52 protein-coding genes and 2 pseudogenes (2 of these 54 running past the window's edge) are annotated in these 55,761 nt (G+C 64.3%); 25 read left to right on the forward strand and 29 right to left on the reverse strand.

Annotation, left to right across the window (positions count from 1 at the left end):
• Positions 1-1,970, forward strand: partial view of a DEAD/DEAH box helicase gene (locus tag CKO27_RS06095; RefSeq protein ID WP_200373986.1) — the 3' portion only. Its footprint begins 253 nt before the window's first position; 1,970 of the gene's 2,223 nt are visible here — the last part of the coding sequence; its start codon lies beyond the left edge, outside the window; its stop codon occupies positions 1,968-1,970.
• A 156-nt stretch (positions 1,971-2,126) separates the two neighbouring features.
• Here the strand turns inward: CKO27_RS06095 and CKO27_RS06100 are convergent, their stop codons facing one another.
• Positions 2,127-2,876 (reverse strand): nucleotide-binding protein, encoded by a 750-nt coding sequence (locus CKO27_RS06100; RefSeq protein ID WP_200373987.1) that lies wholly within the window; start codon positions 2,874-2,876, stop codon positions 2,127-2,129.
• A 141-nt stretch (positions 2,877-3,017) separates the two neighbouring features.
• Positions 3,018-3,464 carry a hypothetical protein gene (locus CKO27_RS06105; protein WP_200373988.1) on the reverse strand — a complete coding sequence of 149 codons (447 nt, stop codon included), beginning with the start codon at positions 3,462-3,464 and terminating at the stop codon, positions 3,018-3,020.
• Between the two features lie 828 nt (positions 3,465-4,292).
• Here CKO27_RS06105 and mobI point away from each other — a divergent pair.
• Positions 4,293-4,901: a conjugative transfer protein MobI(A/C) gene (mobI, locus tag CKO27_RS06110; protein WP_242470765.1), complete on the forward strand. Its 609-nt coding sequence runs from the start codon at positions 4,293-4,295 to the stop codon at positions 4,899-4,901.
• Positions 4,902-5,022: 121 nt separating this feature from the next.
• On the forward strand, positions 5,023-6,192 hold the full coding sequence (locus tag CKO27_RS06115) for a 4Fe-4S dicluster domain-containing protein (protein ID WP_200373989.1): 1,170 nt from the start codon (positions 5,023-5,025) through the stop codon (positions 6,190-6,192).
• A 171-nt stretch (positions 6,193-6,363) separates the two neighbouring features.
• Here the strand turns inward: CKO27_RS06115 and CKO27_RS06120 are convergent, their stop codons facing one another.
• Positions 6,364-7,884: an NYN domain-containing protein gene (locus CKO27_RS06120; protein WP_200373990.1), complete on the reverse strand. Its 1,521-nt coding sequence runs from the start codon at positions 7,882-7,884 to the stop codon at positions 6,364-6,366.
• 582 nt (positions 7,885-8,466) lie between these two features.
• Between CKO27_RS06120 and CKO27_RS06125 the strand changes: the two genes are divergently transcribed.
• From CKO27_RS06125 to CKO27_RS06135, 3 genes are all read left to right on the forward strand, one after another.
• On the forward strand, positions 8,467-8,778 hold the full coding sequence (locus CKO27_RS06125) for a type II toxin-antitoxin system RelE/ParE family toxin (RefSeq protein WP_200373991.1): 312 nt from the start codon (positions 8,467-8,469) through the stop codon (positions 8,776-8,778).
• Positions 8,762-9,097 (forward strand): helix-turn-helix domain-containing protein, encoded by a 336-nt coding sequence (locus CKO27_RS06130; RefSeq protein WP_200373992.1) that lies wholly within the window; start codon positions 8,762-8,764, stop codon positions 9,095-9,097. The genes CKO27_RS06125 and CKO27_RS06130 overlap by 17 nt, the downstream gene beginning before the upstream one ends.
• A gap of 179 nt (positions 9,098-9,276) precedes the next feature.
• The gene (locus CKO27_RS06135) at positions 9,277-10,380 is read left to right on the forward strand and encodes a transposase (protein WP_200373993.1); all 1,104 of its coding nucleotides are present in this window, start codon (positions 9,277-9,279) and stop codon (positions 10,378-10,380) included.
• Between the two features lie 270 nt (positions 10,381-10,650).
• On the opposite strand, the gene CKO27_RS06140 is transcribed toward CKO27_RS06135, so the two are convergent.
• The 6 genes from CKO27_RS06140 to CKO27_RS06165 form a co-directional block, all read right to left on the reverse strand.
• Positions 10,651-11,178, reverse strand: a complete 528-nt coding sequence (locus CKO27_RS06140; RefSeq protein WP_200373994.1) for a hypothetical protein — start codon at positions 11,176-11,178, stop codon at positions 10,651-10,653.
• Positions 11,179-11,296: 118 nt separating this feature from the next.
• Positions 11,297-12,169: a CPBP family intramembrane glutamic endopeptidase gene (locus CKO27_RS06145; RefSeq protein WP_200373995.1), complete on the reverse strand. Its 873-nt coding sequence runs from the start codon at positions 12,167-12,169 to the stop codon at positions 11,297-11,299.
• Positions 12,170-12,209: 40 nt separating this feature from the next.
• Positions 12,210-14,177 (reverse strand): alpha/beta hydrolase, encoded by a 1,968-nt coding sequence (locus CKO27_RS06150; protein ID WP_200373996.1) that lies wholly within the window; start codon positions 14,175-14,177, stop codon positions 12,210-12,212.
• 552 nt (positions 14,178-14,729) lie between these two features.
• Complete coding sequence (locus CKO27_RS06155) at positions 14,730-15,026, reverse strand: hypothetical protein (protein ID WP_207280629.1); 297 nt, start codon at positions 15,024-15,026, stop codon at positions 14,730-14,732.
• A 1,265-nt stretch (positions 15,027-16,291) separates the two neighbouring features.
• On the reverse strand, positions 16,292-16,831 hold the full coding sequence (locus CKO27_RS06160) for a hypothetical protein (RefSeq protein WP_200373998.1): 540 nt from the start codon (positions 16,829-16,831) through the stop codon (positions 16,292-16,294).
• A gap of 211 nt (positions 16,832-17,042) precedes the next feature.
• On the reverse strand, positions 17,043-20,978 hold the full coding sequence (locus tag CKO27_RS06165; RefSeq protein ID WP_200373999.1) for a conjugal transfer protein TraG N-terminal domain-containing protein: 3,936 nt from the start codon (positions 20,976-20,978) through the stop codon (positions 17,043-17,045).
• A 256-nt stretch (positions 20,979-21,234) separates the two neighbouring features.
• Between CKO27_RS06165 and CKO27_RS06170 the strand changes: the two are divergent.
• Positions 21,235-22,415, forward strand: a pseudogene (locus CKO27_RS06170) (IS3 family transposase).
• Positions 22,416-22,480: 65 nt separating this feature from the next.
• On the opposite strand, the gene CKO27_RS06175 reads toward CKO27_RS06170, so the two are convergent.
• The 6 genes from CKO27_RS06175 to CKO27_RS06200 form a co-directional block, all read right to left on the reverse strand.
• Positions 22,481-23,878, reverse strand: coding sequence for a PD40 domain-containing protein (locus tag CKO27_RS06175; RefSeq protein WP_200374000.1), 1,398 nt, complete (start codon positions 23,876-23,878; stop codon positions 22,481-22,483).
• 92 nt (positions 23,879-23,970) lie between these two features.
• Positions 23,971-25,833, reverse strand: coding sequence for a CARDB domain-containing protein (locus CKO27_RS06180; RefSeq protein WP_200374001.1), 1,863 nt, complete (start codon positions 25,831-25,833; stop codon positions 23,971-23,973).
• 142 nt (positions 25,834-25,975) lie between these two features.
• Entirely contained in the window at positions 25,976-27,145 is a 1,170-nt protein-coding gene (locus CKO27_RS06185) for an OprO/OprP family phosphate-selective porin (RefSeq protein WP_200374002.1), read from the reverse strand.
• On the reverse strand, positions 27,142-28,206 hold the full coding sequence (locus tag CKO27_RS06190; RefSeq protein WP_200374003.1) for an alpha/beta hydrolase: 1,065 nt from the start codon (positions 28,204-28,206) through the stop codon (positions 27,142-27,144). Before CKO27_RS06190 ends, CKO27_RS06185 begins: the two co-directional genes overlap by 4 nt.
• Positions 28,203-29,900, reverse strand: a complete 1,698-nt coding sequence (locus tag CKO27_RS06195) for an ATP-binding cassette domain-containing protein (protein WP_200374004.1) — start codon at positions 29,898-29,900, stop codon at positions 28,203-28,205. The genes CKO27_RS06190 and CKO27_RS06195 overlap by 4 nt, the downstream gene beginning before the upstream one ends.
• Positions 29,900-31,372, reverse strand: coding sequence for a response regulator (locus CKO27_RS06200; RefSeq protein WP_200374005.1), 1,473 nt, complete (start codon positions 31,370-31,372; stop codon positions 29,900-29,902). The genes CKO27_RS06195 and CKO27_RS06200 overlap by 1 nt, the downstream gene beginning before the upstream one ends.
• Positions 31,373-31,772: 400 nt before the next feature.
• Here CKO27_RS06200 and CKO27_RS06205 point away from each other — a divergent pair, with 400 nt between their 5' ends.
• Both CKO27_RS06205 and CKO27_RS06210 read left to right on the forward strand, forming a co-directional pair.
• Entirely contained in the window at positions 31,773-32,144 is a 372-nt protein-coding gene (locus CKO27_RS06205; protein WP_200374006.1) for a type II toxin-antitoxin system RelE/ParE family toxin, read from the forward strand.
• Positions 32,141-32,488 carry a helix-turn-helix domain-containing protein gene (locus tag CKO27_RS06210; RefSeq protein WP_200374007.1) on the forward strand — a complete coding sequence of 116 codons (348 nt, stop codon included), beginning with the start codon at positions 32,141-32,143 and terminating at the stop codon, positions 32,486-32,488. The genes CKO27_RS06205 and CKO27_RS06210 overlap by 4 nt, the downstream gene beginning before the upstream one ends.
• Before the next feature lie 136 nt (positions 32,489-32,624).
• Here the strand turns inward: CKO27_RS06210 and CKO27_RS06215 are convergent, their stop codons facing one another.
• From CKO27_RS06215 to CKO27_RS06225, 3 genes are all read right to left on the reverse strand, one after another.
• Positions 32,625-33,086 carry a hypothetical protein gene (locus CKO27_RS06215; protein ID WP_200374008.1) on the reverse strand — a complete coding sequence of 154 codons (462 nt, stop codon included), beginning with the start codon at positions 33,084-33,086 and terminating at the stop codon, positions 32,625-32,627.
• 198 nt (positions 33,087-33,284) lie between these two features.
• Positions 33,285-34,700 (reverse strand): sigma-54-dependent transcriptional regulator, encoded by a 1,416-nt coding sequence (locus CKO27_RS06220; RefSeq protein ID WP_200374009.1) that lies wholly within the window; start codon positions 34,698-34,700, stop codon positions 33,285-33,287.
• A 4-nt stretch (positions 34,701-34,704) separates the two neighbouring features.
• The gene (locus tag CKO27_RS06225) at positions 34,705-36,054 is read right to left on the reverse strand and encodes a sensor histidine kinase (protein ID WP_200374010.1); all 1,350 of its coding nucleotides are present in this window, start codon (positions 36,052-36,054) and stop codon (positions 34,705-34,707) included.
• 89 nt (positions 36,055-36,143) lie between these two features.
• On the opposite strand from CKO27_RS06225, the gene CKO27_RS06230 reads away from it, so the two are divergent.
• On the forward strand, positions 36,144-36,290 hold the full coding sequence (locus CKO27_RS06230) for a hypothetical protein (RefSeq protein ID WP_200374011.1): 147 nt from the start codon (positions 36,144-36,146) through the stop codon (positions 36,288-36,290).
• On the opposite strand, the gene CKO27_RS06235 is transcribed toward CKO27_RS06230, so the two are convergent.
• The gene (locus CKO27_RS06235) at positions 36,274-36,753 is read right to left on the reverse strand and encodes a c-type cytochrome (protein WP_242470770.1); all 480 of its coding nucleotides are present in this window, start codon (positions 36,751-36,753) and stop codon (positions 36,274-36,276) included. The genes CKO27_RS06230 and CKO27_RS06235 overlap by 17 nt on opposite strands.
• A gap of 51 nt (positions 36,754-36,804) precedes the next feature.
• Positions 36,805-37,329 (reverse strand): c-type cytochrome, encoded by a 525-nt coding sequence (locus tag CKO27_RS06240; protein ID WP_200374013.1) that lies wholly within the window; start codon positions 37,327-37,329, stop codon positions 36,805-36,807.
• Between the two features lie 321 nt (positions 37,330-37,650).
• Here CKO27_RS06240 and CKO27_RS06245 point away from each other — a divergent pair, with 321 nt between their 5' ends.
• The 5 genes from CKO27_RS06245 to CKO27_RS06265 all read left to right on the forward strand — a co-directional run bounded on the left by CKO27_RS06245 (position 37,651) and on the right by CKO27_RS06265 (position 43,908).
• Positions 37,651-38,457, forward strand: coding sequence for a hypothetical protein (locus CKO27_RS06245; RefSeq protein ID WP_200374014.1), 807 nt, complete (start codon positions 37,651-37,653; stop codon positions 38,455-38,457).
• 18 nt (positions 38,458-38,475) lie between these two features.
• Positions 38,476-38,985 (forward strand): RNA polymerase sigma factor, encoded by a 510-nt coding sequence (locus tag CKO27_RS06250; protein ID WP_200374015.1) that lies wholly within the window; start codon positions 38,476-38,478, stop codon positions 38,983-38,985.
• The gene (locus CKO27_RS06255) at positions 38,985-39,743 is read left to right on the forward strand and encodes an anti-sigma factor family protein (protein WP_200374016.1); all 759 of its coding nucleotides are present in this window, start codon (positions 38,985-38,987) and stop codon (positions 39,741-39,743) included. Before CKO27_RS06250 ends, CKO27_RS06255 begins: the two co-directional genes overlap by 1 nt.
• Before the next feature lie 321 nt (positions 39,744-40,064).
• Positions 40,065-43,349 carry a hybrid sensor histidine kinase/response regulator gene (locus CKO27_RS06260; protein WP_200374017.1) on the forward strand — a complete coding sequence of 1,095 codons (3,285 nt, stop codon included), beginning with the start codon at positions 40,065-40,067 and terminating at the stop codon, positions 43,347-43,349.
• A 220-nt stretch (positions 43,350-43,569) separates the two neighbouring features.
• Complete coding sequence (locus CKO27_RS06265; protein WP_200374018.1) at positions 43,570-43,908, forward strand: hypothetical protein; 339 nt, start codon at positions 43,570-43,572, stop codon at positions 43,906-43,908.
• A gap of 64 nt (positions 43,909-43,972) precedes the next feature.
• On the opposite strand, the gene CKO27_RS06270 is transcribed toward CKO27_RS06265, so the two are convergent.
• Entirely contained in the window at positions 43,973-44,344 is a 372-nt protein-coding gene (locus CKO27_RS06270; protein ID WP_276570133.1) for a recombinase family protein, read from the reverse strand.
• A 61-nt stretch (positions 44,345-44,405) separates the two neighbouring features.
• On the opposite strand from CKO27_RS06270, the gene CKO27_RS06275 reads away from it, so the two are divergent.
• Positions 44,406-44,543, forward strand: coding sequence for a hypothetical protein (locus CKO27_RS06275; RefSeq protein WP_200374019.1), 138 nt, complete (start codon positions 44,406-44,408; stop codon positions 44,541-44,543).
• Between the two features lie 332 nt (positions 44,544-44,875).
• Here CKO27_RS06275 and CKO27_RS06280 read toward each other — a convergent pair whose 3' ends face one another.
• The 4 genes from CKO27_RS06280 to CKO27_RS06295 all read right to left on the reverse strand — a co-directional run bounded on the left by CKO27_RS06280 (position 44,876) and on the right by CKO27_RS06295 (position 48,202).
• Positions 44,876-46,225, reverse strand: a complete 1,350-nt coding sequence (locus tag CKO27_RS06280) for a magnesium and cobalt transport protein CorA (protein WP_200374020.1) — start codon at positions 46,223-46,225, stop codon at positions 44,876-44,878.
• Positions 46,222-47,163: a cation diffusion facilitator family transporter gene (locus CKO27_RS06285; protein ID WP_200374021.1), complete on the reverse strand. Its 942-nt coding sequence runs from the start codon at positions 47,161-47,163 to the stop codon at positions 46,222-46,224. The genes CKO27_RS06280 and CKO27_RS06285 overlap by 4 nt, the downstream gene beginning before the upstream one ends.
• A 115-nt stretch (positions 47,164-47,278) precedes the next feature.
• Positions 47,279-47,671 (reverse strand): diacylglycerol kinase, encoded by a 393-nt coding sequence (locus tag CKO27_RS06290; RefSeq protein WP_200374022.1) that lies wholly within the window; start codon positions 47,669-47,671, stop codon positions 47,279-47,281.
• 18 nt (positions 47,672-47,689) lie between these two features.
• Positions 47,690-48,202, reverse strand: a complete 513-nt coding sequence (locus CKO27_RS06295) for a phosphatase PAP2 family protein (protein ID WP_200374023.1) — start codon at positions 48,200-48,202, stop codon at positions 47,690-47,692.
• A gap of 13 nt (positions 48,203-48,215) precedes the next feature.
• Between CKO27_RS06295 and CKO27_RS06300 the strand changes: the two genes are divergently transcribed.
• Entirely contained in the window at positions 48,216-49,034 is an 819-nt protein-coding gene (locus CKO27_RS06300) for a putative ATP-dependent zinc protease (RefSeq protein WP_200374024.1), read from the forward strand.
• A 41-nt stretch (positions 49,035-49,075) separates the two neighbouring features.
• Here the strand turns inward: CKO27_RS06300 and CKO27_RS25155 are convergent.
• From CKO27_RS25155 to CKO27_RS06320, 3 genes and pseudogenes are all read right to left on the reverse strand, one after another.
• Positions 49,076-49,735 (reverse strand): annotated as a pseudogene (locus tag CKO27_RS25155) (CDP-alcohol phosphatidyltransferase family protein).
• Positions 49,674-50,114, reverse strand: coding sequence for a phosphate-starvation-inducible protein PsiE (locus tag CKO27_RS06315; RefSeq protein ID WP_200374027.1), 441 nt, complete (start codon positions 50,112-50,114; stop codon positions 49,674-49,676). Before CKO27_RS06315 ends, CKO27_RS25155 begins: the two are co-directional and overlap by 62 nt.
• 91 nt (positions 50,115-50,205) lie before the next feature.
• Positions 50,206-50,544, reverse strand: coding sequence for a PepSY domain-containing protein (locus CKO27_RS06320; protein ID WP_200374028.1), 339 nt, complete (start codon positions 50,542-50,544; stop codon positions 50,206-50,208).
• A gap of 144 nt (positions 50,545-50,688) precedes the next feature.
• On the opposite strand from CKO27_RS06320, the gene CKO27_RS06325 reads away from it, so the two are divergent.
• The 6 genes from CKO27_RS06325 to CKO27_RS06350 all read left to right on the forward strand — a co-directional run bounded on the left by CKO27_RS06325 (position 50,689) and on the right by CKO27_RS06350 (position 54,371).
• The gene (locus tag CKO27_RS06325) at positions 50,689-51,303 is read left to right on the forward strand and encodes a cytochrome b/b6 domain-containing protein (protein ID WP_200374029.1); all 615 of its coding nucleotides are present in this window, start codon (positions 50,689-50,691) and stop codon (positions 51,301-51,303) included.
• Entirely contained in the window at positions 51,303-51,659 is a 357-nt protein-coding gene (locus CKO27_RS06330; protein WP_200374030.1) for a DUF1924 domain-containing protein, read from the forward strand. The genes CKO27_RS06325 and CKO27_RS06330 overlap by 1 nt, the downstream gene beginning before the upstream one ends.
• A 16-nt stretch (positions 51,660-51,675) precedes the next feature.
• Positions 51,676-52,254: a diheme cytochrome c gene (locus CKO27_RS06335; protein WP_200374031.1), complete on the forward strand. Its 579-nt coding sequence runs from the start codon at positions 51,676-51,678 to the stop codon at positions 52,252-52,254.
• A gap of 64 nt (positions 52,255-52,318) precedes the next feature.
• Entirely contained in the window at positions 52,319-52,909 is a 591-nt protein-coding gene (locus CKO27_RS06340) for a cytochrome C (protein WP_200374032.1), read from the forward strand.
• A 185-nt stretch (positions 52,910-53,094) separates the two neighbouring features.
• On the forward strand, positions 53,095-53,256 hold the full coding sequence (locus CKO27_RS06345) for a hypothetical protein (RefSeq protein ID WP_200374033.1): 162 nt from the start codon (positions 53,095-53,097) through the stop codon (positions 53,254-53,256).
• Positions 53,253-54,371 carry a glycoside hydrolase family 26 protein gene (locus CKO27_RS06350; protein WP_200374034.1) on the forward strand — a complete coding sequence of 373 codons (1,119 nt, stop codon included), beginning with the start codon at positions 53,253-53,255 and terminating at the stop codon, positions 54,369-54,371. Before CKO27_RS06345 ends, CKO27_RS06350 begins: the two co-directional genes overlap by 4 nt.
• Here CKO27_RS06350 and CKO27_RS06355 read toward each other — a convergent pair.
• Positions 54,341-54,508, reverse strand: a complete 168-nt coding sequence (locus CKO27_RS06355) for a hypothetical protein (RefSeq protein WP_200374035.1) — start codon at positions 54,506-54,508, stop codon at positions 54,341-54,343. The genes CKO27_RS06350 and CKO27_RS06355 overlap by 31 nt on opposite strands.
• Positions 54,509-54,606: 98 nt before the next feature.
• Between CKO27_RS06355 and CKO27_RS06360 the strand changes: the two genes are divergently transcribed.
• Both CKO27_RS06360 and CKO27_RS06365 read left to right on the forward strand, forming a co-directional pair.
• The gene (locus tag CKO27_RS06360; protein ID WP_200374036.1) at positions 54,607-54,843 is read left to right on the forward strand and encodes a hypothetical protein; all 237 of its coding nucleotides are present in this window, start codon (positions 54,607-54,609) and stop codon (positions 54,841-54,843) included.
• Positions 54,844-55,045: 202 nt separating this feature from the next.
• Positions 55,046-55,761, forward strand: the 5' portion of a protein-coding gene (locus CKO27_RS06365; protein WP_200374037.1) for a cytochrome-c peroxidase. 352 nt of this gene lie beyond the right edge of the window; only the first 716 of its 1,068 coding nucleotides appear in the window; its start codon is at positions 55,046-55,048; the stop codon falls past the right edge of the window.

A 55,761-nucleotide genomic window follows, 5' to 3' on the forward strand; every position in this document is an offset into this window, starting at 1 on the left:
ACCAGTCCGAGCGGCTCGGGCGCTATACCGAGATGGTCGGGCTGCGGCGATTCGTCTGGCACGGCGATATTAGCGATGCTCAGCGACGCGGGTTCAGGAAAGCGCCCGCCGAACTGCTGCTGACCACCCCTGAATCCCTGGAGGTCATGCTGGTGTCGCCACGGGTGGACGCCGCGCGCCTGTTTACCGACCTGCGCCTGGTCGTCATCGACGAGGTCCATGCGCTGGCTGGAAGCGAGCGCGGGGCGCACCTGATGAGCGTGATCGAGCGGCTGGCCCGGCTATCGCGGCACGATCCGCAGCGAGTTGGCCTGAGCGCCACGGTGGGCAACCCGGACGCGATTCTTGAGTGGTTGAGGGGTTCCTCGCGTCGTGCCGGCCGGGTGGTCGATCCCGCCAGAGCTCCCGGACGTCGTCAGCTCCTAGTTGCCCACCGACCGGATCTGTTGGCCCTGGCGCGCTCCGCGGCGCACCTGGCCAAGGGGCAGAAGAGTCTCTTCTTCTGCCAGTCGCGCGCCACGACGGAGACGGTGGCCGAGACCATGCGCCATGCCGGCACGGCGGTCTTCGTGCATCACAGCGCGGTCTCGCGGGAGGAGCGCGACCTGGCGGAGGAGCGGTTTCAGCGGGGCTCGGATGCCTGCATCGTCTGCACCTCGACGCTTGAGCTTGGTCTCGATGTGGGCGATCTCGATCGTGTATTGCAGGCCGAGGCCCCGGAGACGGTCAGCTCCTTTCTGCAACGGATGGGACGTACCGGCCGTCGTGCCGGTCAAGCGGCCAACACCACCTTTTTCTGTACCTCGACCGAGTCGCTACTTCAGGCCATTGCTCTGATCGAACTCGCTAAATCGGGCTGGGTGGAATCGGTCGCCATCAATCCGCGCTGCTGGCCAGTGCTCATCCATCAACTGCTCGCGCTCGCGCTGGCGACGGATGGAGTGACGGTCGAGATGGCCTGGGATCAGCTTTCGCGCGTGCCCGATTTCCGTGACATTCGGCGTGGTGAATTCGAGCGGCTGCTCGATTGGATGCGGCACGATCAGTCACTGCGATTGACCGCGGGCCGACTGGTGCTTGGCCCCAAAGCGGAGCGGCTGTTCGGGCGACGCCATTTCATGGAGTTGTACGCCGTCTTTGCGAGTCCGCGAAGCTATCAGGTGGAAACGATCGCGGGCGAGCCGCTCGGCACGCTGAATCAGACCTTCGTCGATCGCCTGGTCGAGGAGGTCAGCTGTTTTCTGCTAGGCGGGCGGGCCTGGGTCGCGTTTCGCCTCGATCATGCCGCGCGTCGGGTGCTGGTCGAGCCAGCGCCGCGCGGCCGGCAACCGAGCTGGGGCGGCTTTCTGCCGCAGTTCCTCGGGCGGGAGATCTGTGCGCGCATCCGGCGCATCCTGGCGGAGGAGGAGACCTTCGGTTACCTCGATCCGTCGGCGGTCGAAATTCTGGTTGAGCAGCGCGAAGCGATGCGCGGTGTCCTCGCCTCTGGAACGGATGCGATCGAGGTCTCGGACGGGGAGCTTCGCTGGTGGACCTTTGCCGGCGGGCGCATCAACGCCACCCTGCGCTATGCCATCGAGGTGGTCGCGGCCGAGTGGACGGTGATTCCCAGCAATTTCCTGATCAAGATCCGAGGCGACGACCTCAATCTACAAGGCTTTCGCTCACGGATCGAACGACTGGGCGATACCGCCTTTTGGCACGACGAGGGGCTTTGGACGGATGTCGCGGCCTCGCTTCCCAATTACCGCTTGAGTAAGTTTCAGCCGCTGATGCCGCCGTGGGTCGAGCAGGAAGTCCTCGCACACTCCTTACTTGATGTCGACGGTGTCCGGCAATGGCTGACGGGATCCAACGCTGGCGCCATGCGCAATTGGTTCAGTCTTCAGTGCGGACTCGCTGAAGCTGGCCTTGTTCCGCCGCTTCGTGCAGAACCCGCGTCTGAGGTGGGCCGTGGATGGCCGGAATGATCAAGTCCCGGCGTCGCTTGGCCCGCTCATGAGTATGGACTGGACACCGCTGGGCGAACCATGACCCGCCATAGGCCATGCCGGGGCCATCGAGTCAGTGGATAGGGGTGACCGGCGGCATGAGAGCCTCGGCGATGTGTCGGTGAACGCTCGTCGTCATGGGGGCGCAAGCGGTTGCGTGGCGGGGATGGGGGAAAACACTTGATCCAACTGCGACCACAGATCCTGCTTCACTCGGCGGACGCGCACGCGCGGCATGAGCGTCAATCGCTCGCTGGCCTCGTCGAAGGTCCAGCGTTGCTTGAGCATCTGTTCGACATCCTGCCCGAAGGTGGCGGGCGGGTACTTCGGCAGGGTGATCCAGCCGAGGATGCGTGCCTCGAACGCGTGGAACAGCTCCAGCTCGGGGATCGGCCGGTACCGATGTTCCAAGGCGCCCAGATGGGCATTGAGCCAGATCAGGGTCGGCGCCCGCGTGTGCTCCAGCACCGCCTTGGTGCTGCTCAGCGTCTCGGCGACGTCGGGTCCGCCGGCGATCACCGAGTTGATGACCACCCGCACGCCCAGTTCCTCCAGGACCGTGAAGAGGTCGTTCTCGACCGCGTACGCCATGAAGGGCTGGAAGCCGTTGCTGCCGACATCGACGACGAAGGGCGTCGCCGCGTCGGCCGCCGAGAGGATCTCGACCAGGCGGTCGAAGGCGCGCGGGTTGATCACATGCTCCTCGGAGAGCTTCAGGTAGTCGCAACGCAGCGGTTGATAGCGCCGCAGGGTCGGGTTGGTGGTGTCGGTGTCGATGCAGCGCACCGGGAGACCGGCTTCGAGGAGGTACTGCGCCAGGATCGAGGAGACGTAACTTTTCCCGACGCCGCCCTTGGCCTGGAGGGTGATGTAGAGCTGAGACATGGGCGAATTCCTATGTGGCGGATCCGGTGGCTGGGTGGCGGTCGTAAGGGCGTGGTCTGGACAGTCGCTGCCGGGAACCTCTCGCACGACCCGATCCGTCTCTGGAGCGGCGAGGTCGCGGATGGGCGCCGATGGCTTGCGCTAACGGATGTCATCGAGGTCGGCGGTCGGATCCCACGCGAAGGTCAGGGGCGGCACGGCCGGACGGCGTCCCGAGGCGCCAGGCGCTAAGGACGGCGGATCCGCGGGGGCGCTCGGTCGTCTCGCATCGGCCGAACGGCTGGAACCATCCGCCACGGCGCGGCGCGCGCCATCCGGCCGAGGCCCGTCGGCCGCGGCTTCCGCCGGTCCCCTGAGTTGGCGCACATAGCGGCGGAACTGACGCTCGCTCATCGGCGGATGACAACCGAGCGCCTTCAGTCCGCGATAGATCCGTGCGCCCGCGTAGCCTTCCCGCAGACCGGCGACGATCAAGTGACCGTGGATATGGACGAAGTCACCGGCCTCGGAGTGTCCGGCCCGCACCGAGTCGGCCAGGGCTTCCAGTAAGGAGGCCGCCGAGGGGCGATCGTCTTGGGTGGCGTTCATCGCTGGATGGGCAGGCTTCATTCCGTCGTGGCGTCTTCCGATGCAGGCTCGAGGGCACGCGCGTTCCGTCCTGCGATTCGTTCCGGGTGGCGAGTTCCGCTCTCATCGGATGGCCGATGGCGAGGCCATCGTGTCCGCGCCCTGTCCGCAGCCTGTCCGCGGTGCGTCCAAGGCGAGACCGGCGGAGGTCCGGGGCCTGTCCGGCCTGTCCAAGACCTGTCCGATCGGCGTCCGGACCCTGACCGTCCATAGGCCCGCGTGGCGTTCGATCTTAGGGGCTCGCGCGCGGCCTGTCCGGAAGAAACGGTTATTCCGTCCGATAACCGTTGTTGCCTGTCCGCCGACCCTGCCGTTGCTTAGACTCCCTCCTTTCGGGGTGGGCCATCGCGCCTGGCCGTCGGTCGGCGGAGGCGACCGGTTCTTCGGCGCGATCGACTCGGTCGCGGCCAGACCAGCGTCAAGTCCGATGGACAGCCGCTCGGAAGGTTGCGGGGGCGTCGGGTGGCGGTTCCGGTCATCCATCGGGTGGAGAAGGGATGGATCGGCGGCCTCGAAGTCCTTGCCGGCTCGACCAAAAGCGCCGGGTGGAGGCGTCGCGCGGTCACCGAGGCCCATGGATGGCTGGAGGTCGCGCGCGGGCGGCCAGAATCGAGCGCGCGTTCCGTCCGGCACGCCCATCGGTGCCGGACCGAACCCGCCGGGGCTGGCCTGTCCGGCCTGCGTGTCGAACGCTCGGGTGTGGTGGAGGCCCCCCCGGCATCCACCCTAGATACTAGGGTGATTGGCGAACCCCCGATGGATAGAAGGCCCGACCAACAGGAGTCCCGCATGAGCGAATCCCGCTTCCTTGATCGAACCGTGCCGGAGGGCCTGACCTCGCCCGAGGACGCCCTCGCGTCGGTTGTCCCGGCGCCCGACAGTCGCGAGGCCTGGCTCCTACAACAGATCGAGGCGTTGGAAAGCCTGGTGGATCGGCGCTGTGCCCTGATCTTGCCCGTCTTGCAGGACAAGGCGAACGATCTGACCACGGACTTCACCGAGGCGATGCTGCGCGAGCGGCGTCGGCAACCGCCCAGCGAGCGCGGACGCATCGGGCTGCGGGTCAGGACCGCCACGACCTCGGCGCCGGGGATGTTCCAGATCGAGTGGTATCGGGTGCAGGGCAAACAGCGTACGAAGTACCTCCGGCGGGGCAAGGACAAGCAGGGCCGGCCCCGCATGCAGTACAGCCTCGCCAGCTTCGGCCGCATCACCGACTGGGAGGAGGCTCTGATCCTCCACTACGAGCCCCAGTGCGCGCGGCTGCGGTCGCTCCTTCATCACCTCGGTCAGCTCCGCCGCGACCTCCGCCCACTGACGGCGGACGCCCAGGCGCTGCTGGACCTGGAGCCAGATGAGGACGCCCAGTTGGAGATCGAGGCTCGCGGCCTCCCATGAGCGCGCACGGAAACGCTTGGACCTCGGCGCCTGAACGCGCAGGATGCGGCCCGACGACCTGACCCTCGCCGTCTCGGCGCATGGGGCTTCACCGACAGCGGACAGAGGAGCGCGACACCCGATGGGGCATCTGGCCGGCGGCAAATCCGCGTTGACACCCTTGATCGATCGCCTGAACCGCTACCCCATCGGGCTGGTGGACAGCGCGCGGCTGCGCGAGATCTTGTCGCTCCTCTTCGATGACACCGAGTCCTTCGTCGGCGCGCGCTTTCCCCTGCATGAAGCGACGCTGGAGGAACTGGCCGAGCGGACCGGTCTGCCACCCGAACACCTCCAGCCGGTGCTCGAACGCATGGCCGACAAGGGCTTGGTGATGGACCTGCCCTACGCGGGCACGACCTACTATCTCCTGGTCCCCGGTCTCATCGGTTTCATGGAGTTCACCTTCATGCGCCGCCGCACCGATCTGCCGCTCGCCGAACTGGCCCGGCTGATGTCCGAGTATCTGCAGGAGCAGGGGCAGGCGGGACAGGCCGGCGAGTTCTTCGGCAGTCGCACCGCGCTCACTCGTGCCCTGGTCCATGACGCGCACATCCCGGTCAGCTCCCGGATCACCGCCTACGAGGATGCGCGGCGCATCATCCAGGCGGCCGACTTCTGTGCCGTCACGCTCTGCTACTGCCGCCACAAGAAGGAGCACCTGGGCGAGACCTGCCGCAAGGGCGCGCCGGTCGAGGACATCTGCATGGTTCTCGGCGAGGGCGCGCGTTTTCTGGTTCGGCGCGGCTTTGCCCAGGAGCGCGACCAGGAAACCATGCTCGCCACCCTGGAATATGCCCGCTCGCTCGGTCTCACCCATGTGACCGACAACGTCCGCGAGCAGCCGTCCTTCATCTGCAACTGCTGTCGCTGCTGCTGCGAGCTGATGGCGGGCGTCCAGCTGGGCTTCAATGACGGGATCGCCAAGACGCCCTTCCTGGCCGTGATCGACCCGGAGCGTTGCGACTACTGCGGCGCCTGCCTCAAGACCTGCAACGTCAAGGGCGTCGGTCTGGCGCCCGCCGCCCGCCAGGCGCCCAAGGACGCGCGCTTCGCCGCCGTGGACGCCGACGTCTGTCTCGGCTGCGGCGCCTGCCTCCCGGTCTGCGCGCGGGGGGCGATCCGTTTGGTCGAGCGCCCCCAGCGGCCCAGACCCCCCAAGACGCGCGGCCGGCTGTTCGCTCGTATCTTGTGGGAGAAGGGCCGCCTCTGGCCCTTTGTCCTGGATCGGTTGAAGCGACGGTGGCGCTAAGCCGGGTCGGCGAACCTCGGCCGACGCCACGGATAGAGCCACACGCCAGAAAAACGGAAGCGCGACCACGAGCACCCGCCAGGCGCGTGCGTCGAGGTGTTGGCGGGGCCGGTCCTTCATGGCCAGGAAGGGGAGCATGAGGAGCCGCGGCATCGGATCGCCGGTCGTCCTCTACCCGAATCGACTGATCCAGCGATCCAGGGCGTCTTCGGTCGCCGGGTCGATCACCATCTGTTCGCGCAAGCACAAGGAGCGCACATTCTCGACCGTTTTGCGCGCGAGCGTTGGCGCATCATCGGCGCCGGTGCCGAAGGCGTGCCCCTGGAGCAGCAGTCCCCGCAGGACCCAGTTGACATCGACTCGACTGATCGGCTGGTTGTGTAAACGGGTCGCATCGCGGACCCGTTTGCCCGTCTCTTTGAGATCAAAGGCAGAGACAGCGAGATCGGACGCGATGATCCTGAACAGGGCCTGGTAGCTGGCTGGAGCGAGCAACGGCACGCCGGTGACCTCGTGAATCTGGGAGGCGATCGGGAGGATGTCTCGATCCTGGCCCCACCCGTGAGCGGCGGCCGCCTGTCCGTTGGGCTTCGAAGCACGTTCCGCTGGGAGGCTGTGACGCCTGGGGTCGTAGAGATAGCCGCCGGAGCGGGTCCAGTCGATCAGACTCGGCGCGAGGTCGAGAGACTCGACGAGTTTCCGGAAGCTTCCCATCCCGTTCCAGTCGCTGGCGAGGGTCGCGTGCTGGGCGGTGATGAGACTCGCAATCTGGCTGCAGGGGAGGGGGCTGCTCGCCTCGGCGAGCTTGGCCCGGATCATCTTCGTGACGCGCGTGAGCTCGTCGACCACCTTCGGGGGCTCGGTGTCCGGGCTCGCGGGCGCCTGATGCCGCCGTGGGTCGCGAATCCAGCCTCCACCGTCCCAATTCACCTCCAGTGGAGCGAGATCGAGGGCGTCGACGAGCCGCCGAAAACTGCCCCGGCCCGCCCAGGTCGAGGCATCCATACCGTCGACCGAGGAGAGAATGGTCGCCGCCAGTCGCGCCAGGGGAAGCGGCGCCTTGGCCTCCGCGACCGCCGTGCGAGTCAGCGCCAGAGCCGCCTTGGCCAGATCCCTCTCGCTGGGTTGGAGGGCGCTCCTCGGCGGGTCAGGGGTGACGGGCTCCTCGTCATCGTGGAAGCCCAGCGCCTCGCGAACGAACCCGTCTTGATCGATCAGGAGGTCCGCCGAGGCGCGGTAGGCCGCCGAGGGAAAGCCGATCGCCAGCACCGTGGTTCGGCGGTCCCAGCGGCGCAGCTTGCGCAGCACCGGGGTGAAATCCGCGTCCGCCGAGAAGACGATGAATTCGTCGTAGCGGGTTTCCTGCACCAGCAGATCGACGATGTCCAGTACCATGTGAATGTCGGTGCTGGTCTTGCCCTCACTGGTCAGTGCCGGGCAGTCGATGATCTCGAAGCCGGCGAGATTGAACGCCGGGCGGAAGCGTTGATAGACCTGCGGGTTGAGATAACAGCGGCGGACCAGGACGCGCCGGCGCGCCCCATCAGCGGCCGGCTGAGGAAGCTCCAAGGACTCCACCAGCCAGTTCATCCAGCGCTGCGGCGTCTTGGCGAAGCGCTCGGCGATGGAGACGTCGAGCTTGCGAAGCCCCGAATAGACGTTGTCGAAATCGACGAAGAGGGCACTTTTCATCCCAAGGTCCTACCGAAATCCATGTGTGTCTGGAGACTCTACCAGCGGACAGCGTTCTCCGAGGGTCCGCATGGCAACGATGAGACGAGGCTCTCTCTAGCGAGCCAGATCCGATTGTCGCTAGCGGGCGGGAGCCATGATCGAACGCACCGATGTGCGGTTGGCATGGCGAACTATCGGGGGAGGGCGCTCGGAAATGGCGCACGGGCTGGAAGGAGGACAGGAGGCTGGGAGTAGCCGGTGTATACGACTGTCTACCCGCGTACGCGATGGCGAGGGGTGGGGTGCGGCCATGGGCGGAGCCAGGCGCGTCAGGACAGAAACGGCTCAGTGCGGCCATCAAGCCAGATGGCCTCACTGATGGCCGTGTCCCATCAGCGGTCGGATAGAGGGCTCACTTCAGTATCCGCTTGAAGCCGCATTGCCGCCATTGACGACCCCCAGAGACGGCGACCCGCCAGCACGCGAGGATTGCCGTGCAGTTCGCGGCTTGCGTCAACGAGCGCTCCGCTCGCATCTGCGACAACAGAGCCCGCGTCGGGTGCGGTGGACAGCGCTACGCCTTAGGCGTACATTCGACCGATGCTGACCGTGGTCGAGACCCCGTTGTTTCAGAAGCAATGGCCTCTGTATTGGACGGAGGACGAACGCGGCCGCTTCGCCGCCCACATCGCCGATAACCCTGATGCTGGGGATGTGATTCCCGAGTCAGGTGGGTTGCGCAAAATTCGCTGGCCGCGGGCTGGATCCGGTAAGTCCGGTGGTGTCAGGGTCATCTATTACACGCGCACCGCCGCAGGTGAGCTGATTCTTCTGACGCTGTACGCCAAGTCTAAAACAGACAACCTCACTGGCCAGAAACTCAAGGAGATACGCCGTGCCCTCGAACGTTGAGCCATTGAACGAAAGCGAGATCGAGGCCTATGAGGCCAACCGTGATCTCGCGGCGGATTTGCTCCAGGCCGTTGAGGAGATGAAGGCTGGGGAAGGACGTGTGGTATGGTCGCCAGCCCTCGCCGCAAGACAGGAAACGGGGCTCTCTCAGGCCCAGTTTGCACAGTTGCTCGGCGTGTCCGTTCGCACTCTGCAAGGCTGGGAGCAGGGTCGCAAACAGCCTAGTGGTGCTGCGCGGACGCTGCTCGCGATTGCCAGACGAAATCCTAAAGTGCTTCGGGACGTGGCCGAAGATCTCCGCTCGGGCCATTCACGATAGGCCGGAGAATCGCCCCGGTATCCAGTGTCTGCCTGGGGTTGTGCTCAAGCCTGGTCGCCCGCCCCATCAGGGTCGCCGATCGCGTCTCGATGAGTCGCCTCCTCAATCTCGACGTGCTCATCACCTATCACATTCTGGCAAACTATACCGCTCAGGTGATGTTGAGGTGATTGAGGATCATGGGAAGCGTCAAACGATTGGCTGATGAAGTGGCGCGCGGGCTGCGCGAGGTGCACCCGCGCCTGCGCAAGACTGTGGTGAACAAGCTGGCGCTGGCGGTCGGGGCGATGATCGAAGGCCAAACCCCGAACACGGTGGAGTTGGCCAATCGGCTGCCCTTGGACACCGAGCGGCAGGACATGCGCGAGCCATGGCTGAGGCGGTTGCTGAAGAATTCGCGGTTGGGTCCGGGGATGGTGATCGAGCCCTTTGCGCGAGCGGAGTTGGCGAAGGCGGCCAGCCATGGTCAGACGGTGTTGTTGAGCCTGGACCAAACCGATTTGGGCGATCGGATGGCGCGGCTGATGGTGGCGTTGCGGGTTGGTGATCGCGCGATACCGCTGGCGTGGCGGGCTGAGGAAGGGGCGGCCAATATCGGCTTCGCGGGCCAGCAGGTGGTGTTGGAGCAGATCCTGGCCTGGCTGCCGGCCGGGGCGTGCGTGTTGCTGTCGGCGGACCGGTTCTATCCGTCGATGGCCCTGTTCGGGTGGCTCCAAGCCCACGGATGGAGCTACCGACTGCGGCTCAAGGGCCACGTGCTGGCGGATACCGGGCAGGGCGATGAGACGACGACGGGCGCGTTGGCACAAGGGGTGACGGAACGTTACTTCGCCGGTGTGCGCCTGTTTGCGCAGGGGGTGATCACGAACCTCGGGATTCTGCACGAGGATGGCCACCCCGAGCCGTGGATCATGGCCATGGACGCCGCCCCGACACGGGCAAGCGTGCTTGACTACGCCGCTCGCTGGGGCATCGAACCGATGTTCTCCGACTTCAAGGGCCGGGGCTTCGACCTGGAGGATTCGCAACTCCAGCATGCCGAGCGCCTGGAGCGACTGGTGCTCATCATGGCTTTGGCCATGTACTGGTGTGTTCGCGCCGGCCGAGACGAGGCGCTGAACGATCCGACACCTCTCGAAAAAAGTCCAGGCGCAAAACGACCCCGCGCATTGGAGCTTCAGGAAGCTCTATCGCAGCCTGGTCTCGTGGTTCACCCGCGGCCTGCGTCGCCTGAAGCGGTGCCTTCAAAACGACCTCCCGTTGCCCGCTTTTCATACCCGTGAGTAACTGATAGGTGATGAGCTCGACGTGATCGGAGTCCGCTACCGGTATGATTTTACAGATCAACCTTGAGGTTCGGCGCCTGCTTGCCTCACGGCTACTCGGTGGCCGCATTGAGTCAGAATTTGGCCGTCCCGATGCCAGACCGGACTGACAGCAAACCGCGTGAATCAGACCGGGAGCGGTCGCTTCGGAGCGGCCGCTTACATAAACTGGCCCAGGGCTCAGTTGGTTGTCGTTTGGAATCCTGCTCGCCTAAGCGTTTGCGCTCATCAGCATACTTGCAGGCGAGGGTAGTCTTGGGCCATCCGCTGCCAGAACCCTCCGCTCCAATCGAACGCGACGGTGACAACCCAAGACTCGGGCACAGCGTTGATGACCGCTGCAACGGTCTTCCGCCCACATCCCCTCTTCGTTGATGTGAGTGCATAGAATTGTACGAGCTTCGTATCCGCGTCGATCAGTAACTCGACGGCGACGACACCTTCGGCTCCAACCTTCACGACTGGGTTATTCTTGCCGTCTGTTGACAAAGTGCTCGACGCGGAGAGCCGCTGCGGAAAGAGCTTGATATAGCGCAGCTCGGGAATCGCGCTGAGCCCGACGGCCAACCTCTCGTAGATCGGCTCGATGGACCGAAGTGTCCTTGCCTTGCGGATCCTGTCACCGTCGATGAAGGATGGTGCTCGGGGCATGGGTCCGGTTGCTCGCCGCTTAGACTGGCCGTGTAGCATACCGCCGCAGATGCCCAGCCGGGACAGCTTTTTGGCCGGAGCGTCCCAGGAGCGGTCGCCGAGCATGGGTCTGTTTGTGGCGACTAAGGGACGTTAAGTGGTCGCCCCTGTCGGTGCATGGATGGGGTCTTGACTGTTGCCTGTGGCACAAGTCAAGACCTCGAAACCCTCCGCGTGATGCCATTCAGCGTGCGCGTCGCCAGAGCGGTGGCACGATGTTGCCGCGCCGGACGGCCATGATCAGCATCACCACACCAGCGGTGGTGCCAACCAGCAAGGCGACAATGGTGCCTTCCATCCCGAATCTGCCCCCCGTCAGCAATTCCGGCCCTTCGATCATGGCCTTGAACAGGCCGGGCTGTTCGAAGGCACCGGACACAGAGCCGGAGAAGATGCCGCTCTGGGTGAAATTCCAAGCGATGTGAAAGCCGATGCTCAGCCACAGACGACGGGTCAGCATATAGGCAGCGGTCAGCAGCAGACCTGCTTCAATGGTGATGGCCATGGCCCCGAGGATGTTGCCGTCAGCGTTGGACAGGTGCCTGAAACCGAAAAACACCGCGGAAAGCAACAACGCAAGCCAACCGCCCAGCAAATCCTCGACATTGCGGAAAATTGTACCCCGGTGCAGCAGTTCCTCGAAAACTCCTGAGCTCAGCGCCATGGCCACGGACGGCAGCAGCATGGTCAACGGGTTGACTCCTTCGATGCGGTAAACGCCAAGCACCATCAGGATCAGCACGCAAAGCGTATAGAGGCCGGCACCGATCAACATGCCCAGCCCCAACTCACGGCCCATCGCCGGCAGGGCCAGCTCATGAACCGGGCGCTGTTCGATGAACTTCACAAAAGCGATGTACACGGCAAAGCCCATGGCGGCCATCAAGGCTGCCATGGCGATGCCTATCAGCGGCGAATCGGCAAACCTATATTCCCAGAAGCCGTTGCTGATGCCCGCCATCAGGAACAGGAGCGGGCCGAGCAAGATCAAGCGGACGAGTGGGAATTGCAGCACACGTAGCCACAGGGCCGGTTTCGGGTTTGTTTGTTCCATCATGGTGACCTTTCAAACCATTGTGCAATCACCAATACAGCATTCATTTCGCCGCCTTGGCCCAATCGGGAATGTGCCAGGTGATGGTGATGCTCTTGGGGCAGGCGTCTGACAGTTTGCGCTGCGGATTGTTGATGAAGGCCACACCCATATCAGTGACGCAGGGCTGATAGACAAGCGAACCGTGTCCGGCTTCTGGAATCATGAACACCTGTGCGTTGCTCAGCTTTTCCACCGCCACTTTGGACCAGCTTGCCGGTGTCTGGGAGTCAAAAAGGCCGCCGATTGACAGGGTCGGGATATCGCTCTCCACAGGCACTTGCCAGTTGTCACGCTGTTGCTGCTTGAAGGGAATGCAGGACCCATACATAAACTTTGCGAGCGGGTCATAAGCATCGCCGATATAGGGATACTTCAAGCTTGCCGTATATTTCTGATAGCCCTCATAGGAGTTGAAAGGCATATCTTCCTGACAGGCATAGTTCAAGAGATAAAGGTTCGAGAAGAACGCCTTCTCGGACGCCGCCGCGTCACGCTGGATGATGGCGAAGTAACCTGCCAGTTCTGCATCAGTCATGCTCCCGATCAGGGCCAGCAACCGGCTGCTGGCCTCTCCCGTGGTGTGGACCTTGACGAAGGCGCTCAGGCTTTCTTTTGAGGCTTTCGTATTTTGCAGCGCGACATAGTCGGAAACCATCTTCTCGGCCTTGGACGCCTCGCTTCCCTTGGCCGCAATCAGCGCCTTCTCCAATTCAGAATCGAACAGGGTGGCCACAGGCCCATAGTGTGTCGTGGCGTCGATTTCATCGCGCAGCGCTTCCATCACGTTCAGGTCTGAACGATCAACCCGCTGTGCAATCGCCGCGTTGTCCGCCAGCGTGGCGATCAAGTCGCGCTGTCGTTTTGGCAGCTTTGACGCGGCGGAAGACACATCATCATCACCTGGCATGGGCATGACGAAGTCCTTGCCAACCAGCATGTCGACCGTCGGCATCTCCTTTCCGCGGTTGAGCTCATAGATGAAAGCCGGCATGTAGGGCGTCATCGACATGTTGCCGTACTTGCCATTGCGCTCATCAAAGGGGCGGAAAATGGTGACCGTATCGACGGGCTTGCCCTGGTGGATGATCTTGCCCTCTTTTGCCTTCTTCAAAGTATCGATGATGACAGTGTCGAGATCCGGAAAGGTCTTGTTACAGGTTGCGTCGGCCTTGCATTGCTCGACCACATGCTCAATCGCTTCGCTTATCTTGAGGGCAAGCGTGTCGTACAAATGCACCCAAGGTGGCGCTACCCCATCAATGACCACGGAGCGGATGCCTTCAGGTGCCACGCGCATGGTTTCCAGCGCCAGCTTCGTGCCATAGGAAATGCCATACAGGTTATAGGTCTCATAGCCGAGCGCCCGGGTGATGGTGCGCACGTCCTTGGCATTTTCAAAGGTGTTGTATTTGGCAATGTCGATTCCAGCCGCCTCGACCTCCCTCAGGCAATCACTGATCGTGTTGCTGTCCTTGTCCGCGCCACTGATGTCCGTTGTGGTGAATTTCTTCAGAGCAATTTTCGCCGCATTCACGGCCAAGGCGTCGAAACAGTTCACCGACAGGCCGGAAAGGCCGGCGGATCGCTGGTCCCAGAACACCACGTCACGGTTCTTTCGAAAGGCATCGAAGGTGCGGGCCAGCAGAGGAATCTGGTCGATGGCGCTGCCGCCGGGACCGCCTTGTAGATAGACCAGCGGATCGGGCTCGGAATACTGCGACCCGGACTTGAGGATCGCGAACTTGAGGGGAATCTTCTTGCCGTCGGGCTGGGCGTTGTCTTCAGGGACCTGCACCGTGCCACAGAATAGGGTCTTGCCTTCGATCTCATTGGCCGGCAAGGGGCGCGGACACAGGGTCTGCGCGATGGGCGCCTTTGGGTCAGCTCCGCCGGACTTCAGCGTTGCGAAGTCGTCGCCCGCATTTCCGTTGAGTACGGCGATCAATGCCAGGATCTGCTCATAGTTCATAGTGGCCACTCAATTCCAAATTGGTGTTACGGGTATGGAGCTGTGCAAGCTCCCCTGAAGCGCCTTCGCGGGGGTCACCTAGGCGGAATCCTGGGTCTTGCGTGCCCCGCTGACCCGGCTCGGCGTAAGCTCGGCGTGGGAGAACCAGTTGAGACTTGAGGCCGTGGCCCCGGACCCCTGGTCCCGATTCTTCACCCTTCAGCCATTTCCAGGCGAGAACACCGGCAGCGGACGCCCCTCGTGTTACCTGGGTGCCGACAGGGCGCGGGACCAAGTCGCAGAGAGAGTTTTCCAGGGCTTTGGCGAGCCCTCCAGCAGGGTCAGTCAGCCGGGGATGTGCTCGGCCTTACCCTCGATCGGGTCGGGGGGCGTGCAGGCTACTGAGGGCTCGGGTCTGCGCCACAGGCCCAGGCAGCGGCTCCATGGTCGGTGCGCGGACCATCCGGCTTGGCGACTGGGTCAAGAGCGGCGACAGCCGCTGCTGCCGCGATGTCCATCGCATCGGCAAGCCGTCTGCCGAGCGTGCCGCTGGCGCCGCTTCCCGGGTTTCACTCAGTCAGAATCCGTGACCTGACACACGCCATTGGCCCCATGCTTACCGGTATAGGTGAGGCTCACGGACTCATCGGGATTGAGGCTGATCGAGAGGGTGATGCCGCTGCCGGTGGCCTCGTAATACTCCTTGTTGACCTTCTTGAGCTTCGCTTGCTTGCCGTTGAAGTAGACGTAGCCTCCCTTGTCGGCATGCACCTCGATGCCGCCGGGGCAGGTGGCGTTGAAGAAGGGGATACCGGCATTGGCGACTCCGGCAACGGACAAGGTGGCGAGGGTGATGGCGATTCTCTTCATGGTCATGGGGCTCTGTTTGATGGAAGGATCGTTCGAGTCAACGCCGGGGCTCGGGAGACGGGCGGCCACGCAACGCCCTGGCCATGCGGCCGCACTGTTCTGCTCTGCGGAGCCTGGGACTGGCTCCGGCTTCAGGCTCCACTGAACTGCACCCCTTGATCACCAGTGAGGGCGCCAGAAGCGCATCGTAGGGATAGACGTCGCTACCCACTTCCACCAGGCTCGCAAAGAGACGCGGCAGTCTGCCGGTCACGGTCACCAGGATGCCGTCTCCGACGGCGCGCACCAGTTCGGCCAGACCGCGCGTGCCGGGCTGGACGATCTGGTTGGAAGGCTGGCCGGTGGTGATGGGCCGTTTGGCCTTGGAGCCATAGTAGGTATCGGCAAAGACATTGGACTACCGTGGAAACCGGGACCGGACCTGGAATTCAACACAGAAAGTCGCTCCTGAATTCGGTCATTGGCCGCCGCATCGATCGATGTGCTTCGGTTCTGCTCTGCGCCGATTCTAAATCCGCAGTTACACACAGTGCCACCGGCTCAGTGCACTGGCCGCCATTCCCCGCTCGATCCATGGAGGGTGGGCTGCGACGAGCATCATGTGTTGGCGGATCGCTCTTCATGTGTTCAGACTGCTCGCCAAACGTGAAGCATTCGGCGTGCTCGGAAACGCGACGCAAGCAATTAAAAACAGTGACTTAACGCTCTATCCGAGACGTCCTGACAAACTCGCCGATTGACGGACGTCGCCCTGCTGGAATCCAAAAAACCCGGCAAATTGCACCGATTGCCGAGGCGAGGCTGAGGGCGCTCGTCGCCATTGGCTAAGCTTGCATTGACGCGACTACCGTGGATTGACGCGGTCGTCTCCTCCACGAGCCCCGGCTTGTGTGCAAGCGATGCAATCAAGAGGTGCTGAAACCCGCAGGATCCAGCGACGGGTCAGTAGGGTATAGCGGCGCCGTGATGCTTTAGCTCGACTGTCAGCTCTGGGTCGTTAGCGGTCCGAGTAGCGTGTCGCCGACTGTCCGGAAACCGCGTTTTGCAGACACTCAGTCAGGAAAGTCCGGTGATCGTCGATGGAACCATGCGGATGGCCAATGATCGACCCTTTGCGTTGGCGCGGGGACGAGTCGACCATTGTTCCCGGCTGAATAGGCCCCCGGAGATCCCTCATCACGAGCGCCGGAACTGTCTCACGGCGCATCCAGACCGATGTGTTCGCTCGATTGGTGTGGCACGACCCAGCCGAACGGGCCGTCATCTCAGTCCGAACCCTCTGCGTTCGAGGACAGGCTGTCGTCCCAATCCAGCGGTGACGGATCGCTGAACAGGTACTCCGGATCGCCAGTGATATAAATCGACAGGGGATTCCATGGATCGGGATCCTCGCAGAGGTCGTTGAGCAAGTAGGGGTGATTGCCGGTCAATGCGCTTCGCAGATCCGCTCCGGGTGTCCACCGCCAGGCGCGATTCTCATCGACGTCGCGATGCTCCTCAGAACAACCAGGCGTGGCCGATCGCGCCAGAGTGGCTCGACCTCTCCCAAGTCCCTCGGGATCCGTGCGCCCGAAGCCGACCAGGGCGAAGAAGGCGGCCAGGAGCAGGCCCGACGGACCGGCGACGAAGGGAAACGCCAAGGCAAGTGTCAGATTCGAGATCACCCAGCCGGGTCTGACCAAGACCAGGAGGAGTGCGAGACCCAATCCTGGGGCTCCGGCGAAGAGGGTGAGCAGGACGACCACCATGGCGTCGATGGTGGTCAGGCGCGCGAGACCGAGACCGAGACGTTGAGCGACAGACATCCGTATTCCTCCTGGTTCAGTCAGCAGGATGTCGTCCCAGGATCGGCGACACACGCCAGCGACTCCAGGACGATCGTCCGATCGGTTCCTCGCGGCCCCGATTCCGCCTGGGCCGTGCCGTGGTGATCGCTCCCGTTATCGAAGTCTATAACGACTCAGGGCCTCGAAGTCGCTTCGGACGACTGCGACGTGAGCGTTTCGGCGCTGGCGGTCAGCGCCAGAGCGCGGGCGCTGGGACGGTCGATGCGCCACCCGCGCGAATTCCAGCCAATGTGCCCACCACCAGATCGTAGTCGATGTGCGCGGCGTTATCGCCCACGCCCGCATGATAGCTGACATTCGAGGCGTCCTTCGGCAAGCCGGCCCAGATCGCCGAGAGGTTATAGGCGAAGTCGGCGTCGTCGAGCCGGCTGCTCATCCACCGGTTGACGCCGGCGTCCCGGGCCAGGACCAGTGCCAGGCGGTCCTGCATCGCGGGGGTGAAGCGCTCCTCGCCGGTGAGCCCTAGACGCCGGATCAGATCGTCGAGGGTGTCGGGGATGATCTGATAGCGGCCGATGGCCGAGCCGCCATTTCCCCGTGCCAGTAGGTGTTCTTGGTGCGCCCGCACCGCGTTGAGGGTCATCGCCGAGAGCTCCACCGCGCTTTGGCGCGCGTCTCCGTACCAGGCGTTGTAGTTCCCCTGCGACTCGGGGGCCGCGACCAGATCGAGCAGACGCCCCAAGGGTCCGGCGGTGACACTCGTGTGCATCAAGGGGTGGGGGCCGATCCCGGTGTCGGCGTGGATGTTAGTGTTTTTTTTTAGCGGCGGGTCAAGGGGCCGCTCCTCGGGCGAGGGAAGGACGACCGCGGCCGGCGGGAGTGCCCCAGACACCAGCGTCCCGACGCTCGCCGGCGGAGCGGCGGGATCGTCCGCGGCGGTGTGGTTGTACTGGCCGATGAGTTGTAGCGCCGAATCCTCGCGTGAGGACACGGCGCGCTCGATCAGTGTGGCGATCTGCGCGCCGGCGGATCCCGATTCGGCGATGACGGCGGTGCGCGCCGTTTGATGGGCCTCGCTGGGGACCGCAGCGAACCAACTCGTCTCCGAGGCCGCGCGGTACAAGTCGGTCTGTGCCGGAGTCAATCCGAAGCCCGCGACCTGAGCGAGCCGGGTTTCGAGCATCGCCTGGCGTGCCTCCGACCAACCCAACTCGCTGCCCGCGGCGTCCCGGCCGGCGCGGATCGCGTCATCCAGGCTGCCGCCGTCCATCCGTGTCTGGCCGAAGGCACCGACCGCCGCGGCGACTTGGCTGGACACGCCGGTCGCTCCGGCGCCGATCAAGGCGCCGGTCTCGGCGAGCTGGATCATGAGCCCGCCGAGTTCCTGCTGCGCGGTCTTGGCGGGGGTCCGTGGCCACTGGGCTTGAACGGCGATCGCCTGCGCCAGTTGATCGCGTTGTTGGGCGCGCAGATCATTGGCCTGGAGGATACCCTGGTCGGCGACGGACTGTCGGGCGGCGAAGCCGACGCTCTCCACCATCGCCGGCGCCTGCGCCACCCGCGCGATCGTACCGTCCGCCTTGACCCGCATGGCACCGAGTCCGGCCATGACCTCGGGCCTGGGATCGTGCGGATCCGCCGCGCCGAACTCGGCCTGGGCCGCGCCGAACGACGGCGATGGATTCGCCAGGGTCGCCTCGATCCGAGGATCGAGGTCCTCGGGGATCCGCATTCCCAGCAGACCGGAGTAGATGTGCCTGGCCTCGGTCTCGGCCTGCTGCTTTTCGGTCGCCGTCATGGCCTCGGCGCGCGCGCCGCCGTAGAAGCCGAGCAACAGCCCCAGGCCGGCCATGGCCCAGGCTTGCTCGGGATGGCCGACCACACCGCCGGCGAGCAGCCGATCGGTCTGGGTGGCGGCATCGCCCGCCAGACCATGACGCTGGAGGGCGTGCTCCAGGCGTTGTGCCATCGCCGGATGCTCGAGGAGCATCGCCGACGTCTCGATGGCACTGAAGCTGGCGTCGGTCCCGACCTGGCGTGCGAAGGTCGCCGCCTGTTCGTAGGAGCGCGAGGTGCTCAGGACATCCTGGGCGCCGCGGGTGAGCTGCGCGGTTTGGCTCTGACTCAGCCCGGCGGTAAAACTGTCACCATGGCTGTGCGTGATATCCGAGGCGAGCCCTTCGGAGAAGGCCGCTCGCAACTGCCGATCGGTGGCGACCCGTTGCGCGATGGCCATCGCCATCTCGTCCGCCTGGCTATCCGTCACGCCGTAGCTGTGCCGGATCTGGCCCGCCAGGTCGGCGGCCAAGGCGGCGGTGGCGGCTTTGCGCACGGCCGTCCCCGTGGCGGCTCCTTGACCGGGGCGGTAATGGGCGCCGCCCGCTTTCAGCCCGGCGCTGAGCAGCGTGCCCATCTCCTCCTTGCTCAGGCCGGAGGTACTGAATCGCCGCGTCAATTCCTCCGCACTCGCCACCACCGCCGCATCCGCCCGGCTATAGGACGCATCGAATTTCTGCCCCAACGCATACTGGGTCGCCGTCTGCCGATTCGCCGCCGCCGACTGCGCGAAGGCCTGCCCGAAGGCGCTCTGGAAGCTCTCCTGCGCCTGCTCGGCACTCACTTCGGCCGAGCGCAGTGTCGCCTGCGCCGACTGCCCGGCCTTGAACGACCAGACCATCCCCTGGGCGCCGGGCGCATGGGTGCCGCCAAGCGCGGTGGTCTGCATCAGCGGTCCGACGGTGCTGGCCGCGCCCGGCTGCAGCACGTCCGGGGCGGTGAGGCGCTCGTTGACGTGATCGCCGCTCTGCAGCCGCCCGGCCAGATGGGTCGCGGTGATGGCGCTGCCATAGATGAGCATCAGACTGATCGCCGGGGTCGAGGCGATCAGCATCCCGGCGGTGGCCAGATAGCCCTGCAGCAGCAGATCGCTCTCGTAGAGCGCCCGGAAGGAGGGCAGCACGGCGCTGTTCCGATCGGCCAGCGCCTCGAAGGCGCGCTGGGCGGTGAGGATCAGATAGAGATTGGAGATCGCCAGGATCGGCATCCACAACTGGATCCAGAGTCCGAACAGCAGATACTTGCCGACCATCCGCACCCCGATCGGCCCCAGACCGATGGCGAAGGCCATGAAGGGACCGATGGCGAAGATGAAGCCCTCGAAGTAGACCATCATCGGCTTCATGATGGCGACGAAGAGGTTCGACTCGGTCGCCCACTGACTGTTGCGTTGTTGGATCGCCTGGCTGGTCTGGGTGGCCGCCGCCTGGTCGCCGAGGTGGCGGTAGTGCTGCACCACGCCCTTCTCGAACATCGGCAGCAGCGCGGCCATGACCATGTACTGCTGGGCGTCGACCGCCTCGCGCGCGAGGGCGGCGAGGGCGCCATTGACGCGGGTGTCGACCGCGGCCGTCTCGGTGCCGAGCTTGGCGGCGAGCGCCTGCTTGAGCTTGGGCAGGTACGCGGCGGTCGTGTAGGCTCGCAGCCGGCCGTAGGCGTCCACGCAGGACAGGAGTTCGCGGGTGGCGCCGAGCTGGATCTCGGTGGTCCCGGTCACGATCGGCGTCTGCAACGCCGCGTCCATGTCCGTGGCCTTCAAGATGGCGTCCATACTCGCCCCGTTGATCTGGCGGTCCACCCCATAGAGCACGCAGTCGGCCACGTAATTGATCCAGGACTGTTCGACATTCGCCCCCTCGGTCGGGCTGTTGGCGTCCCCCGTGGTCAGGCGCGACAGCGCCGTCTTGCGCACCGTTGCCAGCACCTGCAGGGCATCGACATAGCCGTGCTCGGTCAGGGTCGGCGTGGCGAAGACCTGCTCGAACAGCCGTGTCACCCCATAGCCGAGGTTCGACACCGCCGAGCCCACCACCGCCGGACCGAGCGGCACGTTGTCGACCACCCGCGCGCTCCCCGAGTAGGCCCCCTCGATGGTCACCGAGACCGTCGGAACGAAGAGCAACGCGTAGAGCAGGAAAGAGACCAGCACTCCCTGGAAGCGGATCCCCGGCGGCCCTTGGGTCAAGCCCTGGAAGGCCACGATCAGCACCCCGATCAGAAAGCCGATGGCAACGAACTGGAGGAAATCCGCCGAGCTGAACAGCATGGCGACAGCATTGAGGACCTGCTGGAGGAAGACCGGATCGCCGATCGAGTAGATGGTCCACATCTCAGCGGGCTCCCGACGGGCACATCGTCGGCCTGCTGCCCCCGACGCCACCCTTACTCATGCGTCGCCTCCGCATCCCCCTGGGTTTCGGTCGCCTGCATCACGTCGAGATAGCTCGGCGCCTGATAGAGCGCGAGCAGATGGCGGTAGCTCTCGAGCAGTTCATTGGGATTACCGTAGCGCGCGGCGAGTGAGGTTCCCCCGAAATGTCGTCTTCCAAGGGTGACGTAAACTGACGTTCACACTGGAGACGATGATGCAGAAGATCCCGAAGCAGGAGTACACCGTCGAGTTCAAAGAACAGGCGGTCAAGCGTGTCAAGGATGGCAAGACCGTGGGTTCCGTGGCCAAGGAGATGGGCTTGGTCGAGCCGACGTTGCGCTACTGGGTCAAGGCATCCGATGCGGGCCAGCTTGATGGCCCTGGTGCCCGGAATGTGACGCCGGAGGAGATGGAACTGTCGCGTTTGCGCGCGGAGAACGTTCGCCTCAAGCGCGAGGTCGACATTTTAAAAAAAGCGACGGCCTACTTTGCGAGGGAGGCGCTGTGAAGTAGGCCTGGATTGACGCGCAACGCCGAGCGTTCGACCTAGCCGCGATGTGTGCGGTGCTGGCCGTCAGCCTCAGCGGCTATCGCGCCTGGAAACGTGGTGGTCACCCGGAACGCCGATGGCTCACGGATCCCCAGATGCTCGTTCTAATTCAATCCATCCATGCGGAATTCAAGGGTGCCTACGGCCGCCCGCGCCTGGTGCGTGAGCGGCGCTCACGGGGCTTTCCAGCCAGCAAGACGCGCGTGGAGCGGCTGATGCGCGAGCACGGCATCCGTGCCCGCCACAAGCGCCGTTACAAGGTCACGACCGATTCCAAACACACGTTGCCGGTGGCCGACAACCGGCTGAAGCGCGATTTCGCCCCTGTCGCACCGAATCAGGTGTGGACGGCCGACATCACCTACCTGTGGACCGATGACGGCTGGCTCTACCTGGCCATTGTGCTGGATCGATTCAACCGCGAGGTGGTCGGCTGGTCATTAAAACCGCGCCTGACAGCGGATCTCGTGACCGATGCCCTGACCATGGCCTGGTTCCGACGCCAGCCAGCGCCTGGCCTCATTCACCACTCCGACCGGGGCCGTCAGTACGCCAGTCATGCCTTTCAGGATAAGCTACGCGAAGATGGCATGGTCTGCTCCATGAGCCGCAAGGGTAACGGCTGGGACAATGCCCCGACCGAGAGCTGGTTCAACAGCTTCAAGAATGAGCGGGTCTTCGGGGAGCGCTTTGCCACCCGTGAGGCGATGACGACCATGATGTTCGAGTACATCGAAGTTTTCTACAATCGCAAGCGACGGCATTCGACGCTTGGCTACACTTCACCTGTGCGCTTTCTCAACGACTGGAGGAGCAAGCAGCAGGATCAAAAACAGGTCGCATGAACCCCGGCTCTTGGAAGACGAAAAACCGAGGGAACCTCAAGTTGGCGCCACCCCTGCCCCCCGCCTCAGCAGCCCACCAGGACGTCGCGGGGATCGCCGGTGCACACATCCCGGCCGCTGCCGCCGTCGAGCCGATCGTTACCGCGCACCCGATCGATGCCGATCAGCACGTCGACGCCGGCTCCGCCTTCCATCACGTCCGCCCCAGGACCACCGGTCAGTCGATCGCGCCCAGCGCCGCCAACAAGTATGTCGCGGCCCGGGCCTCCGTCGAGGACATCGTTGCCGGCATCACCGACAATGACGTCATCGCCGCCTCGACCGTCGATGATGTCGTGACCTCCCAGGCCGCAGATCACGTCGTTTCCTGGAGTTCCGGTGAGCCGGTCGCGGCCCTCGGTTCCCGTGATGGTGCACAGAGGACCGGAATCGACCGCCCAGTCGGCGCTCAGGGCGCCGACCGTGCTCGGTAACGGTGTGGCCACGGCTGCGGCGGCCGTTGCGGCGGCCAGCGCCGCCCGGGCGCTGGCGGCTGATGACGACGCTGGCACAGACGGCGCCGGCATCGCGTAGACAGCGCGCTCGCCGGTGTCGAACGCGTAGGCGCTGACGAAGATCTGGGTGCCGTCGGGCGAGAACCGGGGGTCGGTAAAGTCAGCCAAGCCCTCGGGGGTGATGTCGACCACGCCGCTGCCGTCGGCATTGGCGACGACGATCGACCATCCGGGGGATCCGCCGGTTTGGCGAAGGTAGACCAGTTGCAGGCTGTCTGGCGACCAGGATGGGCTCTGGAACGAGAAGTCTCCGGTCGGGCTTTCGACGTAGGAGACCGGCCCCTCGCCGGAGGCCTCCACCAGCGCGACGGCGTTGAGCGTCAGCAATTCCATGAAGGCCACACGGGTTCCATCGGGCGACCAGGCCGGGTAGAACTGGCTGGCCGGCACGGTCCCGAAGGGTGTCTCCACCGTCGGCTCGTCCACGATGAAGGGGCGCGGATTCGACCCGTCGGCGTTGGCCCGATAGATATCGGCCTCCCCCTCACGGACGGTCGTCCACAGAACTTCGGAGCCATCCGGCGACCAGGTTGGCGAGTAGTTCTGCCACAGATACCCTGATCCCGCGGGGTCGGACTCGAAGGTAAGCTGGGTGGCGTTGCCGCCGTCGGCATCCATGACCCAGAGGTTGGAGAACGAGTAGCCGAGCTCGAAATAGCTGTCGTTGAACAGGATCCGGGTCCCGTCGGGCGACCAGACCGGCTGGCTCGCATGCCCCGGCAGTCCCGCCGTCAGGTTCGTCAGCCCACTGCCGTCGGGCTCGACGGTGAAGACCTCCTCGAAGCCATCGCCAGCGGTATCGACCGCGCTGTAGGCGATCGATCCGTTCGGGCCGGCAGCCGGCCAGGCGGCCATGGGCACCAGCAAGGTGACCGCCAGGGAGCTGAAGCTGAACACGGCAGGTTTCATGAGCGCTTTCCTATCAGTTGCGTGAGTGTGTCGCGGGGGATCGAGCCGGCGCCCGACGTGTCGATGAAACAGGTCGAGCGCCCCAGGCCCTGCTATCGCGTGACGGTGGTCGTGACAGTCGCGTTGTTATTGGCGGGATTCGGGTCCGTCACCAATCCGCTATTCACGCTGGCCGTGTTGGTGATGTCGCCCCTCAGTCTTGGACGGATGGTGATCTTCACGCTCGCGCTGGCACCCGAGTTCAAGGTCCCGAGCGCACAGGTCACCGGCGCCAGGCCGCTGCATGTGCCACGCGTCGGGATCGCGCTGACGAAGGTGGCATCGGCGGGCAGCCAATCACGCAGGGAAACACTCCCGGCATGGCTCGGGCCGTTGTTGCGAACCTTCAGGGTGTAGACGAGTTGGGAGCCTCTTCTGACGGGATCCGGGGCCTCCGTCATGGTCAAGGCCAGATCGGCCGTGGCCGCCGCTGGCAGAACCGAGATGAAGGTCTCTTGCCGGTTGTTCGAGAAATTGGGGTCGGTTTCAATCCCGCGCGCCGTGACGACGCGCGAGAAGGTGCCGGTCGTTGCGGGGGTTTCCGTCAGGGTACAGCTCGCGGTCGCTCCGGGTGCCAGGCTGGCGATCTGGCAGGAGGTCATGGAGGCGACGGAACCCGTGACGGTCACGCCAGTCGCCACGGAGGGGCCGCTATTGGTCACGCGCGCGCTGTATTGGATGGTTTGACCCAAGGTGACGGTGCTCGGTGTCACCGTCAGGCCGAGCCCAAGATCGCTCGACGGGGTCGTGCCTGGAATCTCAATCAGCTTCGCGGTCGTCGCCCCGACGGTATAGACACTCTGATCGCTGCCAACCGCGAATCCCGCGCTGTTACTGCTGACAATGGACCAACCCGAGGAACCGTCGTGATTCACTTTGCAGAGTCCGCCGTTTCCCTGCACGTAATAGTTGTCCAGGTCATCGCGTTGCGTGGGCGACCACGGCTGGAGTGACATCGATGGACCATCCGCGTCCAGGTTTTCCCAGGAGGCGAAACCGTCGGCGTCAAACTGGATGAAGGCGGCGCCGACTCCGGGCCGAAGACCGCTGATCACCGGAGCGTTATCGGTACTGACGGCGACAAAGGGCGATATCAGACCCTTGCGCACACGTTCCCAAAGAACCGTGCCCGTTGGCGAGAGTTTCTTGAGGACGGTTCCTTCATCCGTGACCCCGTATTCCATGTGGACCAGGTAGGTATTCCCCAACGCATCATCCGCGGCATATCCGGAACTGCGGCTATTGAGGGTCTTCCGCCACAGCTCCTGGCCGTTCCCATCCAGTTTGGCGTAAACGATGAAACCCGCGACGGCCGAGGCCGATGTCATCACCAAGAGATGACCCTCCGGCGTCAAGCTCAGTTGATAGGGCGTGGTCAGCGTGCCGAGAGCGCCATACGACCACCGGAAGCTTCCGTCGGAGGCGAAGGATCGAACCTTGGCGATGACGCCACTTCCCACGCCGATCACATGAATATTGTCATCGGCATCGACGACATGTTTTCGCGTGTACGAGCCATTGTCGATGCCATCGAATGTCTGCGACCACAAGAGCTGACCGTCTGGGTCGAATTTCATGATCAGACCGGCGCGGTTCGTCCGATTGGCGAAACTGCCGCCCTGGAGTGTCCCGGTCACGATGATATTCCCGGCGTGGTCGACGGAGACCCAGTTCGCGACTTCATAGCCAACATCGATGTTGGGGGCGGATGCGACCCAGAGGATATTTCCGGCGGAGTCGCGTTTGGTGAGTTGGATTTCGCCGCCGGGATTGATGTCGGCATTCGCGGTATAGACCGCGTCGGAGACATCGACGGCGATCGCGGTTCCGCCCGGATCACTCGTCCAGGCTGTCGTGACATACGCCTGTGCCACTGGGGTCATCAGGAGTGCGGCCATCAGCATTGGGGTTTTCATTCGGTCAATCCTCGATTGAAAGAAGATTTCGGCTGAAAGCGAGCCTCCATGTCTCGCGGCGCCGGTGTTGAGATCCTGCGTCATCGTTTAGCGTCGGTTGTGGTCGATGGATTGCGGCCCTCCCATGCGGGGTAGCCTGTGCTTAGAAAAAGAACTGAACCCGCGCCTGGATGGCCCGTAGGTCCTCGCGGTCACCATCCCCGTTCGGGTCCGCTTCGGCATCGATCCAGTTGACCATCAGCCGGGTCTGGCGGTTGGCGTACCAGTTCACCCCGAGCGTCCAGTTGCGCTCTTCGCCGCCGGTGATCGGCCCGTCGTCGAGATCCAGCACGCTGTAGCGCGCGGCCAGCTCCCAGGCACCCCAGGTTCCGCTGGGGCGCACCGGGTCGAAGGTGCCGGTCCTGGCATCGTAGGCACGCCGCCCACCGGTGATGAACCAGGAGCCGAGGACATACCAGCCCTGGAAGGTGACGTCCGTCCTGGGGCTGCGCCGCACCTCCGTGCGCAGGTATTCCGCCTGCAGGGACCAGGGTCCCCAGATTCCGGCCAGCTCGATACCGCCGGTCAGGGTGTCGTCGACGTCGCTCAGGGTTCCGGTCGAGACCAGTCGGCGCTCACTGAGATTGATTTCCGGCTGGCTGCTGAAGGCGAGGCGACGGTCGCCGGGCGGCTCGCGGTACGCGAAGGAGACACCGGCGTGCAGGCGTCGCCCGGCCGCATTCACCGGGGCGTAGACGGCCCGTCCGGCCAGCCCCCAGCCCTGGTCGACCTCCTCCTCCCGAGCGCGAATCCGGCCCTCGAACCCACCGAGCGCCGCCGTCCAATCCTGGCCCCAGGTCTCAGCCAGCAGTCCCAGGGAATAGCCAGCCACCAGGGCATTGGGCAGGGCGCGCTCCATGAAGGTGGTGGCGTTGGAGCTGGTCAGCTCCTCCAGGCTTACCGGCTCTTGCAGGTTGCCGGCGCGAACCCTGACACGATCGAGACCCTGATAGCCGATCCAGGCGTCCTTGATTTGCGCATCCTGATCGGCGGCGAAATCCTGCTCGTAGCGGAAGCGCCAGTCGCCGAAGGCCGTGCCCGAGAGACTCAGCCGCGCCCTTCGCAGCTCCCCCTCGGTCTCGGCCGATGTCAGGCTCTCGCCGTCGATCTGGGCGATGTCGGCATGAAGACGTCCGCCGAGACGGATCGAGAAACGCTCATCGGCCGACACATAGCGCAGCCGGTCCTCCCAATCGGTGGCCGCCGCCGGCGGCCCGCAGGTCAGGATGGCCAGGCCCAAGGCGGCGATCCAGCCCTGTCGATCGACCATCATTGGATGCCCCGTCCCAGGTGCCCTGTGGCGCTGAGCGACACGCCAGGCGCCGCGCAGGGCGGCTCAAGGCTCGCTGCGACCGGCCCGCCGAAGAGATACGCGAACACCGCCGGACCCATGCCGCCGCTGGCCATGGCCTGGGTGAAGTCGTGTCCGACCCCTGGCAGCACCTGGAACTGGTAGGGCGTCGCCAGACCGCGCGCCCGCGCCGCCTGCCGCATGGCGGCGATCCAACGCCGACCGCGCTCGCAGCGGTTTTCGCCCTGCTGGCGGTCGATCCGTCGCGACGGGTTGAGCGCGGGGTCCCGGTCGACATCCTCCGCGCCGACGATCACCGCCATCGGCACCCGCAGCGCGTCGGGCTCCGCGATCAGCGGGATCTCATCGGCGCCGAATCGCCACCCGCGCGGATAGCGCACGCGCGGATCGGGAAAGGTGTACCAGCCGGCGGCGCCGATGACGGCGCGCGCGACCCGCCCTGGATGCGCCATGGCATAGCGGTGCGCGAACTGACCGCCGCCGGAGTACCCGAACAGGTAGACCGGAGACTCCGGCAGGTCGAGCAGCCCGCGCACCTCGGCCAGAATCCGCTCCAGCATCCGGTCGGGACGATGCCCCCTGGCATCCGGCGCGAGCCGCTGATACTGGCCGAAGCGCCGCCGGGCGAAGCGGGGCGCGACCAGCACGACGCCCTGCCGTTCGGCCAAGGGCGCGAAGCCTTCGGCGTGCTCGCGGGCATTGCGCGAGATGCCATGCACCGTCACGAAGAGCCGGCCAGGCGGCTTGAGCCGATGCGGGACATAGAGGTAGTAGACCTGGCGCGCGCAGCCGCTCAGGGTCATGCGGATGACCCGGCCGGCCTCCGGCGCCTGCGCCGGCGTTGGCGGCGGCATGGGTGGCGCGGCCATGCAGGGGTTGGCGAGCGAAGGTTCAGTCCGTGATGTGAACAGCATGAACACCCCCAGGGCGATGACCGGAGCGGCCTCGCCTGTCATCGAATCGTCGTTCGTCATGGCCTGGCCGCTTCGCGCGACGGCCGTCGTCGCCGCGCGTCCGCTCATGAGACGAGCCTCAGCGCGCGCGCCTGGGACTCACGCAGCTCCGCCATGCCCTCGCCCGGGCTCAAGACCGTGACACCGGGCGGGCGGACCGCCAGTACCCGGTCGGCCTGGGCCAGCCGGCTGGCATCGTGGGTGATAAAGATGACCGTGCCCTCGAAGGACGCGATCACGGCGTCGAGCGCCGCCCGCGCCAGTCGGTCGAGATTGGCGTCGGCCTCGTCGAGCAGCAGGATGCGTGGCCGGGCCAGCAAGGCGCGGGCGATGCCGAGACGCGCCCGCTCACCGCTCGAGAGACCCTGCCCGTTCTCCGCCAGCCGTGTTTCCAGGCCGTCGGGTAGGCGCGCCAACAGGGGTTCGAGGTGGCACAGCGCCAGGACGCGGGTGATGTCCGTCGCCTCGACCCGACCGGCCCCATAGGTCAGATTCAGTCGGAAGGAGCCGCGCAGCAGCGACAGGTCCGGCGCGACCATGGCGAAGGCGCGTCTGACCTCGGCCCAGCGGTGGCTGCGCAGATCCTGTCCGCCCAGGTGCACGACCCCGGCATCCGGTTCGAGGAGGCCGGCGATGAGGCGCAGCAGGGTCGATTTCCCGCAGCCGTTGGGGCCGATCAGGGCGATCCGCTCGCCGGCCGCGATGTCGAGACTGACGTCAGCGAACAGGTCGGCGTATCCAATCCCTTTGAGCGCGATCCAATCCGCCGCCGCGAGCGGCGCCGTGCCGGCCCGCGCCAGGCCGCGACCCACCGGCTCCAGCCGCAGCACCTGGAGCTGCTTTTCGCGGGCGATCCCGGCGGCGTTCCAGTATTCATAGACGCGCCCGAGATCGTTCAGCCGGGGCGCCAAAAGTCCAGCCACGACCATGGCCGCCACCACGGTCCCCGGACTGGCCTGGCCATCCGCCACCTGCATGGCCCCGACTGCCAGGGCACAGCCACTGGCGAGCCCGGCGCTGGCCTCGGACAGGGCGCGCAGCAGACCCAGGACATGGGCGCGCGCGACCAGGGCGGTGCGCAGTTGCCGGCTGACGCGACGCAACCGCCGGACCTCGCGCCCCTCCTGACCGAAGGCCTCCACCACGCCCAGGTGCGCGAGGCGATCGCTGACCAGCGCGGCGATGCGCCCACGGTGATGGCGGGCCTCCCTGGTGCGGCTGCGCAGATAGGGTCCGACGACCAGCGCCAGGGACGCGGCGGCGGCAACGGCGAGGCCCACCGCCGTGGCGATCACCGGATCGATCAGGACCATGGCGGCCAGCGCCAGAAGCGTGGTCAGCCCGCTGACGGTCAGGCGCGCCAGACCCAGACTGACCCAATTGCGGGTGGCCGTCAGATCGCCGACGAAGCGCAGCATCAGGGCGCCCCGGCTCATCCGCCGCGACCCCTCGGCGCCGATCGCCAGAAGGTGGCGGAACAGCCGCAGCCGCACTGCATGCACATAGCCCTGCCCGAGTCGTTCGGCATCCAGATTGCCGCGCCACCGCAGCCAGGCCGTCGCCGCCAACACGGCGAGCATGGCCAGCGCCAGGGACAGGATCGACCCGGAGCCCTGTGGCGCCTGGGGGATGATCAGCTGATCGAACCCATGCCGCACCAGCAGCGCGGTCGCCACGGCCGCCAGCGCCTGTGCGGCGCCGTTCGCGACCAGCCAGGCGAAGAGCCGGCGCCGGTCGCCCTCGATGATGCGCGGCAGATCCATCAGGCGGCCCGCGCGTCAGTAGCGACCGCCAGACCGACGCCCTGAGGACACCAGCTCCCGCCGTTGAGGATGTCGAGCGGCAGCAGCGGCAGATCGACCAGACCCGCGCATTCGCGGATCGCCAGCGGCGCGGCGGTGAGCGCGCCCGAGACCCCGATCAGGTTCAGCCCGCGCGAGCGCAGCCAGTCGACCCCGCCCGCCGCCCCCAGCGCATCGCCGGCGGCGAAGATGACGTTGTCCACCAGGCGGGCGAAGGTCGCGGACTGGACCAGTTGCCGCGTCTCTTCCTGCAGGATGCCGTCCGCGACTTCGATCAGAATGGTGTCGACCTCGGCGGCGCAGAGGGTCGCGACCAGGGTTTCGAGAATGGTCTCGCAGTCGGTGATCGGCAGCTTGTAGGTGGACGGCGCGCCGCCGTCGACGAAGTCGAGGACCACGTGACAGCCGGCATCCGTCATGTGCCAGACATCACCGCCGGCTCCGGTGCCGGTGACCTTGGCCGCGCCCACCTTCAGGCCCCGGCGGGTCATCCCCAGGGCGAGGTTGGCCAGGGTGGTGGTCTTGCCGGCGTTCATCGAGGTGCCGATGACGGCGGTGACCGTCGGACGCCGCTCGGGGGCGACGCGCGGCGCGAGTCCGTGGTCGGCGAGATTGAGCGGGCGGCCGTCGGCGCTGGCGAGCACGCCGATGGGTGTGATCCGGGAGGCCGCCGCGATCTTGGTGTTGCGCGACAGACACTGGGCCGCGATGCCGCCGGCGGCGACCAGATGGCAAGGTGAGAGATCCGCCGGAACCTCCGCCTCGAACTGGTCCGGGGCATAGCGGTTGCCGTAGCAGACGATGATCTCATCGCCGGGGAAGAGATCGGCGCGTCGCCCCGTGATCAGCTCCAGACGCTTGTGCTGCATGAGCCTGTCGACCCGCGCCAACACCAGATCCCCCGCCTGGGGTGCGTACTGGGCGGTCAGCAGACCGGTCGCGCGATCCAGATCGACGCGACGGGTCGAGTAGGCGCGCTTGGCCTGCCGCAGTCGGGCCGCGGCCACCGGCTCGACGATCGCGGCCGGACGGCATGTCTGGGGGCGCGGCGTGGCGGCATCGCCGGCCGACATCGGCGGGTCGCCGAGCAGCGCGGCGAGCCGGCGGTGTAGCTCCGACAGCGCGAAGGGCTTGGCCAGAAAACCCGCGGCGCCGAGCCGCTCGGCGCGGGCGCGATTCTCCTCGGAATGGTGACCACTGATGATGATCACCGGCAGCTCCGAGCCCGCCCGGCGCAGCTCGGCGAGCAGGTCCAGACCATTCCCGTCGGGCAACTGGAGATCCAGACAGAGCACCTTGGGCGGATGCTCGCGCAGCAGGGCGCGCGCCTCGGCCAGACTGGTGGCGGTGCGGACCACCTGTTTGGCCAGGACCAGGCTCCGCACGATCTTACTGAGCAGCATGGTGTTGTCGTCGACGACCAGGATGGACATGGTGATTGCTCCGGCTGAGGTGGCTGGGATCTTTCTGTTGTCACCAGCTTGAGCACAGGCCATGCCGATCCCGAACCATCTTGGCCGGATAGGCGTAAGCGCCTATTCAGAAAGGATCTTTCAGATCACGCGCGGACGCGGATTGGGGCGGAGAGGGGCGGCGGTGGGGATCGGGCCTGGCCGAGCCTGTGGCCAGCACCCAAGGATTGGGGATATTGACCCAGGTTTGGGGTATCGGTCGGTGAAGAGACGATGGCGGAACTCATCCGGGGGGCGGCACCGTTCCAGCAACGGCCGCTCGGCCGGGTTACATCCAAGCCCGGTAGGTAGACCCAAGCCATCTTTGTCCTAGTTCAAATATGCTCTTGATGGCATATGTTTATAGCGCTATATTTTTCTCATGCCATGGACCGTTCTACTTCACACCGCCTTCGAGCCAGAATTTGCCGGGCTACCTGACGTCGTTCAGGACGAATTACTGGCCCACGCCAGACTGCTAGAGCGGTTTGGGCCACAGCTTGGCCGACCGCGCGTCGATACGCTGAACGGATCGAAACACGCCAACATGAAGGAGCTTCGGTTCGATGCCAACGACGGCGTCTGGCGGGTGGCGTTTGCCTTTGATCCGCAGCGCCATGCCATCCTGTTGATCGCGGGAGACAAGTCAGGGACGAGCGAGAAACGCTTCTACAGCCAGCTCGTCAACAAGGCTGACGAACGCTTCGACGCGCACCTGCATCAACTGAAGAACGCAACCGGAGGCCGATCATGAAGAATTTACAGGACATCATGAATGCCCTCCCGCCGGAGCGTCGCGCTCAGGTCGAGGCGCGAGCCGATGCCATGATTGCCGAGGAGATGACGCTGAGGGACTTACGCAAAGCGCACGACCTGACTCAAGCGCGCATGGCTGAATTGCTCGGGGTGGGGCAAGAGAGCATCTCTCGGTTGGAGGGCCGGGCAGATATGCTGTTATCCACACTGCGCAGCTACATTACCGCGATGGGCGGCTCTCTCGACCTGGTGGTGCGCTTCCCTGACAGACCGGCGGTGTCCTTGTCGGCGCTCTTCGAGCCACAGACCGGCAACAAAGAAACCACGCGACGGACGCAGTGACATTCGCATACAGACAGGCCGCTCGGACGATCCCGGCAGCTCCCAGCGGCTGGCGACCGGTCAGGATCGGCATGGCATCCGCCGCGATCCGGGGTCGCGCGCGGCCGAGGCGGCAATTCAATCGACCCCCTTCGACCTACTGGGTCCACCTCAGTGAGGGCGGACCTTGCCGGATATCCTCGAAGCTGTCGCCGTTGGCGGCAATAACGAATGGCCGACGTGCCTCGGGGCCGCTGGCCTTGGGGTCGGGGTTGAGAGAGGCGACTCCCATCCAGCCCGCGGCCAGGAGGGTTGGGGACTTTGGCCCCTCGAAGCCCCTGTCCGGGATCTCTTTGCTCACGACGTAGGCGCGCACGACGATGCTGTCACCCGGCTTCACCCGGACGCTGGAGCGCCGCACCGAGATGACCTCCATGCGGTAGAGCACTGCGTCGCGATCCCCCGGCCCCGGGGACGTTTGCACCTCCAGCACGCGCACCTCAAGCGCCGTCGCCGCGCCCGCCTGGCGTTCCTGCCCGGCTCGGACGACCCCCGACAAGAGCAGGAGCAGGCCGAGGGCGGTGAGGGTCGCGATCCGAATCGAATGGGCTTGGAACATGGCCATCTCCTCGCGAGTTGACGACAGCCATCGCGGCCTCGACCGGCCGCGACGGATCCTATTCGCAGTTTAGCCCAGGGGCCGCGGATCGATCGCCGCCGCCCCGACGACACTGGACCCGACGCCAGCGATCGCGTTCATCGCGTCAAAGAGGGCCTTGCCCAAAGTTCGATGCGTCAGTCGGTCAGCCGGCTCGGGTCAGTCGTTCTGGGTGAAGCCGTACTTCTCGATGCGGTATCTCAGACGGTCGCGGGTGATTCCCAGACGTCTGGCGGCTTTGGAGACGTTGCCGTCCACCTCCCGCAGGGTCCGTTCGATCATGTCCCGCTCCATGGCATCCAGCGTCGTGGCCGGGGACGGCGGCGCGACCTCGGCCGACTGGATGGATTCCTCGACGGGAACCGGGGCGGGGGCAGGCGTGACGCGCGGCAGCGCCAGATCGAGCGCACGGACCTCCCGACCCGCGCAGTAGAGCACGGCCTGTTCCATCACATTGCGCAGCTCGCGGATATTGCCCGGCCAGGGATGATCGCGCAGCGCCGCCTCGGCGGCCTGATCCAGACTCAGTCCGGGCTTGCCGTATTTGGCGCCGAACTGGCCCAGAAAATGCCGCGCCAGTGTCAGCAGATCGCCGTCCCGCTCGCGCAGCGGCGGGACCTGGACGGTGAGGGTGTTGAGGCGGTAGTAGAGGTCTTCCCGGAATCGCCCGTCCGCGACCATGCGCGGCAGGGAGCGGTTGGTGGCGCTGAGGATCTGGATGTCGACCGCGTGATCGCGCACGCTGCCGAGGCGACGGACGCTGCGGTCCTCCAGCAGCTTCAGCAGCTTGGCCTGCGCGGCGGGCTCCAGCTCGCCGATCTCGTCGAGAAAGAGCGTGCCCCCATCGGCGGCGTCGACCAGACCGGGCTTGCGCTCGCGGGCATCGGTGAAGGCGCCGCGCTCGTAGCCGAACAGCTCCGATTCCACCAGATGGGCGGGAATGGTGGCGACATTCAAGGCGATGAAGGGGCCTGCGGCGCGCGGCCCGCCGAAATGCAGGGCACGCGCCACCAGCTCCTTGCCGGTCCCGGTCTCGCCGCTGACGAGCACGGATGGGGCCGGTCCGCTTTGCAGCCGGCCGGCCGCCTCGACGATCCGGCTCAACTGCCCCTTGAGATGGCGTATGGCCGGGCTGTCGCCGATGATCCGGTCGAGGCTGCCGCGGGTGGCCTCGCGGTCGTGGAAGTAGGACAACTGACCCTCGGTGCGGCTCTGCTCCAGCGCCCGGTCGAGCAGCAGCTCCAGCTCGCTCAGGACCAGCGGTTTGCCGAGGTAATCGTAGGCGCCGGCCTTCATGGCCTCGACCGCGAGACGGACGTTGCCGTGCCCGGTCACCATGATCACCTTGATGGCCGGATCGAAGGCGTGGATGCGCTCCAGGACCGTGAGTCCGTCGAGCCCGCCGGGCAGATTGAAGTCGAGGATCACGGCATCCGGCAGGAAGGCGGTCAGGGCCTCCAGACCCTCCGGTCCGCTGCCGGCGAGCCGCACCTCGTAACCGCGCTGGCCGAGGTATTTACCCATGGTCTTGGCCAGCACCGCTTCGTCCTCGATGATCAGCACCGCGCGACCCATGGCGTCACCCGGCGCGCGGCAGGCGCACGGTCGCGGTCACGCCCCGGCCGGGCGGGCTGTCGAGCCTGAGTGTACCGGCGTAGCGCTGGACCAGCCGTTGCGACAGCGCCAGTCCCAGACCGGTGCCGGTCGGCTTGGTGGTGGCGAAGGGTCGGAACAACCGGCCGCGCATGGCGCTCGACAGCCCCGGCCCGGTGTCGCTGACCGTCACCAGGACGCGCTTGGCGCCAGACTTTTCCAGGGCCGTCACGACCGTCAAGGTGCCCTCGTGCTCCATCGCCTCGATGGCATTCATCACCAGATTCCCGATCACCTGCGACAATGGCGCCGGGCTGGCGAGCACGGTCAAGGGCGTCTCCGCGCGCTCGAAACGCAGCGCGACTCGGGCGCGCTGGAGCGCGGCGGCGTGGTTCGCCAGCACGGCCTCCACCAGGGCATTGACCTCGACGCGCTCGGTCTCGCCGCCGTCGGCGCGCGAGAACTCCAGCAGCTCGCGTGCCCAGCGGTCCAGCCGGTCCGCCTCGCTGATGATGTCGGCGGCCGACTCGCGCGCGCCGTCCAGATCGTCGGTCAGGGTCAGCTCGGCGCAGGCGCGGATCGATGCCAGCGGATTGCGCATCGCATGGGCGACCGCCGAGGCCGTCTCGCCCACCATGGACAGCCGTTCGGATTCGACCAGCCGTTGCTGCTGCTCGTCCATGAGGCGGCTCGCGCGCCGCACGATCTGGTAGAGCGCGGCGAACAGGAGGACGCCGGCTCCCGCCGCGCTGAGCCAGATCAGGCGCTGTCCCTCGACGATCGCCTGATGCAGCGCCAGGGGGAGCTTATACAGCTCGATGGCCCCGATGATCGCGCGGCGGTCCGGACCGCGGATCGGGACATAGGTCTCGACGAAGCGCAGACCGATCTGACGCGCGTCGAAATCCCGGTGCTCCGATTTGTCGGTGGCGCCCAGGATGCCGGACTCGAAGGTCAGTTCGCCCCGCAGCGCCGCCTCCAGCTCGTCGTTGTCCTGGAACCGCTGGCCGACCAGGAGACGGTCGCTGGACCAGAGCACCGAGCGATCGGCCCCGTAGATGTTCGCGCGCACCACCGAGGGCAGTCGCATCACATGCTCGACGAAGGCGTCGAGCGCCTGGCTGGACGACGGCTCGGAGCCCGCGGCGACGCTCGGCCAGGCTCCTTCCGAGGCGACGAAGTTCTCGATGAAGTCCTGGGTCAGCTCGGCCTCGCGGGTCAGGAGCTTGTCGGTCAGGAAGCGCGACAGCAAAAAACCCGAAACCAGGCTGATCAGCAGGATGGTCGTAAAGGACAGGAGCGCGAACTGGCGCCTCAGATTGAAATGGGTGTTCATGGCCGGGCGCGGCGATGAAGATGTAGACGAAGGGTGGAGAGGCAATGGCTTGACCCCTTTGGCGCGCGCTCATGCGGGATCAGTGGAGTATGAATGAAACACCGCCCAATGGTGACGCGCGCATCGACCGTGAATCCGCGACCGATGCGCAAGGCGCGGAACGTCCGAGCCCCATCGGCGCGCCGGCACCCGGCGAGCGGGCACCGGCGCGGTCGGATCTCAGGGAAGCGCCTTGAGCCGCAGGATCTCGGCGTTGCGCCAGTCGCTGATCGGCTGCCAGGGGCCGTAGAGGATGTCCTCGTCGCTGAAGGGCTCGCCGGGATAGCCGCAGCCCACCAGCCAGGAGGCCGGTTTGCGCAGGGCGCCGGGAATGCCGTCGGCTTCCGTGTGGCAGAACATCTGATCGGCCATGCCGTCCGGGCGCGGCTGATCGTTGATGTAGACGGCCATGTCCAGGGCCTCCTGCGCGCTCAGGGTCAACGGATCGCCGAAGGGCATGTGCGCCTTGATGTAGCCCGCCAGGTTCTGGCTGTTGTAGAAGGCCGCGCCGCGCGAATAGCCGTCCGCGCCCCAGAGGGCCGGGACGCGCGGGCGGTTCTCGCCCCGGCGGTACTCGCCGCGTCCGGGACCGTCCTGGCTGTGGCAGGAGGCGCACTCCTGGGCGTAAAGGGCCGCGCCCTCCTGGGGATCCGCCGTCATCTGGGCCACGTTCGCATCCACCACCGGCAAGGCATGGCCCGGCAGATTGGATCATCCCGCGCCCTGCATGGCGGGGTCGGTGACGCCGTCGGCGAGCCACTGAATGTAGGCCACCATGTCGCGCATCACCGGATCCTGCTTGGTCGGGGTCTGGGCGGTGTTCATGCAGTTGCGGAAGCAGTCGATGATGGAGTCCTCCAGATCCCGGTTGTAGTTGAGCGGGCGGAAATAGGGCCGTCCGGCGTATTTGTCCGGCGATTGGTACATGGGCGTGCCGAAGGGCACCTGACCGCCGGTGAAATGGCAGCTCGAACAGGCGGTGGTGGTGGTCGCGTAGGGGGTGCCGTCCGGGAATTTCTTGTTGCCGTCCGGCCCCAGGGTGCGACTGGTGTGATGGATGTACTCATAGCCGCGGCGCACGTTGGCCGGGGCGGTCTTGATCTTGCGGCAGTTGTACCAGGCGCCCATGGTGTCGCAGTCCGGCTCGACGATGGCGCCGTCGAAGCCGAGGTTGTCCGCGAGCGCCAGGGGCGCCATGAGGGTCAGGACGCCGGCCCAGGCTGTGGTCTTCTTCATCGCACCTCTCCGAATCCGCTGTTGGTGGTTGTGCTTGGTGGTACTCGTGGCCAGTCGCTGGCCCCAGTGGGTTCTCCGGGCAAGGGACGGTCATGGGAGCCGGCCGCCCGGCGCGCTGGGGCTCTCGGAAGGGTCAACAGTCGCAACGGCACCGTTATTCCCGACGCGCGTCGAAAAAAATTCCTCCGGCCGATGGAATAACCAAGCCGCCCGCCCTGTTTCTACCCTTGAGGCGCGGACCCAGCGACATCCCTCGACACCCTGACTCCAGGTCGCGCGCCGTCGCGACGCCAAGACGCAACTCGAAACAGGAGACGCCCGATGAAGACCCGACTCATGGCTCTGAGCCTGGCCGCGGCCCTGCTGGCCGGCGGTCCGATCGCGACCGTCTTGGCCAGACAGGGCGCCGATGATCCCATCAACAGCGCGTCGCCCGGCGATGACCGTGGCGGTGAGCGCACGCGCGGTGCCGACGATGACGGCGGGGATGATCGGGGGCGTGACGATGACCCTGGCCGACTGGGCTTTCCGGTCGAGATCGACGTGGAGACACCTCGGCGCGGCGACCGGGTCGGCCTCGGCGGACGCGGCTGGCTGGTCGATCTGGAGATCGAATACCAAGTCCCCCTGGCGCGAACCGGCTTCACGGTGAATCCGGATGGCGTGACGCCTGGCTTCCAGCTCACCGGAGCGGCAACGCATGCCAACGCCGCGCCGCTGCCGGGCACCTTCGGTGTCGGTGCCGATGACCGGCTGCCGGGTCTGATCGTGCTGCTCACGACCACCAGCGCGGCGTCCGGCGGCCCCTGTCAGAACCTGGCCAACCTCTTCAATCTGACCGGGATCACTGACCTCGACAGCGACCAGGCGGAGCTGTGGGACACCTGGATCATCGGCGCGTCCAATTTCGGGAGCGACGTCGACAGCACCCTCTTCGTCGCGGTCGCGAGCGATCTCAACGGCGACGGCATCTACAACGATGCGCCGGATGTGCTGACCGATTCGGAGGGCGACGGCTTCTGCACCCAAGCGGACCTGCTCGACCATGGCGTCGTCTCCAACATCGAGCCGGTGCATTTTCACATCAATGGGGCCGTGGATCTGACCGGGCTGCCGGTGGTTCCCTGAGCGCGAGGCGAGTCAGCGATGAATGAGGGGATCACGGGCGAGTTGCTCGCCACGCAGATACCGAGGTTGCGGCGCTACGCCCGTGCCCTCACGCGCAACGTCCAGGCCGCCGACGACCTGGTTCAGGATTGTCTGGAGCGGGCCTGGCGCAAGGGTCACCTGTGGGAGCACGGCACGGATCTGCGCGCCTGGCTCTTCACCCTGATGCACAATGTCCACATCAATGCCCTGAAACGCCGGCAGCCCGAGACCGAGCCCATGGTGCACAGCGACTACCCCGACCCCCGGCCGATCGCGCCCGACGCCGGACTGCATCTGCGCGACCTGGAGCAGGGACTCGCCCGGCTGACGCCCGAGCAACGCGAGGTGCTGCTGCTGGTGTGTCTGGAGGAGATGCGCTACGAGCAGGTGGCGAGCGTGCTCGGCGTGCCGATCGGGACCGTGATGTCCCGCCTGCACCGGGCGCGCGAGCGGCTACGCACCTGGATGGCCGACGAGAAGACGCCCCCGCTACGGAGGGTCAAGTGATGAACAAGCCCCTATCCCAAGAACGGCAAGACCTCCACGCCTATGTCGACGACCAGTTGCCGCCGGCCGCCCGCGCGCGGGTCGAGACCTGGCTCGCGGCCAATCCGCAACCGCGCCGTCAGGCCGAGGACTATGCGGCGATTCGCGATGGACTGCGCGCGCTCTACGCCCCGGTCATGAGCGAGCCGGTGCCGGAGCGCTGGCGGCAACGTCCCCGGGAGTGGCGGCGACCGCTCATGGCGCTGGCGGCGAGCGTCCTGCTGCTGCTCACCGGGACCTGGATCGGCCTGCGGCTCGGGCCGGTCGCGGATCTGCCCCTGGCCGGCGTGCCCCATGTGGTGCGCGAGGCGGCCATGGCCTATGCCGTCTACACGCCGGAGGTCCGCCATCCGGTGGAGGTGCCCGGCGAGCAATCCGAGCATCTAGTGGCCTGGCTGACCAAACGCATGGGGGTCCAGATGCAGGCCCCCACGCTGGAGACCCTGGGGTATGCGCTCGTCGGCGGCCGGCTGCTCTCCGGCGACGATGGACCGGGCGCGCTGCTCATGTACGAGGACGCCGAGGGACGACGGGTGGTGCTCTATGCCTGCCGCAACGAGGACGCGGACCGCAACACCGCCTTCCGCTTCGCCCAGGCGGAGGGTGTCTCGGTTTTCTACTGGCTCGAGGGCGCACTGACCTACGCCCTGGCCGGCGAGGTCGACCGCGCCGCATTGCAGGGTCTGGCGGAGTCCGTCTATCGGCAGATCGCGATTTGACTCTCGCCGATGGCTCTCAACGTGGAGTACGCTCGCATCGAGCGTCCCCACAAGCCCATGCGGCGGATGGCGACGTCGGTCGTCGATGCGACAGGTACCAAGGCCAAATAAGAGCGAAGCGGCCTCAGAGTGCTACGGCTAGCCAGCAAAGGTGAAATGATCGCCGCCATCGGCAAGCTGGGTAACGGACAGGGGATGAGCGGTAGTGAGTTTCGACCCGAACGAGACGGCCAACGGGGCGTATGATTGACGGCGTTGAGTAGGATGTCGTTCATTGAGCGTCCTCCACTTCCGCCACGACACGCCTTTGGGAGGCGGTGCATGTCAACGACTGAGACCCGCCTCTTCAAGCCGGTGCCCGGCTTGTCTGCCTTGATTGATGGCGAGGCGCCGGTGCCTCTCAGCGACCTCTGCACCAAGGTGCTCGATCTCATGCCCAACGGCGTCGCCGTGTGTCGGATGCTGTTCGAGGCGGGGGTTCCATCCGACTATATCCATCTTTACACCAATCCCGCCTTCCACGCGCAAACCGGACTGGGCCAGATCCGTGGCCAGCGCCTCACCGAGGTCATGCCCGGCCTCCGTGAGGCCGATCCCCGGCTGTTCGAGATCTACGGGCGTGTGGCCGCCAGCGGGCAACCGGAACACTTCGATCTCGCTGTCCAGTCCCTCGACAAGTGGTTTTCGATTCAGGTTTTTTGTCCGCAACCCGAATACTTTGTCGTCATTTTCGATGACATCACCCAGCGCAAGCAGGACGAGGCTCAGCTCCGTCTCCAGTCGCTCGTGCTCGATCAGATTCAAGATCATGTGACCATGACGGATCTGCGCGGCGTCGTGACCTACGTCAATCGCACCCAAGTCGAGGCTTTGCAATGTCCTCCCTCAGCGAAGATCGGTCAGCACGTCTCGGCCTATGGCGAAAGCCCCCAGGCGGATGCGACCCAGCAAGAAATCGTTGAGGCCACGCTGAGGCAAGGGGCTTGGAACGGCAAGGTGGTGAACGCGCGGCCGGATGGCTCATCCCTGTTTCTCGATTTGCGCACCACCTTGGTCAAGGACGAAGCCGGCCAACCCGTCGCCATGGTGGGGATTGGGACCGACATCACCGCGCGGCTTCAAGTCGAGGCCGCGTTGCGCGACAGTGAACGCCATTACCGCATCCTGTTTGACAACCTCTTTGCCGGCGTGGTGGTGCATGGCCCCGACACCAGCATCTTGTTCTCCAATCCGATGGCCTCGCACCTCCTGGGGCTGACGACGGCACAGATGCGTGGGATCACGACCATTGATCCGGCGTGGTGTTTCATCCGCGAAGACGGTACCCGAATGCCGGTGGCGGAGTATCCGGTCCATCGCGTCGTCGCGTCCGGCGTCGCCACGCACAATTTGATCTTGGGTATTCTCAGACCCGACCGCAAACGACCGACCTGGGTGCAGTGTGAAGCGCATCCCATCCAGGGCGAGCAGGGTCAAATCCAGCAGATCGTCGTGACCTTTTTCGAGATTACCGAACGCAAGCAAACCGAGGAGATCCAAGCTTTTTTGGCGCGGACGGTCAGCACGGTCACGGAGCCGTCTTTTTTCCATGCTTTGGCGCGTGACCTGGCCGAGCGTCTCGGCCTGTTCTATGTCTGCATCGATCGCCTCGAAGGGGATGGATTGCACGCCCGCACCCTGGCCGTTTGGTGTGATGGGCACTTCGAGGACAACGTCACCTATGCCTTGCAGGACACCCCCTGCGGCGAGGTCGTCGGCCAACAGCTCTGTTGCTTCCCGGACAGCGTCTGCCAGTCCTTCCCGCGTGACCAAGTGCTTCGCACGTTACGTGCGGAGAGTTATCTCGGGACCACGCTCTGGAGCCATACCGGCCAACCGATCGGCCTGATCGCGCTGATCGGACGGACGCCGTTGGACAATCGCCCCTTTGCGGAAAGGGTCTTGAAACAGGTGGCGATCCGCGCGGCGGGCGAATTAGAACGACTCTTTACCGAGGAAGCGCTGCGTGAAAGCGAACAACATTTCCGCACCCTGGCCAATGGGGGTTCGACACTGATCTGGACCTCCGGGCAAGATCAGTTGTGCCACTATTTCAACGAACCCTGGTTGCGATTTACCGGACGGACGCTGGAGCAGGAACGGGGCAACGGCTGGACCGAGGGCGTGCATCCGTTGGATTTCGACCGCTGTCGGCACACCTATGTCACCGCCTTCGAGCAACGCCAACCCTTCAGCATGGACTACCGCCTACGCCATGCCGATGGCACCTATCGCTGGCTCCGAGATGACGGTAACCCACGCTATGACAGTCAGGGTTTGTTTCTCGGCTATATCGGGTTCTGTGTCGACATCAGCGAACAAAAGGCCGCCGCGGAAGAGCTGGAGCGCTACCGCCAACATCTGGAACAACTCGTTGATGCGCGCACGCGCGAGCTGGTGATCGCCAAGGACGCCGCTGAAACGGCCAATGTCGCCAAAAGCGCCTTCCTCGCCAACATGAGCCATGAAATCCGCACCCCCTTGAATGCCATCACGGGAATGGCCCACCTGCTCAAGCGCACCAGTGTCAGCCCGCAGCAAGCCAGCCGGCTCGACACGATCGATGCCGCTGGCCGGCATCTGTTGGACATCATCAATGCCGTCCTGGACCTCTCCAAGATCGAAGCCGGCAAATTCGACCTCGACGAAACCGACGTCAACGTCGGCCGCCTCACCGCCAATGTCGCCTCTCTGCTCTTCGAGCGCGCGCGGGCCAAAGGGCTCAAACTGACCGTTGAGACCCAGCCGCTACCCCATCCGCTCTTGGGCGATCCCACCCGGCTCCAGCAAGCCTTGCTGAACTACGCCACCAATGCGATCAAGTTCACCGAGACGGGGACCATCACCCTCCGCACGCGGGCCGCGGCGGAGGAAAAAGAGCGTGTGTTGGTCCGCTTCGAGGTGCAGGACACCGGAATTGGCATTGCCCCGGCGATCCTTCCCAAACTCTTTTCGGTCTTCGAGCAGGCCGATAACTCGATTAGCCGCCACTATGGCGGGACCGGGCTGGGGTTGGCTATCACCAAAAAGTTGGCGCAGTTGATGGGGGGCGAGGCCGGCGTGGACAGTACGCCCGGTGTGGGCAGTACGTTCTGGTTCACCGCGCGGCTCAACAAGGGGATGTCCGCGACCGAGCCGGGGCCAGCCGCTCCGATCGGTGCGGCCGAGACCCTCCTCGTGCGGGATTATGCGGGCTGCCGGATCTTATTGGTCGAGGACGAACCGATCAATCGCGAGGTGACCGGAACGCTCCTCGACGATCTCGGGATGGTGATCGAGATGGCCGAGGATGGGGTGCAAGCCGTTGAGCTGGCCCGCCGCAACGTCTATCACCTGATCTTGATGGACATGCAGATGCCGAACCTGGACGGCGTGGAGGCGACCCGCCGGATCCGGCAGTTGAGCGGTCGATCACAGGTGCCGATCCTCGCCTTGACCGCGAATGCCTTTGCCGAGGACAAGGCGCGCTGCGCCGAGGCGGGGATGAACGACTTCATCGCCAAACCGGTCGAGCCGGAGGCGCTGTTCGCGGCCCTGTTGAAATGGTTGGCGCGGCCACCCGCTTGAGGATTCGAGGTTTTCGGATGATGGTGGGAGAACAGGCGAATCCGCTTGCAGGAACAGGAGCGGCACACGAGTCATCGGCACCCAAGCTAATCGCCTTCTTTTTCACGCAAGCCAGGAGAACACGAGGAACGCGTTCAAGAAATCCGCCCTCGGGCTCGCGTTGGCCGGATGTTGGCTCGGTAACGGCCTGTGCGCCGCCGATTCCGCTATCCCCAATCTGGTGGGAACCTGGGTCATTGAAACGGAAGGCGGTGTCCTCGCCAAGGGGGCGGACATCCGGGAGAAAACCCATCATCGCGGCGAGTTCAGCACGCTCAAAGCGCAAGCTGTTGTGACCAAGCCGCAAGGTCGCGTGCTGCACGGCGTGTTCACCTCCCCGCGCGCAACCGAAAAATTTATGGCCGTGATCGGCCTGGATAACAAGACGGTGGCGTTTGCCGATGAGGATGGCGTCTTGGATGGGGAAATCGTTAACGCCGATCGGCTGAATGTGATCTATCGACATATCAGTGAGACCGATACCGTCGTCGGCGTTGGAACTTTTACAAGGAAGAAATAGACGGGAAACCGAGAGTCCCTCTCGGCTGTTCGTCTTGGGGTCTGACAATCATTGGAACGAAAACTTACGCTAAGGGCTCCGACCCCGCCGCGACGGCCAGATACCGGTAGAACGTCGCCCGCGAGATCGCCAGGGTCTTGCAGATCTGCTTCACAGTCAGTGTCCGGCCGGCGTACATCCGCTGCGCGGTCTTCACTCGCGGATCGTCGCCCGTCGTCGGTCTGCGCCCGCCCTGACGCCCGCGTGCCCGGGCGGCTGTGAGCCCCGCCTTCGTCCGTTCCTGAATCAGCCGGCGCTCGAACTGGGCCAGAGCCGAGAAAATGTGAAAGATCAGCTCGCCGGAGGCGCTGGTGGTATCGATCGCGCCATCGCACAGCGAGCGGAAGGCGATCCCCTTGCCCAGCAGTTCCTGGATCAGGGCCACCAGATGTGGCATGGAGCGACCCAGCCGGTCAAGCCGCCACACCACGAGCGTGTCACCGGAGGAGAACCGCCGTGTGGCCCGCACCCGCCAGCGCGGGGCGCGCTATTTGCTGCAAGGTCTGCTCAATTGCGCCTGCTGTGGCCATGTCTTCTACGGCAAGGCCATCAGTTTGAGCGCCGGCAAGGGCCAGCGGCGTGACTATGCCTATTAACGCTGCATCGGCACGGTTGCCTATCGCTTCGGCGGCACGCGCATCTGCTCTAACCACCAGGTGCGTACCGATCGGTTGGAGACGGCGGTGTGGGCTGAGGCTCATCACCTATCACTTTCTGGCAAACTGTGACGTCTTGCGCAGGTCCGGATGCACTTCGCCCAGTCCGCGTGCCACTTCACCAGCCAACCGTTTGACGCTTCCCATGATCCTCAATCACCTCAAACATGCCCCAAGCGTCACAATTTGCCAGAAAGTGATAGGTGATGAGGCGGTCGGGGCAGTCGAGCCATGGAACGGATGGCCTCCTGGAAACGGCAAACCCAGCCTCTCTAGCGTTCGCGCGCCCCCGTGCGGACAAGTCCCTCCGTTTGTTTCACACGCTCGACGAGAAAACCCCTGGCTCGACGTCTTTCGACGGACCGCAACGCCAAAAATGTCAGCCAACCGATCAGGCCCATGCCAACCGTGAAGGCGCCATAGGCCAGCGGCCACGGAATGCCTTGCGTCATCATCGAGAACTCGGACATACCCCCCATGCCGGCCAGCATGTTGATTGGCATGAAGACCACCGTCAGGGTCGTCAGCACCGAAAGCCGCTGGTTTTGGTTGATATTGATAAAGCCGATCGTGGCATCCAGCAGGAAGTTGATCTTCTCGAACAGGAAGGCGGTATGGCTGTTCAGGGACTCGATGTCGCGCAAGATTTCCTTGGCGTCATCGACTTGATCCGACGAAATAAAGCGCCCCCGCATCAGGAAGGACACCATCCGCTGCGTATCCAGGATGTTGCGACGGATGCGTCCGTTGAGGTCTTCCTGCTCGGCGATCTCGGCTAACAGGGCGGACGCTTCGGCATCCGTCATCGCCTTGCTCAAGACGTGGTGGCCCACCCGTCCCAGGGCGGTGTAAATATCTTCCAGGGCATCGGCGGAATACTCGATGTCGGCGCCATAGAGGTCGAGCAAGACATCCTTGGCATCGGAGACATAGCCGGGCTGGTTGCGGGCGCGCAGGCGCTGCAAGCGAAACACCGGCAATTCCTCGTTACGCACGGTGAATAAGATGTCATGGTGCAGGATGAAGGCGACGGGAACGCTGCGTGATTCGCCCTCGCGGTCCAGCAGGAAGTTGGAGTGGAGGTGGACCTCGTCGTTTTCCTCCACGTAAAAACGGGCACTCACCTCCAAATCGGTGGCTTCGTCCGGATCGGGTAAATCCAAGCCGTAATACTGTCCGATACTGTGGCGTTGACCTTTGGAGGCGCCGCGCAGGTCAATCCAGATCGGGTGAAGCGCCGCCAGATCCTGGCGACAGGTAATCGTGACTTGACACAGACGCCCGTTGACCAGCTCGAAGGCGTTCATCTGGCCCTTGCCATCGTGCGGTTCTCGTGGACCCACCAGCGCCTCACGTCGGTCGTCGGCGAGTTCCCACAAGATGTCGTCTTGCCGGTCGTCGGCCACCTGATGCCACAGTTGCTTGGCGTCCTCAAGCGGTAGAGCGGAGAGAGCCTCGCCGATCTCGGTAGCGGACAGCCGTTCCAGTCGCGTCCGTAATTCGGCCAGATGCTGGGTGTGGACCAGTGTTTCGACGCGGTCTCGGTGGGGCATGGCCTGGTTGTGCAGCAGACTGTCGACCAGTTTCTGCTTGTTCAATAGCTCCATTATTTTTTGCATCATGGGGTGGCCAGTGCGTCGTCCAGGACGTGGCGTGGGCTGATCACCGGGTCCACATGGGTCATGAGGTTCAGCACGGGATGACGCTGCATCACCTGTTGTCGGACCCGCAAGGCAATGTCATGTCCCTCGCGGACCGTCAGATCGCCGTCGATTTCCAGATGCACATCCACTAGCATCAGATCCCCGGCCTTGCGGGTTTTGAGGTCGTGATAGCCCAGCACGCCAGGCGTGGCGAGGATGTCATCGGCCAGCGTTGCCACCTGCTCAGCGGACACCGCGCGATCCGACAAGTCGTGCAGGGCGTCCCAGAGAAAGGTCCAGCCGATCTTGCTCACCAGGAACCCGACAATCAGTGCCGCGATCGGATCCAGAAAGGGGAAGCCCAGTAGATTGCCGCCGATGCCAATGGCCACCACCAGGGACGACCCGGCATCCGAACGGGCGTGCCAAGCATTCGCCACCAACAAGCTGGAGCGCACCCGTTCGGCCACCGCCAGCATGTAGCGAAACAAGCCCTCCTTCACGGCCAGGGCGCCCAAGGCTACCCAGAGCGCGAGCAGATGCACGGTGGGAATGGTCTCCGGTGCGAGCAATTTCTGACCGGCGGCCCAGATCATGAACACCCCCACGGCGAGCAGTAAGCCACCCAACACCATCGACGCCACCGTCTCATAGCGTTGATGGCCATAATGATGGTCCGCGTCGGGTGCCTTTTTGCTGTGATGCACGGCGAGGAGGACGACGAAATCCGCGATCAGGTCGGACAGGGAGTGAATCCCATCGGCGATCAAGCCCTGTGACCCCGACAGCCAACCCGCCGCCACCTGGAAACAGGTGAGGAACAGATTGACGACCACACTCACCCAGGTACTCCGTTTGGTCGCGGATTCGCGTTCCTGCGAACTCGATTGGTCGTCAACGTCGTCGAGGACGGTCATGCCATGTGCTCCGAGAATGTGGAAAATGGTTTTGCAGGCAGGATGAGGCCAACGACCGAGGAAGATCGTTCGGGCACGGCGTTGGTTGGAAGGTGTCCCGTTGCCTGAGACGGGCTTATGCGGGCAAACCGGTCCGGAAGAGCTGTACCACCTCCGAGACCACCACGGTCAGCCAGATCACGATACTGATGCCCGCCGCCGCGGCGGCCATATCCTTGATCGCGCGAATGTGCGCGTTGTCGCGGGTTTCCAGAAAATCACAGACGGATTCAATGGCGCTGTTGAACAACTCGGCCATCAGGACTAAGCCGGTGGCGAGCAGGATCAGCTCGACATCCACCCACTCATGAAAGACAAGCGCCAGGACGAGCACGATCACCGACAGCACCACCTTGTAGGCGACGCTGAAATCGTCGAGTACGGCGTGCCGCAGTCCCGCGAGAACGATCCGGATCTTGCGCAGCGGATGATACCCGGCATCACCGGGGCTGAGGAATGAGCGTCGCATGGCGTCTCCGAGGTGGTGCTACAACATTTTTCGCACAAGGGCGATCCAGGCGATCCCCAGGACGATTCCGCCGAGCACGTCCGATGGATAATGGACCTGCAAATAGACGCGCGAGGCCGCCACCGCCAGGATCAGCATCGACGCGATCATCACCATGACCGACGGCCATTCCGGAACGCTGCGGCGCAGGATGAGCACCATGCAGAGCGCGAAGGCGACGATCTGCAGGGTGTGCGCACTGGGAAACGAACCGTTGGTGGGCATGGCGATCAGCGGTTCCAGCAGCGCCGGCCGGGGTCGATCCAGGACCGCCTTGATGACGTAAGCCAACAGCGCCGCCCCGCCGACGCCGATCACCAGCAAGGCGGCTTCCCCGCGCTTGTGCCGCGACAGCAGGATCGTGGCGCTCAAGGCGGCAACCGGCCCGAGCACAGACAAGGAGCCTAACCAGGTCACCCCCCGAAAAAAATGATCCAGCCCCGCGGTTCGGTGGGCGGCGGCGAAGAGGAGCAGTTGTTGATCCCAAGACATCATCGGTTCCTGATTGACGGATCGTGCCAGCAAAAGTGGGCATAGAGGCGGATCCATCCGATCCACGCTCAACGCGCCAGGCAGACGGCTTCTCGCGACCAAGGCGAAGATCGCGCCTTCGCCTTGGATTACTCCAGATGATACGCCAATAGAAGTTCTGGGCGACCTGATCATTGCGTTGCCGCATGGCGTTTGTATTCAAGTCGGCGATCCTCTGTCTGAGTCGGCTCAGTTGCATCCACTCAATATTGAGAGTCATTACCCCATGTCACCACGCGGTGTATATCATTCTCATCATGCATGGACATCCGTTATGGTCGTGGCGCTCCTGGCATCGCTAGCGCTGGCGGGTGCAGCAACCGACAATCAACCTTGCCCCTCCGTTCAAACACCCATTCAGCCTGTGATCGGTGTCATTGAAACGGTACGAGTGATGGACCTTGACATCGAGCTGAACGCGCGGATTGATACCGGTGCCGGCCTGACCTCGATGGATGCCACGATCATTGAAATCATGAAAAGTGATCAGCCATCCAAGCCTGACCGCATCGTGTTTACGCTTGAAGATGGCGTGGGTGGCACCCGCACGCTGGAAAAAGACATCGTCGATTGGGTCAAGATCAAAAAGAAGGGCGCACCCGGTTCGATGCGGCGACCGGTGGTCATCATGACCATCTGCCTCGCTCATCAAGCCATCGCCGACCGTGTCAATCTCGCCGAACGCAAGGGCTTTTCATACCCCATCCTGATTGGCCGTCATCTCTTGAAAAAAGGTCGATTTCTGGTTGACTCGGAGCTGAGTTCGACACGCGTCCCGGCGTGTCAGCCATAGCGGCAAACTGTCGCATGCGGCCAGCGGCTCCGCACAGGGCGTTATTCCAATGCCGTGCGATGCAGAATGAAACATCTCGCCAATGAAAAATAGGCGACAATCATTCCGGTCACAGCCATCAGGACGCTTAATTTCAGCAAGACCGTGTTGACCGCCATGTTTGACGGGAAGGCGTGATTGCCGATCATCAGCAGCATGGATGTCATGAACAGCACCCCCTTCAGTTTGCTGAGACGGTCCGCCGGTATCACGATCTGATTGGAAGCAGCAATCGATCGCATCGTATCCATGATGTATTCTCTTGCCAGCATCAAGAGTCCCAGGTAAAAAAAGAACGGTTGAATTTTGAAGCCGATCATGAAAAATGTTTAGATAATCAAGATCTTATCGGCCATGACATCCAGAAAGATCCCCTGCCTGCTCACCTGATCGAGCTTGCGCGCGACGGCTCCATCGACACTATCCAGCATGACGGCAACCAACAGCAGAAGAAAAGCCATGGACCAGCAATCACTCGCCATCAAAGCCAGGCCAACCCAGGCTAGAATCAGTCGGGTGATCGTGATGTCATTGGCGAGCGTTAACAGGATCGATTTCATCTCATGCCACGACGGTGTCGATTCAGTCGCCGATGATGGGTCATGACTCCCCGCGCTCCTGCGAAACACCTTCGCGCGGGACTTCGTAAGGAAAGCGCACATGGCCGTAGCGGATCAGGAGCACGGCGCCCGCGAGGATCAGGACGGCTGACGCGATAGCGATGATCTGCCACTCGGGGAGTCCTTTCAGATCGAGGATCAGGTGTCGCGCCAGGGCCACCATGGCGATATAGAGCGGCATCCGCACCGGCAGCGCGCCGGACTCCAGATAGACCGCGACCATGCTCAACACCTCCAGATAGATGAAGAGCAGAAGCAAGTCGGCCAGGGTCACCTGGCGAGCGGCGATCATCTCGGCAATCTCCTGGCCGCCCGCGATGAGCGTGGCAATGGAAATCACCGCGAGGCCGATGAGTTCGACGTAGGAGAGGAGCCGCGCGCCGGCGGAGGCCGTTTTGGGATGATAAAAGCGATTCGTCATAAGTTAATTTTTAGGTTGTGTGAACCATCATGCCAGCGTTGAGGCGTCATGCGCGGCCCGTTCGGCCTCTCCGTCCTCAACCGCCTGGGTATCAGTCTTCTTCGACGCTGAGGATGCGTCCGGTCGCGGCATCGACCTGGACCTCTCGCAAACGACCGTCGTCGGCCAGAATCTTGAGTTCATAGCGCCAGGACACGTCGCCAAGATCCTCCGCATCATCGAACTCGACTTCGATCACCTCCCCCGGTATCGCGTGCGCGACCGACGCCAAAATGTCCGCGATGGGCTGCACCTCACCGCGATTCAGCGCCTGACGCGCCCGCTCATGATCCGGTTCGACATCGTGACCTGCTGCCGATGCCGGCATCGCTGAACCCAGCCACAGGGTCGCCAGCGCGAACGTCACGCTAATCGTCGATGAAGTGTGCATGGCGCATCATGTGGTCTGGTTGCTGACCGATCCCTGAGCGAAGCTGACAGCGTTTGGTCAGGTCTGACCGCGTAAGGTGGCGTCTACCTCGCAATCCAGCGCCGTTATCCGACGCGGCGTCAATCCGCTTAGGGGAGTTCGCCGATGCCATCACCCGTGACAACCGATCCCGCCAACCGACTGGACACGCCTCTCGTCACCCCCGTCTACGTCTGGGATCCGCTGGTGCGGCTGTTTCACTGGTCGCTGGCGGCCGGTTTCTTCACCGCCTTCCTGGTCGAGGACAATCTCCTCGACGTGCATGTCTGGGCCGGCTACCTGGTTCTGGCGCTGATCGCCGTGCGGCTGGTCTGGGGCGTGGTGGGAACCCCGTACGCCCGCTTTGACGATTTTGTGCGGGGACCGCGCCAGGTCGGGGCTTACCTCAAATCCATGCTGACTGGGCACGCCCCGCGTTATCTGGGACACAACCCCGCCGGCGGCATCATGGTGGTGGTGGTGTTGCTGGCGGTGACGACAACCGGTGTCAGCGGGCTGATGCTTTACGGTGCACAGGAGTTCGCCGGCCCGCTGGCGGGCTCGATGAGTACGGTTTCCAATGCCACGGCGCATGACCTGGAAGCGGTGCATGCCTTTTTGGCCAATCTCACGTTCGTCCTGGTGATCGCCCACCTGGCCGGCGTGCTCTTTTCCAGCCTCGCCCATCACGAAAACCTGGTCGGGGCCATGCTGACTGGATTCAAACGGAGAGAAGACTGATGAAAACACGCCTGACGATCATCCTGGCCGCCGCTGGCGCGCTTGCCCTGCCCACCACGCTGCTCGCCGCCGATGCCGCCGCCGGCCAAGCGGGCTGGACCAAGGAATACCCGCAGGCGGACGGATCAGAGGCACGCAGTTGTGTGACCTGTCATGGCCAGGATCTGACCCAGCCGGGTCGTCAGGCCAACACCGGCAAGACCATTGAGCCGCTGGCGCCCTCGGTCAATCCCAAGCGTCTGACCGATCAAGCCAAAATCGAAAAATGGCTGCTGCGCAACTGCAAATGGACGCTCGGGCGCGAATGCACGGCCACCGAAAAGGCTGATTTCGTCGCCTATATCAAGACACAGTAAGCGGGAGACCGGATCCATGACCCATCGTAAAGGCAGCCTCATCCTGGTGGGCATTGGCCTGATGACGCTCGGCGGGCTGGAGGTGGCCGTCAGCGGCGAGCTTCCCGACAGGCAGCGGAGCGGTTGGGTGACGCCGCGCGCCGACATCGTTCCGGTCGCCAATACCGCTTACGGCGAGGAATGCGGTTCCTGTCATCTGGCCTATCAGCCGGGCCTGCTGCCGGCGCAAGCCTGGGCGCAGGTCATGGATCCCGCCGCGCTAGGCGACCATTACGGCGACGATGCCTCGCTCGCCGAGGCGCGGCGGACTAAAATCGCCCGCTATCTTGCTGCCAACTCCGCCGATCAGGCCAGCGGAGCACGTTCCCGTGCCTTTGCCGTCGGCTTTAACGCCCATGCAGGCAGCGGGCTGCCGCGCATCACCGAGACGCGCTATTTCAAACGCAAGCATGACGAGGTGCCGGCATCGCTGGTGACCGTCAATCCCGAGGTCGGCAGTTTCGGCCAATGCCCGGCCTGCCACCGCAGTGCCGCCAAAGGCATCTACCACGACAGTCAGATCGATATTCCCGGCCACGGCCCTTGGAAGGATTGAGTCGGGCGGGCCTGACCGACACGCTGTTCATCATCGAAACACAGAAAACGGGAAACCAACGCTCATGCACCATCACAAACCGATCCTCACGCTCCTCACGATCGGCCTGCTCTCGCTGGGCACTGTCGGTCTGGCGTTTGCGGATGACGACGAAGAGGGCGAAGAAGACGAACGCGAGTCAAGCGGCTGGATGGACTCCCGCACTCCGCTCGCCCCCATCGTCAACGCGACTTACAGTCAAGAGTGCGGCTCCTGTCACATGGCCTACCAGCCAGGATTACTGCCGCCGCAAGCCTGGGCGCAGATCATGGAGCCTGCCGCGCTGGCGAATCATTATGGCGACGATGCTTCCCTGACGGATGAACTGCGCACCGAAATCAGCACCTTCCTGGGCGCCAACACCGTCGATCTGGCCCAGCAGGGCAACCCCTATGCCCAGGATCCCGCGAACCCGACGGCGGTTCAGGGTCTGCCGCGCATCACCGAGACCCCGGATTTCAAAAGCAAGCACGATGAGATCCCGGTCCGTCTGATCAAAGATAATCCGGAGGTCGGAAGCCTCAGCCAGTGCAATGCCTGCCATCGCCAAGCGGCTGAGGGCGACTACAACGAGGGTCAGATCAACATCCCCGGCCACGGTCCCTGGAAGGATTGAGCCGCCGTGGATGACGGCCAGCGTTTTGAGGCTGGCAACCAGTGATCGGTTACCGGCCTCAATGCGGATTCATCCGCGTGAAACCGCATGCAGATGGAACGAGCACATTGCGCTGTATCGCGACCCCGACCACCGCTCTGACCCTGGCCCTGTAGAGACGGCGCACCGAGACTGCCATAAAACATTTGATCATTCGCAAAGACGTGTTGCCGTTCCTGATCCTGTTCGGGTCGCTGCTGATCGCGACCGTCATTGCCGACGCCTTGCATGCCATGGATGTGGTCCGCGAGACGTTGGCGACCAGGCCGACTTCGCCAAGGTCATCTTTCGCTGAATGCAACGTATGAAAATCCGCTCTGGTATCTTCGGTCCGGCATTGACCCTGTTGCTGCTTCAAACCAGCGTGACGCCTGCCGAAACCGGGGTCGTCCCGTTGGGATCGACCCGGCCCGTGCAACCCATAACGCTGGCGGTTCCAGAAACCGGCGCCTATACCGGCGCCTATGTTGACTTTGGCGAGCACGAGGATGCGGTCACGCTGGAGCAGATCGAATCCTTTTCAGCACTCGTCGGGAAACGCCAGGCGATTATTGCCTTCTCCAATTACTGGGGCCGCGGCCGCTTCCCGACGGATCAGGTGCGGATCATCGCGCAGGCGGGCGCTGTCCCACTCGTCTTCTGGAACCCCTGGGAGGATCAGGAAGACACCAGGAAATCCCGTTTTGACCTTGCCGCCATTGAGGCGGGTCAATGGGATCAGTACATGGATGCCTGGGCTGCGGAGGCACGGGCGTTCGGGAGGCCGCTCCTGGTGTCCTGGGGACTGGAGATGAACGGCGAGTGGTTCCCTTGGTCGGGGGTCTTCCATGGTGCTGGTGCGTCGGTTCCTGGCGCCGACCCGCCGCGTTACCAAGGCCCCGAAGCGTTCAAACGCGCCTATCGCTATGTCGTCGATCGGATGCGTGCGGCCGGGGCGACCAATCTCGTGTGGATCTTTCATCCGAATAATTCATCGAACCCGGACGCTCCCTGGAATCAGATGGCGGCCTACTATCCGGGTAGCGACTACGTGGACTGGCTGGCCATGAGCGCCTATGGCAAGCAGTTCCCGGGAGAAAACTGGTTGAGCGTCAAAGAGTCGATCCTCAATGATTACGCGGAGCTCGCCGCGCTCGATCCACGCAAGCCGATCCTGCTTGCCGAATGGGGGGTTGGAGAGTTTCCCAAGCAGGGCGACAAAGGGGCTTGGATCCGCGACGCCTTGACGGTGATGGAACACCAATTGCCCAGACTCAAGGCGGCCGTGTTTTGGCACGAGCAGTGGCAGAATGGCGATCTCTCCTACAGCAACCTGCGGGTGAACTCCTCCCTGAGTGCACTGAATGCCTACCGCGAAGGCGTGTCTCACTCATTCTGGCTCCCCGAGCCACGTTACTCGCCCGCCGTACCGGCACCGAAATAGCGCGAATCAGCATCCTGGCGCATCAGGACTTTTCCAACGAGCGAGGGCATCGACCTTGCGTGGATGGTCAGGCAAACATTGCCGACGAAGCGCGCCGGAAGGAGGATGGCGAGCTGATCATTTGCTGACAACGTCATCTAGGGTTCCGTCAGTGGCCGCCGGTTAAGCTGTACCCAAGTCGCGATTGAACGCGGCCAATTATCGCTTCCCAATACAGCCACTGGAGCCTCGACCCATGTTCACGCATTCACTTCTTTCCCGCACGCCCCGGAATCGTTTCCGTCACACGCCGCGGCGCCAGACCGGTTTCGTCCGGTTCTCCTTAAGCGCCGCCAAACGGATCACGAGTCGTCGGTCGGTTCGGACTGAAGCCCGCGCGCCGAGCGCGATAGAGCCGGTGCTCAATATCGAGGAAGCCATTCGCGGCTTCGTCGATGCGCAGCCCGGCCAGCTTTACCGAGGCGGGGCATGAGGGCGGAGTTGATCCGCTCCAACCAGCAGATCAAGCGTTTGACCTCGTGGGATCGTGGAAACCAACCCAGATCGATGTCACGAGCGCTTGAGTGAGGCCCGCGATGAGTACTTGCTCGACGCGATTGGTGGCAATTTCATCCGGCTTGTCATTCCAAGCCGTCCGTTCTGTTTACCCTGTCGATACTCAAAGGAGATCACTGATGCGCCTGAACACCGCTTTGCTCTTGCCTTGCGTGCTGTTAGCCATTCCAGTCTCTGCGGCAACTTGGGAGGCGCTGCCCGAAACGCCCCCGATCCCGGCGGATAATCCGCAGACCGAGGCGAAAATCCAGCTTGGTAAAACGCTCTTTTTCGACCCTCGTTTGTCTGAGCATGGCACCCTGTCGTGTAACTCCTGTCACAACGTGATGGCCGGTGGGGACGACAACCGCCCGAATTCAATCGGCATGCACGACGCCCGCGGCGGACGCAGTGCGCCCACGGTGTGGAATGCCGCCTTTTACTCCGTGCAGTTTTGGGATGGGCGAGCCGCCACCCTTGAAGACCAGGCCAAGGGACCGGTGGTGAATCCGATCGAGATGGGGATGGGCGATCTGGATGAGACCATGGCGCGACTGAAACAGATTCCGGGTTATCAGCCGCTGTTTGCCGCCGCCTTCCCCGACGAGACGACTCCCCTGTCAGCGAACAATGCGGCCAAAGCGATCGCCGCCTTCGAGCGCACCCTCATCACCCCAAATTCACCCTATGACCGCTATGTCAAGGGCGATGCAACGGCTTTGACTGAGCAGCAGGTCCGCGGCATGAACCGCTTCGCCGAGTTAGGCTGCACCGCTTGTCACGCCGGCCCCAATTTCAGTGGACCGACCTTGCCGGTCGGAACCGGCTTTTTCATGAAATTCCCCACTTATCCGGG

This window comes from Thiocystis violacea (assembly GCF_016583575.1).
In the GTDB taxonomy this organism is placed as follows: Bacteria; Pseudomonadota; Gammaproteobacteria; order Chromatiales; family Chromatiaceae; genus Thiocystis; species Thiocystis violacea.

What these genes read in the sequence shown, in the direction of transcription:
- CKO27_RS06100 (WP_200373987.1), bottom strand. Translation starts at nt 2,876, where the DNA reads ATGTCTCAGCTCTACATCACCCTCCAGGCCAAGGGCGGCGTCGGGAAA.
- CKO27_RS06105 (WP_200373988.1), bottom strand. Translation starts at nt 3,464, where the DNA reads ATGAACGCCACCCAAGACGATCGCCCCTCGGCGGCCTCCTTACTGGAA.
- mobI (WP_242470765.1), top strand. Translation starts at nt 4,293, where the DNA reads ATGAGCGAATCCCGCTTCCTTGATCGAACCGTGCCGGAGGGCCTGACC.
- CKO27_RS06115 (WP_200373989.1), top strand. Translation starts at nt 5,023, where the DNA reads ATGGGGCATCTGGCCGGCGGCAAATCCGCGTTGACACCCTTGATCGAT.
- CKO27_RS06120 (WP_200373990.1), bottom strand. Translation starts at nt 7,884, where the DNA reads ATGAAAAGTGCCCTCTTCGTCGATTTCGACAACGTCTATTCGGGGCTT.
- CKO27_RS06125 (WP_200373991.1), top strand. Translation starts at nt 8,467, where the DNA reads ATGCTGACCGTGGTCGAGACCCCGTTGTTTCAGAAGCAATGGCCTCTG.
- CKO27_RS06135 (WP_200373993.1), top strand. Translation starts at nt 9,277, where the DNA reads ATGGGAAGCGTCAAACGATTGGCTGATGAAGTGGCGCGCGGGCTGCGC.
- CKO27_RS06140 (WP_200373994.1), bottom strand. Translation starts at nt 11,178, where the DNA reads ATGCTCGGCGACCGCTCCTGGGACGCTCCGGCCAAAAAGCTGTCCCGG.
- CKO27_RS06145 (WP_200373995.1), bottom strand. Translation starts at nt 12,169, where the DNA reads ATGATGGAACAAACAAACCCGAAACCGGCCCTGTGGCTACGTGTGCTG.
- CKO27_RS06150 (WP_200373996.1), bottom strand. Translation starts at nt 14,177, where the DNA reads ATGAACTATGAGCAGATCCTGGCATTGATCGCCGTACTCAACGGAAAT.
- CKO27_RS06155 (WP_207280629.1), bottom strand. Translation starts at nt 15,026, where the DNA reads ATGAAGAGAATCGCCATCACCCTCGCCACCTTGTCCGTTGCCGGAGTC.
- CKO27_RS06160 (WP_200373998.1), bottom strand. Translation starts at nt 16,831, where the DNA reads ATGTCTGTCGCTCAACGTCTCGGTCTCGGTCTCGCGCGCCTGACCACC.
- CKO27_RS06165 (WP_200373999.1), bottom strand. Translation starts at nt 20,978, where the DNA reads ATGTGGACCATCTACTCGATCGGCGATCCGGTCTTCCTCCAGCAGGTC.
- CKO27_RS06175 (WP_200374000.1), bottom strand. Translation starts at nt 23,878, where the DNA reads ATGAAACCTGCCGTGTTCAGCTTCAGCTCCCTGGCGGTCACCTTGCTG.
- CKO27_RS06180 (WP_200374001.1), bottom strand. Translation starts at nt 25,833, where the DNA reads ATGAAAACCCCAATGCTGATGGCCGCACTCCTGATGACCCCAGTGGCA.
- CKO27_RS06185 (WP_200374002.1), bottom strand. Translation starts at nt 27,145, where the DNA reads ATGATGGTCGATCGACAGGGCTGGATCGCCGCCTTGGGCCTGGCCATC.
- CKO27_RS06190 (WP_200374003.1), bottom strand. Translation starts at nt 28,206, where the DNA reads ATGAGCGGACGCGCGGCGACGACGGCCGTCGCGCGAAGCGGCCAGGCC.
- CKO27_RS06195 (WP_200374004.1), bottom strand. Translation starts at nt 29,900, where the DNA reads ATGGATCTGCCGCGCATCATCGAGGGCGACCGGCGCCGGCTCTTCGCC.
- CKO27_RS06200 (WP_200374005.1), bottom strand. Translation starts at nt 31,372, where the DNA reads ATGTCCATCCTGGTCGTCGACGACAACACCATGCTGCTCAGTAAGATC.
- CKO27_RS06205 (WP_200374006.1), top strand. Translation starts at nt 31,773, where the DNA reads ATGCCATGGACCGTTCTACTTCACACCGCCTTCGAGCCAGAATTTGCC.
- CKO27_RS06210 (WP_200374007.1), top strand. Translation starts at nt 32,141, where the DNA reads ATGAAGAATTTACAGGACATCATGAATGCCCTCCCGCCGGAGCGTCGC.
- CKO27_RS06215 (WP_200374008.1), bottom strand. Translation starts at nt 33,086, where the DNA reads ATGTTCCAAGCCCATTCGATTCGGATCGCGACCCTCACCGCCCTCGGC.
- CKO27_RS06220 (WP_200374009.1), bottom strand. Translation starts at nt 34,700, where the DNA reads ATGGGTCGCGCGGTGCTGATCATCGAGGACGAAGCGGTGCTGGCCAAG.
- CKO27_RS06225 (WP_200374010.1), bottom strand. Translation starts at nt 36,054, where the DNA reads ATGAACACCCATTTCAATCTGAGGCGCCAGTTCGCGCTCCTGTCCTTT.
- CKO27_RS06230 (WP_200374011.1), top strand. Translation starts at nt 36,144, where the DNA reads ATGAATGAAACACCGCCCAATGGTGACGCGCGCATCGACCGTGAATCC.
- CKO27_RS06235 (WP_242470770.1), bottom strand. Translation starts at nt 36,753, where the DNA reads ATGACGGCGGATCCCCAGGAGGGCGCGGCCCTTTACGCCCAGGAGTGC.
- CKO27_RS06240 (WP_200374013.1), bottom strand. Translation starts at nt 37,329, where the DNA reads ATGAAGAAGACCACAGCCTGGGCCGGCGTCCTGACCCTCATGGCGCCC.
- CKO27_RS06245 (WP_200374014.1), top strand. Translation starts at nt 37,651, where the DNA reads ATGAAGACCCGACTCATGGCTCTGAGCCTGGCCGCGGCCCTGCTGGCC.
- CKO27_RS06250 (WP_200374015.1), top strand. Translation starts at nt 38,476, where the DNA reads ATGAATGAGGGGATCACGGGCGAGTTGCTCGCCACGCAGATACCGAGG.
- CKO27_RS06255 (WP_200374016.1), top strand. Translation starts at nt 38,985, where the DNA reads ATGAACAAGCCCCTATCCCAAGAACGGCAAGACCTCCACGCCTATGTC.
- CKO27_RS06260 (WP_200374017.1), top strand. Translation starts at nt 40,065, where the DNA reads ATGTCAACGACTGAGACCCGCCTCTTCAAGCCGGTGCCCGGCTTGTCT.
- CKO27_RS06270 (WP_276570133.1), bottom strand. Translation starts at nt 44,344, where the DNA reads ATGCCACATCTGGTGGCCCTGATCCAGGAACTGCTGGGCAAGGGGATC.
- CKO27_RS06280 (WP_200374020.1), bottom strand. Translation starts at nt 46,225, where the DNA reads ATGATGCAAAAAATAATGGAGCTATTGAACAAGCAGAAACTGGTCGAC.
- CKO27_RS06285 (WP_200374021.1), bottom strand. Translation starts at nt 47,163, where the DNA reads ATGACCGTCCTCGACGACGTTGACGACCAATCGAGTTCGCAGGAACGC.
- CKO27_RS06290 (WP_200374022.1), bottom strand. Translation starts at nt 47,671, where the DNA reads ATGCGACGCTCATTCCTCAGCCCCGGTGATGCCGGGTATCATCCGCTG.
- CKO27_RS06295 (WP_200374023.1), bottom strand. Translation starts at nt 48,202, where the DNA reads ATGTCTTGGGATCAACAACTGCTCCTCTTCGCCGCCGCCCACCGAACC.
- CKO27_RS06315 (WP_200374027.1), bottom strand. Translation starts at nt 50,114, where the DNA reads ATGACGAATCGCTTTTATCATCCCAAAACGGCCTCCGCCGGCGCGCGG.
- CKO27_RS06320 (WP_200374028.1), bottom strand. Translation starts at nt 50,544, where the DNA reads ATGCACACTTCATCGACGATTAGCGTGACGTTCGCGCTGGCGACCCTG.
- CKO27_RS06325 (WP_200374029.1), top strand. Translation starts at nt 50,689, where the DNA reads ATGCCATCACCCGTGACAACCGATCCCGCCAACCGACTGGACACGCCT.
- CKO27_RS06330 (WP_200374030.1), top strand. Translation starts at nt 51,303, where the DNA reads ATGAAAACACGCCTGACGATCATCCTGGCCGCCGCTGGCGCGCTTGCC.
- CKO27_RS06335 (WP_200374031.1), top strand. Translation starts at nt 51,676, where the DNA reads ATGACCCATCGTAAAGGCAGCCTCATCCTGGTGGGCATTGGCCTGATG.
- CKO27_RS06340 (WP_200374032.1), top strand. Translation starts at nt 52,319, where the DNA reads ATGCACCATCACAAACCGATCCTCACGCTCCTCACGATCGGCCTGCTC.
- CKO27_RS06350 (WP_200374034.1), top strand. Translation starts at nt 53,253, where the DNA reads ATGAAAATCCGCTCTGGTATCTTCGGTCCGGCATTGACCCTGTTGCTG.
- CKO27_RS06355 (WP_200374035.1), bottom strand. Translation starts at nt 54,508, where the DNA reads ATGACGTTGTCAGCAAATGATCAGCTCGCCATCCTCCTTCCGGCGCGC.
- CKO27_RS06360 (WP_200374036.1), top strand. Translation starts at nt 54,607, where the DNA reads ATGTTCACGCATTCACTTCTTTCCCGCACGCCCCGGAATCGTTTCCGT.